We start from the raw sequence: 57,671 nt of genomic DNA on the forward strand, positions 1-57,671 counted from the left end.
CTAAAACAGGTACGCAATGCGTACCTGTCAGTGCTGCATATTCTGATGGCTCAGAGCGTGGCGGCTACCTCATCGGAAATATCGCCGTTGTGATAGACTTCCTGCACGTCATCCAAGTCTTCCAGTGCATCAATCAAACGCAGTAGCTTAGGCGCGGTGTCAGCATCCAGGTCCGCTTTGGTTGACGGAACCAGTGACACTTCCGCGTTCGCCGCCAGAAAGCCCGCCGCATCCAGCGCATCTTTGACCACACCAAACTCTGCGGGTGTGGTGTACACATCAATCGCACCGTCATCAGCGGTTTCGATGTCTTCCGCACCGCTTTCCAACGCCACTTCCATCACCGCGTCTTCATCCAATCCCGGTTCGTAAGAAATCACGCCTTTCTTATCAAACAGGTAATTTACACTGCCATCGGTACCCAGGTTTCCGCCTGCTTTGGAAAAGGCGTGACGTACGCCAGAAACCGTTCGGTTGCGATTGTCCGTCATACATTCCACCATGACCGCCGTGCCACCCGGACCGTAGCCTTCGTAGATCACGGTTTCCATGTTGTCGTCCCCTTCCCCGCCGGCACCGCGAGACACAGCTCGGTTAATGGTATCCCGGGTCATATTATTGGACAGTGCTTTATCGATCGCCGCACGCAGACGCGGGTTATTTTCCACGTCACCACCACCTTCTTTCGCTGCCACCACAATTTCACGAATCAGTTTGGTGAAGATCTTCCCGCGTTTAGCGTCTTGAGCCGCTTTTCGGTGGCGAATGTTCGCCCATTTACTATGACCAGCCATTGGATTCCTCATTTCTCTTGGGTCAGCATACCCAGATCGTATGCTGAACAAAGTACAACAAAAAAGGCCGTAAGAGCCAAATTCTTACGGCCTGAGAAAACTATATCATAAAGCGCAGCGCTACTTGTGACGCTCTTTGAGTTTGTTGATCACATCATTGAGCGACAGCCCCTGATCCTGCAGCAGCACCAGCAAGTGATAGATCAGATCCGCGGATTCACACACTAGCTCCGCCTTATCACCCGACGTCGCCGCAAGCGCGACTTCAACGCCCTCTTCGCCCACTTTTTGCGAAATACGCTTGGTACCACGGGCGTAAAGACTGGCGGTATAAGAAGAATCCGGGTCGGCACTCTTGCGGGCAGCCAGTAACTGCTCAAGTTGATGAAGCCACACCATTTGTGACTCCTCTTGTACATCGCCATCCCAGCATGTTGTTGTACCGGTGTGACAAGTGGGACCAATGGGATTCACTTTGACCAACAAGGTATCGTTGTCACAATCTAGCGCAATGTTTTGCAGACGAAGAACGTTGCCGGACGTTTCGCCTTTGGTCCACAATCGCCCCTTGGTCCGTGAGAAAAACGTTACTTGACCGGTATCACCAGTTTTGTTTAACGCCTCTTGGTTCATGTAGCCCATCATCAGCACTTGGCTGGACTGAAAGTCTTGTACTATTGCTGGAATCAAACCGTCGATTTTTTCCCAGTCAATACGCTCAGACAGTGCGCTTATTTCTGCGGCTTCAAAACTCATAGTCGCACCTCGATTCCTTGTTGTTTCAAGTACTGTTTCAGCTCACCAATATTGATGACCTGTTTATGGAAGACCGAAGCGGCCAGTGCCCCGTCCACATTGGCTTTTTGGTAAGCCTCAGCAAAGTGCTCCATGGCGCCAGCCCCCCCCGATGCGATCAAAGGTACATGACACACCTCACGCACCATATTTAGCTGCGCGATGTCATAGCCATTGCGCACGCCATCCTGGTTCATCATGTTCAGCACAATTTCGCCTGCGCCGCGGTGTTGCACTTCCTGCACCCAATCGCGCGTTTCCCATTGTGTAGCCTTAGTGCGCGCTTCGTCACCGGTGAACTGGTAGACCTGATATTTGCCCGTGTCTTTGTCGTAATAGGAATCAATGCCCACCACAATACACTGCACGCCAAACTTATCCGCCAGTTCAGTAATTAGCTGCGGGCTTGCCAGTGCTGGCGAGTTGATGGAGACTTTGTCGGCACCAAACTCCAGAATACGCGCCGCATCCTGAGCGGATTTGATGCCGCCCGCGACGCAAAACGGAATATCAATCACCTCAGCAACCCGGGAAACCCAGCTCTTATCGACCACGCGACCATCACTCGATGCGGTAATGTCGTAAAACACCAGTTCGTCTGCGCCTTCTTCAGCATAGCGCTGGGCCAACGGGACGATGTCACCGATGATTTCGTGATTGCGGAACTGAACGCCTTTCACCACCTGACCATCGCGAACGTCCAGACACGGAATTATGCGTTTTGCCAACATGCAAATGCCTCCTCTGCGGTGAATTTGCCATCCAACAGCGCCCGGCCAACAATGACACCTGCCACACCACTGCCTTTAAGCGCTTCAATATCCGCCAGCGAACCGATGCCGCCCGACGACTGGAATTGCACCTGAGGATATTGTTGACACAGATCCACGTACAGTTCGACATTGGATCCTGCCAGCGTACCGTCGCGGGAAATGTCAGTACACAACACGTGTTTCAGCCCGACAGTCAGATAATCGTCCAGCAGGGCTTCGATCGTCACGCCGCTGTCTTCCTGCCAGCCCGAGATCGCGACCTTTCGCGTGCCGTCCTGGTCGATATTGATGTCCAACGCCAGCACAATTTTCTCTGCGCCGTATTTTTCCATCCATTCTTTCACTAGAGCGGGTTGTTTCACCGCCGTTGAGCCGACGACCACACGCTGTGCGCCAGCTTCCAGAAGATCAATTACATCCTGTTCGGTGCGGACACCACCACCAATCTGAATATTGGCTGGAGTACTGGCCAGCAGCTTGGCGATCAGATCAAGCTGACGCGCTGAGGTATCTTTAGCCCCAGTCAGATCCACCAGGTGCAGCCAATTGGCGCCAGCCTGATGATACAGCGCGAACTGCTGCGCCGGATCCACTTTATACTCGGTCACCTGGCCGTAATCGCCCTGATAAAGGCGAACCACCTGACCTTCAATTAAATCGAGTGCTGGAATAATCACGTACGCATTCCCTTTTTATAATTCCAAGAAGTTTTGAATCAGTTGTGAACCGGCTTTCGACGAGCGCTCCGGGTGGAATTGCACCCCATAGTAATTGCCACTTTGTACGGCCGCAGAAAACGGATTGCCGTAATCACATTGAGCGATGGTGTAGTCGCCCACCGGCATCGCAAAACTGTGTACAAAATAGAAATACTCACCAGATTCGATGCCAGTGAATAGCGGATGCCCTGGCTGCGCTGTCACGGTATTCCACCCCATGTGAGGCAGTGGTAAGTCGCCGGTTTGCATGCGTTTAACCTCACCGTCACACAAACCGAGACATTCAACCAATTCGTCGGCTTTCTGGCCTTTCTCCTGAGACACCTTGCCCAGTAACTGCATGCCCAAACAAATGCCCAGTAGCGGTTTTTCTACCTGTTTCACCAGGGTGATCAGGTCACGCTCTTCGAGGTTTTTCATTGCTTCGCTGGCGGTTCCGACACCGGGTAAAAACAGTTTGTCGGCATTCAGCACGACATCCGGGTCTTTCGACACCGTCACCTCATAACCGAGACGCTCAATTGCAAACCGAACCGATGAAACATTAGCGCAACCAGTATCAATGATGACGATCTTTGCAGCGGTCATTACAGCACTCCTTTACTGCTCGGCAGTTCGTTGCCTTCCACTTTAACCGCCTGGCGTAACGTACGTCCAAAGGCTTTAAACAGGCTTTCAATGATGTGGTGATCGTTTTCACCCGCGGAGGATAAATGCAGTGTGCACGCCAGCGTGTCGGTTAACGAACGAAAGAAGTGGTACACCATTTCAGTCGATAGGTCCCCGACTTGTTCGCGGCTGAATTTGGCGTCAAATTTCAGGTAAGGCCGACCAGACAGATCCAACGCACACTGCGCCAGACACTCATCCATCGGCAGACTGAAACCAAAACGGCCGATACCTCGTTTGTCACCCAGGGCCTCCTTCAACGCCTGGCCCAAGGCCAACGCCGTGTCTTCGACCGTGTGGTGATCATCAATGTGTAAATCCCCCACCACTTGGCATTTCATCTGAAATCCACCGTGCGTGGCAATTTGGTCCAGCATGTGGTCAAAAAAGCCCAACCCGGTGGAAATCTGGTTGCCGCCCTGCTCATCAAGATTAACCGCGACCTTAATGTCGGTTTCCTTGGTGGTACGTACCACCTCGGCCATACGGGCCTTAACCGTTAACTCTTTTAGGATCTGTGACCAGTTCATGGTTTGAGGGTGGTATTGAATGCCACGAATAGCCATATTTTCAGCCAGTTGCAGGTCCGTCTGACGATCGCCAATCACAACGGACTGCTGAAAGTCGACTTTGCCCCCCTGCAAGTAGTCTTTGACCATGCCCAGCTTAGGTTTGCGGCATGAACAGTTGTCTTCTTCAAAGTGCGGACAAATCAGCACATCGTCAAATTTCACTCCCTGAGAGGTAAAAATATCCATCATCATATTGTGCGGCGCATCGAAATCAGCCTGCGGGTAACTGTCGGTCCCAAGACCGTCTTGGTTGGTAACCATTACCAGACGGTAGCCAGCATCCTGTAACGCCAGCAGACTCGGGATCACGTTCGGTTCCAGCTTCAGCTTATCGAGGCGGTCTACCTGAAAGTCCACTGGCGGCTCTTCTATCAATGTCCCGTCACGGTCGATAAATAAAATCTTCTGTTGTGTGCTCACTCAAACTTCCTTTTTATTCCTGGGCTCCTGCCAACCAGGAGCAATTCAATTCTGTACCGTGTTTTATTTGATTATCTTAGCTACGGTTACATTGCGGATAGGGATAGGTAGTAATTTCGGATAAATGCGACGGTTTTTTCACACTCTTCACGATTCCCAACACTGATGCGCACGCAGTTCTCTATCGGCGAATTACGTAAGATAATGCCGCTGTCCCACGCGGCTTTGAACAAAGCGTCACCATCCGGGAATTTCACCAGCAGATAGTTTCCCCAACCTTCAAATACTTCGACCCCGGCGACCATGGACAATCCGACTTGCAGATACGCTCGGTTGGCATTCAAATCCAGCACCTGAAACTTAGTGCGAGCCAATCCCGACTCAGAGAGCGCCTGTAACGCAATGTCCGCCACAGGCACAGGCACTGGGTAAGGCGCGATCACCTTCAGCAACACATTGATTAACGATTCATTGGCCAGTGTAAACCCACAACGCAGCCCCGCCAGCGCAAACGCTTTGGACAAAGTGCGCAAAATCGCCAGATTCGGATATTGTTGCAACAAGTCCACTGTTGATGCTTCAGGGCAGAAATCAATGTAGGCTTCATCCATCACGACAATCGCTTTGCCTTGCGTCATCTCAAGCAAACGAAGGATGTCATCCCGTTTAACCAGATTACCGGTTGGGTTGTTCGGGCTGCAAACGAACACCAACTTAACATTATCTAAATTGGCTTCGATGTTCTGCAGGTCAAGTTGCCACTCTGGTGTCAACGGCACAGTTTTTCGTTCCACCCCCATGGTTTCCGCACTGATGGCGTACATCCCATAGGTTGGCGGACAAAACAGAATTGCATCCTCCCCCGGCTCACAAAAAGCACGGATCAGCAACTCAATCCCCTCGTCCGCACCGCGTGATGTCAGCACTTGCTCCGGGCGAACCCCCGCGTACGCGGCGTACGCTTCGATCAATGCGGTCGGCTGGCATTCGCTGTAACGGTTTAAGCGAGCGAAATCTGTTTTATATTCATTGTCGAACGGTGATTCGTTAGCGTTAAGCCACACATCCCCGCTACCACCAATACGTCGAGCCGACAGATAAGGCGTCAGTTGTTGCACTTGTTTTCGGGCCAGCCTTTCCATTACGCCTGCTCCTTCTGTAATTTTTCTACTCGGATGGTGACCGCACGTTTGTGCGCGTCTAACCCTTCAGCTTCTGCCATCGCCACCACGGTCGGCGCTAAATTCTGCAACCCTTGCGCAGAGAGTTCCTGAACGGTCATGCGTTTGGAAAAATCGGCCAGTCCTAAGCTGGAATATGTCCGGGTGTAACCGTAGGTCGGCAGCACGTGGTTCGTTCCCGACGCGTAATCTCCCGCCGACTCTGGTGACCAGTCACCCAGGAAAATCGAGCCTGCGTTGTCCAGCAACGGCAGCAACTCACGCGGATTTTTGGTTTGTACAATCAAATGCTCTGGTCCGTAGTAGTTCGAAATCGACACCGCTTGTGTCAGCGATTCCGCAATTATGATCAGACTGGATGCTAATGCCTTCTGCGCGATCGGGGCGCGAGATAGCGCTTGTAGCTGACGTTTGACCGCATCCGTTACCTGGTCAGCCAGTACCGGCGATGGTGTCACCAACACTACCTGAGAATCCGGGCCGTGCTCTGCCTGACTCAGCAAATCTGCGGCAATGAAATCAGGATCGGCCGTTTCATCCGCGAGCACCAAAACTTCTGATGGCCCCGCGGGCATATCAATGGCCGCGCCACGAAAATCATTGCTGACCTGGCGCTTCGCTTCCGTGACATAAGCGTTGCCCGGGCCGAAAATTTTATCGACTTTGCTGACCGTTTCACTGCCGTACGCCATGGCCGCAATCGCCTGACCACCCCCAACGTTGTACACTTCATCGATACCACACAAACGGGCAACGTACAGAATTTCATCGGCGATCGGCGGTGGAGAACACAGCACCACTTTACGGCAACCGGCAATTTTGGCCGGAACGCCCAGCATCAACACCGTCGATGGCAGTGGCGCACTGCCTCCCGGAATGTATAAGCCTACTTTCTGAATCGGGCGCGTAACCTGTTCGCACACCACGCCGGGTTGGGTTTCTACTTTGATCGGTTGTGGCTTTTGCGCTTTGTGGAACTTAGCGATATTGGCATACGCCTGATCCAGGGCTTGCTTCATAGTGTCGGATAGACGCTCTGCAGCGGCGGCAATCTCCTCAGTCGGAACCCGGATCGACGCAGGAGTGACGTTGTCGAATTTTGCTGTCAGCTCCAACAAAGCTGCGTCGCCGCCTTTACGGACTTGTGCAATCACGTCCGCCACGGCGGCCGTGATGTTGGCCCCCTCTGCGATCGCAGGGCGTTCCAGAATTGAGTCTTGTTGCGACTCACTTAACGATGACCAGACTACCGTTCTCATGATTCATTACTCCATCATTTTTTCAATTGGCAGAACCAGAATAGAGCTGGCTCCCAGTTCTTTGAGCTGTTCCATGGTTTCCCAGAACAGGTTTTCAGAACTCACCAAATGAACGGCAACTTTTTGTTTTTCCGCAGACAGCGGCAGTACAGTTGGATCCTCGGCACCCGGCAGCAATGATTTGATCTGCTCCAGTTTATCGACCGGGGCGTGCAGCATGATATATTTAGACTCTTTGGCCTGAATCACACCTTGCATACGCGTCAACAGCTTTTCAATCAGTGCCTTTTTATCCTCATCAAATTCGCCCATACGCTGGATCAAAGTCGCTTTCGACTCGAAGATCACTTCCGCTTCTTTAAGGCCATTTGCTTCGAGCGTAGCTCCGGTCGACACCAAATCGGCAATCGCATCCGCCAGACCAGCACGTGGTGCAACCTCGACGGACCCCGTTAGCATACACGCTGAGTATGGCACCCCCTGCTTGTCCATGTAGGCTTTAAGTAATTGAGGGTAAGTTGTCGCAATGCGCTTTCCGGCCAGGTCCTGCGGGCCAGTGTACTGCTCGTCTTTATCAATGGCGACGGACAGACGACACCCACCAAAGTCCAGACGACGCAAAGTCACAAATTCACACGGCTCACCCAAGGCTTTGCGATCCAGGCGAACTTCTTCCAGTTCGTTTTCACCGATGAAGCCCAAATCCACCACCCCATCCATGATCAGGCCTGGAATGTCATCATCACGAACCAGCAGCAAATCGATCGGCATATTCAAAGAGTGAACAACCAGACGCTCTCCCATGATGTTGAACTTGACGCCACATTTTTTCAACAGAGCCTGACTCTCTTTGCTCAGGCGGCCCTTTTTCTGGATGGCAATTCTTAGGCGTTGTGTCTGCATTACGTATTCCCTGTGTAAGATATTGATAATTAAAATTAAAAAACCAGTTAAACGAAAAAACCCTCGGAAGATTCTGGTCTCCCGAGGGTTTTAAATCTGAATTCTTTGATTTTAAACACCGGGAGTTTCCTGCCCCCCGGGTATGCGCGCATCTCCCGAAAGACTAAGCAGGATGATGGTGATGATGAATGTTCATTACAAAATTGCGCATACTTATTTACGTTCTGTTGTGTTCGTTTTGATGATTACAACACTAACTAAGGTCATTTTATTTTTCAACAAGTAATTTATGTTTTTTTTTGCCCTTGTCCACAGACAAGCGTAACCTATTGAAAATTATTGATTATACAATTCAAGAATCAACACGTTAGACACGCTAATCCTATTATTTGGTGTGAACTTTCTTGCCATGTACGACAAAACTGACCTAAGCTATTCGTTGTATAAAGCAAGTTTAGATTTACCAACTCTTCTCATTATTGATACGACTTTCGTACCTCAAATACGAACGGTCTGACTACTATTACTGTGTGAGTTCTAACCAATAGTGTCGAACCGTGAGTAGATGTCATTCTGATAAAGTTCATTACCTATCCGAAGCTGACCTGTATCCTTTAATTGGTGATAGTCCAAGCGTTAAAGGGTTACATTGTGCGATTCAAAAATACGCGAAATGTGACGCTGAAGTGCTTATCCAGGGGGAAACAGGTGTAGGCAAAGGTTTGTGTGCCCGACTCATCCATCAAGCGTCGCCAAGAAGATTGGCCCCCTTTGTGGAGGTTAACTGCGGCGCCATCCCCAGTGGGCTGATCGCTTCAGAGCTGTTCGGGCACGAGAAAGGCGCCTTTACTGGTGCGGTTTCAGACCACACTGGTTTCATTCAACAAGCCAATCACGGCACGCTGTTTCTGGACGAAATTGGCGACATGCCAGCTGATTTACAGATCCACCTGCTCCACTTTCTGGAAAGTAAGCAGATCCACAAAGTCGGGGCCGAACGGGTAATTTCTGTCGACTGCCGGGTAATCGCCGCCAGCCACGTGGACTTGAAGCAAGAAGTAGTTCAAGGCAATTTTCGTGAAGATTTATACTATCGATTGAATATTCTTCCGCTCGAAATTCCGCCATTGAGAAAACGCGGCGCTGACGTTTTAGTCTTGGCCCGTTTCTTCCTGAATAAAATTGCGCCCTCACGTCAGGTTTCCCTTACCGAAGATGCCAGGGAACAGTTAATTAAACACGCCTGGCCGGGAAATGTACGCGAACTGAGAAATGTCATTCAGCGTGCCTTGATCATGAGCGACGATGACAACCTGGAAGCCGCTGACTTCGGTCTGGAAGTCATTGATCGTCAGATGTTGCCTGCCAGCGATCAAATTGATCTCGATTATCTGTTGCAAGCCATTTCCGACAACAAGCACAACATGAGTGCCGCCGCTCGCCAGCTAGGTATCTCTCGAACCACCTTGTATCGCCTGATCAAAAAGCACAATTTGCAGCTGTAGCACGCACCACACACCTTTGTGGAAAATCTGGTTATTGCCACAGCTTTGGCTACAAACAAAAAACTCCGCCTGAGGCGGAGTTTTCATTTTGACCGTGTCACCGTTACGCCGCTTCACAGCGTGATATCTTCGACTTGGCTAGCATCGACATCACGACACAAACCAGCACAAAAGACACACTTGATGCCGCCAGAGACAGCGCAACTGACGCCGTCATCCCAAGTACCACAAAGCCGATCGACGAAACCAGAGCCACCGCCAGAGCATAAGGCAGCTGCGTTGACACGTGATCAATGTGGTTACAACGCGCACCAGTCGACGATAAGATAGTGGTGTCGGAAATCGGAGAACAGTGATCGCCAAAGACCGACCCCGCCAGCACTGCACTCAGCATCGGCAGCATTAACGCTAAATCGGTCGCGCCAGCCATGTCCCCTGCAATGGGCAGCATAATCCCAAACGTGCCCCATGATGTACCGGTAGAGAATGCCATCAGGCCAGACAACAAGAACAGAATGACCGGCAGCCAATGCGGGTTGATGTTCCCCTGCACCAGCGACGATAAATAAGCGCCGGTTTTCATGTCGCCGATCACAGAGCCAATTGTCCAGGCGAAAATAAGGATGAGGATCGCACCAAACATCGATTTGGCGCCGATCCACAACGTTTTAGCGATATCTGACACCGGCAGCTTCTGCTTGACGACGGTGTACAGCGCCATCACCAAACCAACCAAACCACCGTAAATCAGTGATTTGCCTACATCGGTATTTTCGAAAGCCCCCAGGATGTTGAACGTTTGGCCGTCCGCAGCCAGCGCTTGGCCTCCGGTGTAGATCATTGCCGAAATCGTCGCCACAATCAGCAACACAATCGGCAGGATCAGATCAGAAACTTTGCCATGTTCACTTTCAGTGATGTCCAGCTCTTCATTCAACTCATGGGCTTCCTGAGCATCGTTTTCTTTATCTGAGTCGAAACCGCGTCCCTGAGACGCCTGAATTTCATGTCGGCGCATCTGACCAACATCAAGCTGGAACCACACCACGGCGAAGACCATCAGCAGTGCAAAAATCGCGTAGAAATTCATCGGAACCAGACGCAGATATGCCCCCAGAGCGGAATACTCAGTGATGCCATGTGATACAAGAATGCCACCGATGATGGTCATAATGTACGCGCCCCAGCTTGACGCAGGCATCACCACGCACATTGGTGCCGCAGTGGAATCCAGAATGTACGCCAACTTGGCCCGAGAGACGTAAAAACGGTCAGTAACAGGGCGGGAGATCGACCCCACAGCCAAGCTGTTAAAATAGTCATCGACAAAAATAAACACACCCAGGAAAGCCGCCAGCAGCTTTGAGCCGCGCTTGCTTTTCACCCGGACCTGAGCCCATTCAGCAAAAGCACGTGTGCCACCTGACAACGTCAGCAATGCGGTCATCATGCCTAACAGGATAAGGAAACCAACGATACTCATGTTCCAGGTATTAATGCCGCCGTCTTCTATAAAGACACTGGACACGGTAGTACCCACGTAACCCATCGCTCCGCCAACCGAGTAATCAGCGAGCAAAATAGCGCCGAGTAAAATACCGACGCCCAGAGAAACCAGTACACGTCGCGTAATGATCGCGAGACTCAATGCCACTATCGGAGGCAAAAGAGATAAAGGAGATGATGCGAAATCAATTAAATTCATGATCTTCAAAAACCAGATAATATTGGTTAGAGATCTACTGCAGACAAACCAGCCGAATCAGACCAGCTCATGTTGAACTTAGCGACAGGGAAGTGAACACTCCACCCAACCCCTACAGTAGCGCTCCATAGTTAAAATTATAGACTATGGCAGTGTTGACCCTCTTCGAGTTCAACCCCAGCAACAGGTTTTGATCGACGCTGTCACTTCGGCGAACAGACCTTTCATCATCGTTCATCGGCATCACCCCAACGACAACTACTCATTCAATTCGCGCCTCTACCGCACATGCCGGATATCGAACTGCATGATATCTATATCTGCAGTATTTCTAACCAGCCTGTGCATTAGGTGGACGCTATTGTACTTATCATTAATGGCATTGCAACCTAAGATGACCACGAGATCATTAAGGAATTAACAAAAACATTCATCACAAATAAATGCAATTAAGAGCATAGCATTTAAATTATTACGCAATAATTATCACATTTGAGACAACAAAACTAAATTTTAAGTCTTATCTATGTAAGCACATTCTGATATCTATTCACCGCATAGCATCGGACAATTAGAACGATAGCTTAAATAAAAGTACTTCGTTAGTAGTAGACTGCTAAAGAACGGTCTATATTTGTGCAAGGTGTATAAAGTTTATTTATGATGACGTGAAAAACGTGATGTTCACTCACATAAAAAATGGTTTTGAATTAATTATTTTACGTAATTCTTGAAATTGGATTATTGTCATAATATCTGATGAGGTTTATTATTATCTCGTCGACTTTATTAAATTCATAGGAATGGTCATGTCGGAACTAACTAAAACTCTATTAAATATTCGTAGTCTGCGTGCATATGCACGTGAATTAACTGTTGAACAGCTGGAAGAAGCCCTGGATAAACTGACAATTGTTGTACAAGAGCGCAAAGAAGCAGAAGAAGCTGAAATGGCCGCTCGTGAAGAGCAAGAGGCTAAGTTAGCTGCTATCGCAGACCAGATCGCTAAAGACGGTATTGATGTTGATGCGCTGATTCATGCGCTGGCTGGTGAAAATAAAAAAGGTAAAGCGAAGACAAAACGCGCACCTCGCCCGCCTAAATATAAATACATCGATTCTAACGGTGAAGAGAAAACCTGGACAGGCCAAGGCCGTACTCCTTCTGCTATTCAAGAGCAACTGGATGCAGGTAAGTCTCTGGAAGACTTCGCTATCTAATCGTAAGATTGGTTTAAAAAAGGCTCCTTGCGGAGCCTTTTTTATTTTTAAATGTTAAATAAACAATTTGAGTTAACGTTCCCAGTACGCTTCTTCCAGGCTATCTTCCCGCTCAGGTAAGCCGCGTGATAAACGTGGAGAATGTTGCACTAATACTTCGTAACTCGCACGGTTTGAATATTTACATACCTGAGAAAATGAAGAATATGTCAGGAAAGTGTAAGAATGTTTACTTGAGTTCGGCACATTTTCTTTATGGTATTTATTTGCAGCCATATCATGTAATAAAGCAGACAATGCAGCGTCACCAGCACCATTCGTATTTTTAATTTTTTCTGGACCACCCATATAAGGGGCAATATGTGAATAAACACGTATCGGATTATTACACGCGTCTTTAACCGCCGGACGGCTGAATTCGTAACGATTAAATTCAGCAATACATCCCGGTAGAAGCGGTAAAGACGTTTCGCGTTTCGCTTCATCTTCCGTATAGCCCGCCATGTACAGGCCGATAGGTCCGGCAGTACACAGTACCAAATCCACCCAATCAAGCGTCTTGTCTGAGGCCGCTAACGGGTCTGCTTCGCCAGTTAATGCTTCCGCTTCGTCTTCATTCATCGCAACCACAGAAACGTGCTCACGCAGAAATGCCTGCCAGAACTCAGGATCATCCTGAATGACAAACTTGGTGCCTAGCGTCAGTACCACTGGCACATCGTATTTCTTGGCATATTCAATCGCACGCATTGTGGCTTCCGGCATCGGATCGCCTTCTTTACAGCGCACCAGATACGCAGTGAGTACCAGGGCTGACGCGTTTTTAAAGATTTTTTCCGGAATACTACTTGGGCTCAGCTTATTCATCTGACCTTCACTGATGGCGAATGTGCGTTCACCATCTTCTGTGATCAGTGCAAAGCAGCGGCCAATGGCACCTTCAACGCCCTGAAGATAATTGAGATCCATGCGGCTGGAGGTGTTGCACAGGTAACGATAGCCGTAGCTGCCGATTTTAATGTCCTGACTCATCACACCCAGTAAAGTGGAGCGATCATCCGCCAGCACGGAATAGTTGTGCAGAGTATTACCAATCGTGCCGCCGGCGTATTCATTGGTAATTAAGTTGCTTTCTTTTAACTCGTTATACAGTGCTTCGGCACTGTCATCATCGATCACTAACGAGTGTCCCTTACTCAATCCATATTTAGCAATCATTTCTGAACAGACTTTCGCCTCTATATCGACCAATGTTTGATCGATACCAATAATATGGGTACGAGACATGGTTTTGCTGTCTTGCGCCTGGCTTACCAGTGGATCGCGCGCATGGACGGGAAAGTAGTGCTTAGACTTACGTTGTCCTGGAAATTTCATAGTGTTTGTATTGAGTATGGGATGAAAGGATGCCGGATTCTACCGCGCACACTAAGGCGCGGCAACAAAGGGAATTATAGCAAACGATTGCGACTGTTATTTTTTATTCACCTTCCATGAAGCTCAAATCAGGAAGCCGTTCCAGGTGCTCAGAATAACGTTTGAGATTAAACTCACCGCCGTTCTTCATCACATCAAAGACTTCTATCGAGACCGCGCACGCCATCATCGCCACGGCGTCTTCGCGCGAAGTCCCTGTCATCATCAAACGCATCAGCGTCTCTTTGACTTTAAGTGGGTTGCCGTCTTCGAGTTGGTTTTCGACGATCTCAATCAACTCGCCTTCTTCGATAAATTCGCTTTTTTCGCTCATGTTTTCGGTCCTGGTATTGTTTTCCCGCCACTATGCCACATATATAGAAACTTATCCTGAAAACCATTGAGCTTTTGCTCAGAAAGTTGTTTGTGATGCACCTCTCGGATCTGTCGCCTCTAAACTCTTTCTGATAGAATTTGCGTCCAGTTTATTTAAGTGGTGTTAAGTAATGTCTGATAACAGCCAAAAGAAAGTCATAGTCGGCATGTCCGGCGGTGTGGATTCCTCCGTTTCTGCCTATCTTCTCCAGCAGCAAGGCTACCAGGTTGAAGGCCTGTTCATGAAGAACTGGGAAGAAGATGACAACGAAGAATACTGCACGGCGGCAGAAGATCTGGCCGACGCACAGGCAGTTTGCGATAAACTTGGCATTCACCTTCATACCATTAATTTCGCTGCAGAATACTGGGACAATGTCTTTGAATACTTTCTGGCGGAATATAAGGCGGGTCGGACTCCCAACCCAGACATCCTTTGTAACAAAGAAATTAAGTTCAAAGCGTTTCTGGAGTTTGCAGACGAAGTTCTGGATGCGGATTATATCGCCATGGGTCACTACGTGCGTCGTACCTTCCCACAACAAGGTGAAAAACCTCAGATGCTGCGTGGCAAAGACAGCAACAAAGATCAAAGCTACTTCCTATATACACTTAGCCACGAGCAAATTGGCCGCAGCTTGTTCCCGGTCGGTGAGCTGGAGAAGCCAGAAGTTCGCCGTATCGCAGAAGAGCAAGGCCTGATCACAGCCAAGAAAAAAGACTCGACCGGTATCTGTTTTATCGGTGAGCGCAAATTTACTGACTTCTTGTCTCGCTATCTGCCAGCTCAGCCGGGTAAAATTGAGACACCGGAAGGCCATGTCATCGGTGAACACCAAGGTCTGATGTATCACACTTTGGGGCAGCGTAAAGGCTTGCACATCGGTGGCCAAAAAGGCGGTGGCGGCAATGAAGAACCATGGTACGTGGCAGACAAAGATCTCAAACGCAATGTATTGATTGCCGTTCAGGGCGCCGATCATCCGCTGCTGAAATCACAAGGCCTGATCGCGTCACAACTGCATTGGGTCGACCGTGTGGCGATAAAAGAACCACTGAAATGCAGCGTGAAGACACGTTACCGTCAACAAGATATTCCATGTACCATCATCCCGGTTGACGATGAAACCATCAAAGTGATTTTTGATGAACCGCAGGTCGCGGTGACACCAGGCCAGTCCGCCGTCTTCTACAAAGACGAAGTGTGTCTTGGCGGTGGCATCATCGAAGAACGCATTTAACAGGAATTGAGGAGTACTACTACGTGGCTAACACACTCTACGACCGTACTATCGCTTTTGCCGGCATTTGCCAGGCCGTTGCTTTGGTTCAACAGGTAGCGAAAAACGGTGACTGTGATTCGGACGCGTTTGAAACTTCCCTGAAAGCGGTGCTGAACATCAACCCAGGCTCAACTCTGGAGGTCTTTGGCCGTGAAACCGATCTGAAAGTGGGCCTCGAATGTTTGGTGCAAGGCATCGACAGTACGCCTACTGGCAGCGAAATTACCCGCTACATCATCAGTCTGATGGCCTTGGAGCGCAAACTGGCCGGACGCCGTGATGCCATGGCTCAACTGGGTGACCGTCTGCAAATGTTGGAACGCCAATTGGAGCACTACGATTTGCTTGACGACAATATGATCAGCAATCTGGCCAGTGTTTATCTGGATGTCATCAGCCCAATCGGCCCGCGAATTCAGGTAACAGGAACCCCGTCGGTACTGCAACAAACCACGAATCAGCATAAAGTCCGTGCCCTACTGCTGTCGGGTATCCGCTGCGCCGTCTTATGGCGCCAGGTTGGCGGCAAACGTCGTCACCTGATTTTCGGACGTAAGAAAATGGTCCAGCAGGCACAAATCCTGCTCGCCAGAATGTAATGATCAGCTCGCGTTTATCGCGAGCTCTTTTTTCGATACAAACCACTCTCGCGCAAACGTTTGCGCAATATTCGTGACAATTGCCACCGATGTTGGTATAAAGCTCACGAAATTTAGAAACCCAATTCAGGAGAACATCATGGAACTGTCAGCATTGACTGCTGTTTCACCAGTAGACGGCCGTTACGGAAGCAAGACGATTGCGTTACGCGAAATTTTCAGTGAATACGGTCTGCTAAAATACCGTACTATCGTTGAAATCCGCTGGCTACAAAAACTTGCAGCCACTGCTGAGATTGCCGAAGTACCAGCATTCAGTGCACAGGCAAACCAATTCCTGGACGATCTGGCCGCGAACTTCTCTGAAGCCGACGCGATGCGCATCAAAGAGATTGAACGCACCACCAACCACGACGTTAAAGCGGTTGAATACTTCCTGAAAGAGAAAGTCGCCGACGTGGCTGAGCTGCACGCAGTGAACGAGTTCCTCCACTTCGCCTGTACCTCTGAAGACATCAACAATACCTCGCACGCTCTGATGCTCAAGGAAGCGCGCGAGACGGTTATTCTGCCAGAAATCCGTAACCTGATTGATGCAATCAAAGCACTGGCAGTCGAATACCGTGATATCCCTCTGTTGTCACGTACACACGGTCAGCCTGCGTCTCCATCAACCATGGGTAAAGAGATGGCAAACGTGGCGTACCGTATGGAGCGTCAATATAAGCAAATCGAAAACGTTGAGATCCTGGCAAAAATCAACGGCGCGGTTGGTAACTACAATGCACACCTATCTGCTTACCCAGAACTGGATTGGCACAAATTCTCTGAAGAGTTCATCACAGAATCTCTGGGCGTAACCTGGAACCCATACACCACTCAAATCGAGCCACACGATTACATCGCGGAACTGTTTGATGCCGTTGCACGTTTCAACACGATTCTGATCGACTTCGACCGTGATGTCTGGGGTTATATTGCACTTGGCCACTTCAAACAAAAAACCATTGCTGGTGAGATCGGCTCTTCGACCATGCCACACAAAGTCAACCCAATCGATTTTGAAAACTCTGAAGGTAACCTGGGGCTGGCTAACGCTGTTTTTGGTCACCTGGCACAGAAACTGCCAATTTCACGCTGGCAGCGCGATCTGACTGACTCCACCGTTCTCCGTAACCTGGGTGTCGGTGTTGGCTACGCCGTGATTGCCTACACGTCGACACTGAAAGGCATTAGCAAGCTAGAAGTGAACCGTGAAGCCCTGTTGAAAGAGCTGGATCAGAACTGGGAAGTGCTGGCCGAGCCAGTACAAACCGTGATGCGTCGTTACGGTATCGAGAAGCCTTACGAAAAGCTTAAAGAACTGACTCGTGGTAAGCGTGTCGATGGTGAAGCAATGCGTAACTTCATCGACGGTCTTGAGCTGCCTGAGCACGAGAAAGCCCGTCTTAAAGAGATGACCCCGGCAAACTATATTGGTCAGGCTATTGAGCTGACCGACAAACTGTAATTTGCCAAAAGCAGAAAAGGCTTCCCGAGGGAAGCCTTTTTTATTGTTTTTCAAAGAAGATCGTCAACCGCCCGACCTCAAACCCCAGTTTGCGAATCTTGGTCACATTGAAGGCCCGTTTGTCATCCTGACGATATAACCAATCATCAAACGTTACGGTCACCGTTGAGTCGCCGCGCGGTAATTCGAAATCGTACTTCCACTGCAAGACATTACCCATTTCTTCTCCGCTGGCCACACCAACAATGTCATCCGCCTGCCCTTGATAACGCTTATCTCCGACACTCTTAATCACCCATACCCTCTGGTCTGTTTCTCCATCATCAAACACAAAGTCTTCAACCAGTGTGAGCGTATCGCCATCAACCTGCCCTTGTATCTGCACTTCAAAACGGCGTGTCTGTTTGTCACTGTAATCCTGAATCATGCCCCAGGCCGTTAAATCTCCCTGAAAAAATTCAAACAAATCAAAACGCGGTGTCGCTTGTTGATACTCTCCGACATCGGTCGAGCAACCAGCCATCAGTAAAAGACTGGATACCATGGCCACCATCCATTTCATTTCGTGTGCATCCCTATGAGTTGTTTTCTTAATTCCGGATACTGGCTACGCGGGGATAGCCAGATAGACAAAAAGGCATCGTTCAGCGTCTCATCAGATACCAAACCGACCACTTTCGGTGCATGATTGCGTTCGGCATACCATAAGCTCCCCTCTACACCGTCGGTCACGTAAATCAGTTGATCCCCTTTGGAAATGTCCGGAAACAATCCAGACAATGCTGCCAGCCAGGGACGATAACGGGTTGATGAATAGCCCAGTTTTTTCCACTGTTCGGCTGTCGCATTAAGCAGTTCATCGCGGGAAATGTTGCGTTGATAATCGATCTGCAGCGCCAAAGCGTGAGGGGTAATATCGTCAGCCAGTTGATACGTCCCGGCCGGCGCTTTCAAACGAGATTCATAAATATCGAACATAAACCAGGACAACTGTGCCTTGCCGACCGTCGGCCAGCTCTTCCACTGCACTGAAGTGTGCTCGCTCCCTGAGGACGCAACGACCGCAAAGGAGAATGACGATAACAACAGCAAAACGATACTAATCGCGCCCCTGTACCAAGCTGTTCTTTTCATGACTCAATACCCTGATGATGATTGCAACCAGTATTGCCCACTCTAACCACAACAAGAACAGGCTCCAGAAGGTGTCAAAGCCAAATTGTACTGCTCCGAGCTTGAAGCCCGCCCAGTAGCTGAGGCTCCCAGCAACTCCTCCTACTATAGATACGAACCGCAGCGGATATTGGCTCACTACAGGCACCAGAAACGTGGCATACCAGGCAAAGATGAACCACAATGCCACCAGCCACACAGGCAAAGACGCTTGTGGAAAGATCAGTACGTTGGCCTGACTGTTTACCCAGTCAACACCACAACCCAGCAGCGCTATTACCCCAATCCAACGCCCTCTCACGGACAGAGCTTGCCAGGAAACCAGATACGTCAAAGCGACCGCCGCGAGCATCCAGTACTGGTAAGCCGTCTGACCAAGGACCGCCAGAAACCACAAGAGTTGAAACCAGGTTGAAGCAATGATCAGCCGCCACATACTGCGTTTCCTCAGCTAAGGGCGCTCAAACGTCATGTGCACCGTACTGATGCTTCTGGCCAGGAACCCGCCTTCGCAATAGCAAAAGTAGTAACGCCACATCCTGATAAACCGTTCATCGTAACCCAGCGCCCGGACGTGCATTTCTGCTTGGTCAAAACGCTGACGCCAATCTGCCAGGGTCCGTGCATAGCTGCTGCCAATATCGAACAGATCGCGCAATACCAAATCACTGTGTCGAGTGGTCGCGCAGGTCAATGCAGTGACCGACGGCAGAAAACCTCCCGGAAAAATATACTTCTGAATAAAATCGACATTGTCGGCATAGTAATCGTAGCGTTGATCGGCAATAGTGATCGCCTGAATGGCCATTAAGCCACCGGGTTTGAGCAGTGACTGGCATTTTTGAATATAGGATTGAAGAAACTCGCGTCCGACCGCTTCTATCATCTCGATCGACACCAATTTATCGTACTGGCCGGCTAGCTCCCGGTAGTCTCGCTTTAGCAGCGTTATACGATCTTCAAGCCCCGCTTTAGCCACAGCCTCTTGGGTGTATAGGTATTGCTCGTCTGAAATGGTGGTGGTCGTCACCTGACAGCCAAAGTGCTTCGCCATATAAATTGCCATCGCACCCCAGCCAGTACCGATTTCAATCACATGATCGTCAGCGCTGAGCTTGAGCTGCTCACACAATCTGGCCATTTTGTTGTTCTGAGCTTGCTCCAACGTATCGCTATCCCTCAGGTACACGCCTGACGAATACAGCATGTTGTGATCAAGAAACGTCTCGTAGAGCGAGTTGCCGAGGTCGTAATGAGCATGAATATTTTGCTTGGAGCGTTGCAATGTATTGCGGTTCAGCCAATGGCCTACGCGATACGTCAGTCGGGTTAACCAACTGCTGCGACGCTCCATATCATCTAGCGCAGTCAGGTTACGAGCCATTAGTTCCATCAAGCGGGTCAGGTTCGGGCTGTCCCACCAACCGTCCATATACGCTTCCGCTGCGGCAATGCTCCCCCCGCGCGCAACACGCAGAAAAAAGCCCGGATGATGTATCTCTATCACCGCATGCAAATCATGATGTTCCCCGCCGTAAAAGGTGTCTTGCCCTTCTGCCTCGCCATACGATTCCACAACAGTCAGACAGCCGACACTCAGTTGATGAAGGCTCTTAAATAACAGTGAACGCGCGGTTTTCTGAACGCTGGTCAGTTGCCTAGGCAGCGTCATTGAATTCGTATTTAACATTGCAATACTCCTTTATTGTTCTATTTCTTCTGCGATTTAGAGTGATATTTCGGGTGAGAATAAAGCGGTGCCCCTTTCACCCATAACTTCAGCGCATGCCAGTAAATACCAGCGACTACTTTTACCGCCATCACTGGCGTTTTGATCAGTTCGAACAGCAAACGTCCAGATTGAAAAGGCTTGGGTTTCATGGCCAGAGTGGCATCAAACACCTTGCCGTCTTGATGGCACTCCAAATGAACCACAAGACTTTTAACCAGTGGTTTAAGCCGCCATTGATAATGCTGGCCAATCGGATTAAACGGCGAGACATGAAATGCTTTCTGATGTTGCCAATGTTGGTTTGCATCGCCACCTTGCGCGGGTATTGCGTAATAATGTCGTTCGTTCCAGGGCGTATTACTCACCTCGGCCAGCAAATAACACCAGTTACCATCCAAGTCATATAAGTAATAAAAATTGACCGGACTGAAATACACACCCAAGTAACGCAGATGAATCACCGCCTCGACCCGGCCGGCACACCGGACTCCGGTTAATTCAAACACTTTATCTCGTACCGCGTGTTTCAGGTCACCCTGACCAAGGTAGTCTTCACGACGAAAGCGCGCCCAGTGGAACCATCGGCGGCCAAATAACCACACCCGTTGCTCCAGTCGAGATAACTCATCGAGATCAATACACGGCATGAACAGGCGATAGTGCAGAGCATGCTGCAACGGAGTGAAACGTCGATGACGAACAGTGCCGACAAACAAACGGCTGTTGAGGTCTTCTGCCATCAGGCTGCCCCTTGATGCACCACATCAGATGCACAACGTTCAATCTGCGCCACAACATCCAGTGCGCTGCGCACGCCATCTTCGTGAAAACCATTGTGCCAGTAAGCACCACAAAACCAGCTTCGACGAACTCCATCAATTTCGTCTTTGCGTTGCTGAGCGGCAATGGATTCGGTGGTAAATACTGGGTGATGATACACAAATGAACGCAGTACCTTGTCTGGTGCGACGTCATCACGGCAGTTGAGCGAAACACAGAAAGTGTGCTCAGCGTCCAGGTGCTGCAGAATATTCATGTTGTACGTCAACGTCGGCTTGCGTATTTCCTCACCGGATTGCCCGTTGAGGCGATAGTTCCACGACGCCCACGCAGTTTTACGCTTGGGTAACAAGGTCGTATCGGTATGCAGGATCACATCATTGGCCTGATACGTCATCGCACCCAAAATGGCCTGTTCAGCTCGCGAGCTGTCAGCCAGCATCGCCAGCGCCTGATCACTGTGGCAAGCAAAGATTACCTGATCGTATTTTTCCGTCACCCCATTCGATTCTACATACACACCATCAACATGACGGGTCACCTGAGTTACGGGTGAGCTGAGGCGTATTTTGTCCTCAAACCCACGAATGAGCGGCGCGATGTACTGTCGGGATCCGCCCGGGATGACAAACCACTGAGGCCGGTTAATGATGTCAAGCAAGCCATGATTGAGAAAGAAGCGCAGGAAAAACGTCAGCGGAAATGCTCGCATGTCAGCCAGTGTCGATGACCAGATCGCCGCTCCCATTGGCAGGATATAGTTGTCACAGAAGGCTCGGCTGAAACGCTGCTCATGCAGGAACTCACCTAGCGTGTGTGTGTGTGCGTAATCTAGTTCTGCATGCGCTTTAGCCAGACGATTAAAACGGATGATCTCGAAGATAAAGTGATAGAATGCAGGGTTCAGCCAATTGCGCTTTTGAGCAAACAGTGTGCTCAGCGTGTGGCCGTTGTATTCCAGACCTGATGTTTGGTTGTGGACACTGAAGCTCATCTCGGTCGGCAAGCCACTCACACCAATGCGTTGCATCAAGCGGTTAAAATGTGGATACGTACGGTCGTTGAAAACGATAAAACCTGTGTCCACAGCGTAAGTGCGGCCATCAAGCTCGACATCAACGGTCGCAGTGTGACCACCAATGTAGTCGTTCGCTTCGTACAACGTCACGTTGTGCTGTTCGTGCAGGTAGTGACCACAGGTCAAACCGGATATCCCTGTGCCGATAATGGCAATATTCATAACTGTTATCCTTTCATTAATGCCGATACCAAAGTGCCTTGCCAACGGTATGGGAGCAGAGACATCAGACGGAAAAAACCGGTAAACCAAAACGGGAAATAGAGTGTTCGCCGGCCTTTTGCCACACCGCGACGAATCGACCGAGAAGCCTGTTCAACAGAGACAAGCATGGGCATAGGAAAGTCGTTTTTATCGGTGAGCGGCGTCTTCACAAAACCCGGAAATACCGTCGTCACGCTTATGCCCTGACTTTTGAGATCCAAAGCCAGCGCTCTGGCGAGATAACTTACGGCCGCTTTCGACGCGCCATACGCTTCCGCGCGCGGCAAAGCCACTTCACTGGCAATGGACCCTACCATCACTATACGATGACCCGCAGAGAAGTGTGGCTGTATCCCCTCAATGGCGTTCGCCATACCAGTCACATTAATGTCCATTACCCGCGCAACCAATCCAGCATCAATATGACCATTGTCGATGTACTCACAATCACCGGCATTGAGAATCCAAAGCTGGGGTCTGAACGGCAAATGCGCCAATGCGTCTATCGTTTGCTCACGCTTCGTAAGGTCAAAGCGCAATCCACTGATTAAATCCGAGTAAAACTCGAGTTCACCTAACACCTTCTCATTGCGACCACAGGCAATCACATGCCAGCCGTCATCGGCATAATCTTTCGCCAACTGCATACCAATGCCGGAGGTTGCCCCTGTAATCAATACACCGTTCATTGTCCTAGCCTTTTTTTCACCGTCTTAATCACAGCGCCCAACAAAGGTAAGTGCTCATACAGCATCTCACCCAAATCAAAGTAGTCGCGGTGATAGATAACCTTGTGCTGTGAAAACCGTAAGTGACTGACACCATTGACCTGGATCGGATTGCCTTTCTGCAACTTAGGATGTTGGAGGTGCATAGTCCAAATCAGGAATCCGGTGTCACCGATCTGTTGCTGATCAGAAATCGAGAACTCACAGCGAGTAACGTTGGCGTAGAGTGAATCAAAATAATCGTGCAGAGCAGGCAACCCGTGCAGACGATGGGCGGCATCTTCAAACACCACTTCCTCGTGGTAGATGTCCCTCAATAAATGCAGCGTCTGCTTGTTTAGCTGGTTGTACACTCGCCCAACGGTTTCTACATCCATAGACATGACCCTTACAAAGCTATACAAATATTAATTATGTACAAGATAGTATGAGTTAAAAAGTTGTACAAATAATTTTTTGTATAACTTTTTATCACTGTTCATACGCTGCTCAGCTAAAAAGGGATCAAAAAAAGGCTTGGTAAAAACCAAGCCTTTTCAATCTATTAATTCTTACGCGTTACGCAGAGCGGCGATGCGTTTGTCCAGTGGTGGGTGACTCATCAGCAATTCGGTCATGGTACGCTTACCGTTGATACCAAAGGCCATCATAGAACCTTCCAACTGAGACTCCTGACTCATCTTCAGACGCTCTAATGCCGCAATCATCTTGTGCTTGCCGACCAATCGAGCAGCCCCGGCATCGGCATGAAACTCACGGTGACGGCTGTACCACATCGTGATAAAGCTTGCCAGGAAACCAAACACCAGTTCCAACACAATCGATACACCGAAGTACACCATCATATTACTACCCTGACCTTCCTCATCATCATTGGATGCCACCAGGTTGGCAATAAAGCGAGACAAGAAAATTACGAAGGTGTTCACCACACCTTGCATCAACGTCATCGTCACCATATCACCGTTGGAGATATGGCTGACCTCGTGTGCCAATACCGCTTCCGCTTCATCTCGGGTCATGCTATGCAGCAATCCGGTTGACACCGCCACCAGCGAATCATCACGTTTTGCACCAGTAGCAAACGCATTGATATCAGGAGAGTCGTAAATCGCCACAGTCGGCATACCAATACCAGCCTGTTGAGCCTGACGACTTACTGTCTCCATCAACCAATGTTCGGTTTCGTTACGCGGGCTCTCAATCACCATTCCGCCAACAGAACGAAGCGCCATACTCTTTGACATCATCAAAGAGATGAAGGAACCGCCGAAACCAAATACGGCCGCCATAACCAGTAGACCAGACAAGCTGCCCGGTTGCATGCCCGTTACCGCGTAAACAATATTCAAAACAACACTCAGGACCAGAATCACGGCCAAGTTCGTTGCCAGGAATAATAAAACTCGCTTCATTTACTCTCTCCAAACAGGAAGCTTACTTCTTATTGCCTGAGCCTGTGCTCAGACTGCTTTGTCTTATAGATATAGTCTAAGATTTGAAAAACAAGGTTAAGCGTTAAATTGCAACATTTGATGTCTGAAATATAAATATGACGTTTTGCAATGAAACTGGAGCCTCCTGTAAAAACAACCACCTACCAGAAAAACCAGGTCAGACCTCTACCAAGTTAGACTTTAGTCTTATTGAGCCAACCAGCGAAACACCCTACATTCGGATGCAGAGGAACAACTCCGGTGAATTAGGGATATTCAAATGGCTGAGGCTAACAACTATCAAATGGCGATTGACCTGCTTTGTTGTCACTTAGGCATCTCAGAAGAAGAAGCCAAGCAACAACTCGGACTAAGCGAAGAAACCATCTTTAAAAAAGTGTCCGATACGCAGCAGGCATTAATGGGTATTGCAACCGAGAAGTAAGTTGCACCCCGACAGACAGGTAAACAAAGGGCTGCCGAATGGCAGCCCTTTTCATGATGTTCACTGTCATCACCCGACTAACGGTGCGACGTCAATATACTTGGCTAAATCTGTGCGCTTGGCACTGGGGATGTAAGGAATTTCACCCAGCTTTGGCGCATCAATTTGCTGTTCCAGCATTGCAATAATATCCGCATAGTGCTCCGTTCCCGGATTAACCCGATTTGCAATCCAGCCAACCACATTCAGACCGTCCGCTTTAATGCTCTCGACCGTCAACATCGCATGGCTCAGACAACCCAGCTTGATCCCGACCACCAACACTACCGGCAATTGTTCCTGCTGCACCCAGCTGGACAAGAATTCGTTGTCCGACAGTGGAACACGCCACCCTCCGGCACCTTCAACCAGCACAACATCGGCACGCTGTTTGTGCAGCGCCAGTTTGTTCGATAACAGCTGTTTATCTATTACGATCTGCTCGTGTCGGGCGGCAATGTGCGGCGAGGCGGGTAACTCAAGCGCATAAGGGTTTACGTCATCGTAATCTGATTCCATATTCGCCGCTTTAAGCAAATGCAAGGCATCGGAATTACGCATTCCTTGCTGAGTTTTTTCACTCCCCGCAGCAACGGGTTTGTAGCCAATTGTGTTTAAATCTTTTGCTCCCAGCGCCTGAAGGATCGCTTTGGAGGCGACCGTCTTTCCAACATCGGTATCCGTACCGGCAACAAAAAATGCATTAATCATGCGAAATAACCCCTAAACAAACCTGATAACTTGCAGGTAGAAGCCCATTATGATTTTCGAAAGCCCGGTACGCGTGCTCCACCTGAAGCAGCGCTTTCCGGTTGGTCAGCCCGTGCGAGCGACCGTTAACATGGTTTGCACCTATACCTTTAAGATCACGCATCAGATCAAATGCGCGCTGGTACCATACGGTAACCGTGGGCAAGTCTAGATGATGGCGGTGGCAACCAGCTTGCGCTAACGCAATGTTTAACTGATTGACGCTGATAAACTCATTGACGTGTTGATATGCATCAATTTTCGACCAAGCGGTCTTAAGCTCATGCAAAGAACCATCCAAGAGCGTAGAAAAGTAGGCTTGTCCTTGCGGTTTCAATACCCGACGGATCTCGGCTAACGGTACAGCAAGATCGTCACACCATTGCAGCGCCAAACTGGAGAACACATAATCGACACTCGATGCGCCAAACGGCATCCGCTCAGCATCTACCTGAACGTAACGCATGCGTTCACGGCCGCATCGCTGGCGACTGACCCTCAGCATGTCCGGAGATAAATCGGCGCAAATCACCCTGGCACCGCGTTTGAAAAGCTCGTGTGAGAAATATCCGGTGCCACAACCCAGATCCAGCACTACCTTACCCTGTAGATCCGCTGGCATTTGGTCCAGTAATCGCTGACCGACATCACGTTGAAACGCCGCATGTTGATCATACGTCTGCGCCGCTTTGCCAAACGCGTCCGCTATGGCTTGTTTATCGTGTTGTGTTGACGCTGAACTGGAAAGCGCTAACATCCGATCTCTCCCTGTTCGATGAAACGTCGTACCGCTGTGGCCATCTGCTCTACCTGCGCTGCGCTGTGACCAGCGGTCAGTGTGATCCTCAACCTGGCCGAGCCACTAGCGACCGTTGGTGGACGTATCGCCGTCATCCAGAAACCCCGCTGGCGTAAATGGTTGGCGACCTGCACTGTGGGTTGCGCCTCACCAATCACAAAAGGTTTGATCGGTGTTTGTGTTTTGACGTATCCCGGCACGTTACTCAGAACGCGATCGTAAACTTCACTGAGTTCCCTGAGCTTATCACGGCGCCATTGTTGCTGACGGACCATGCCAGTCGCCTGAGTCAATGCATGTGCCTGGGCAGGTGGCATCGCCGTCGAGTAGACATGATGCCGGGCGAACTGGGTCAGATACTCGCCAGTCTCAGCGTCACACAGGATCGCCGCCCCCGACAAGCCAAACGCTTTACCAAAAGTCACCACCAACAGCTCTGGTGTGACCTGAAAGTAACTGGATGTGCCTCGCCCCTCGCTCCCCAACACACCAATCCCGTGTGCATCATCGACAGCCAACCAGGCTCGTTGCGCTGTGAGTTTAGCGATCGCATCAAGTGGGGCGAGATCGCCATCCATACTGAACACACCTTCGGTCACCACTAAGCTGTTGCTCTCTTCTGCCAACAAAGCCTCCAGATGCGAGACATCATTGTGGCGAAAACGCCGCATCGTGGCAGGACCATGCACTCCCGCTTCCATCAATGAGGCATGGTTAAGTTTGTCCTGCAGCAGCCGATCGCCTTTTTCCAGCAAAGCGAACAACAGCGCCTGATTGGCACTGAAACCTGAGTTGAACAATACCGCCCGTTCGTATCCCAGCCATTCGCACAACGTTGACTCCAGGCGCTGGTGCTCCGTATGAAACCCCGTCACCAGCGGTGAGGCTCCACTCCCGTTGCCGAACCTGTCTATCCCGTCTTGCCAGGCTCGCTTCAACGCTTCATCATTGGCAAGACCGAGGTAATCGTTACTGGAAAAATTGATATAGTTGCGCCCCTCAGCAGACAAAGCGGTCCGATTGCCGTGCGACACTGGTGCCAGAGACCGATTGAGCCCCTGGCGGCGGCGGCTTTCAAGCGCAGAGGCAATACGTGCCTTAAACGCTGGCATCATAGAATAGATCGTCTTTTGCCGGACGAGTCGCTACCCGCTCAACGACGCGGTCAAGCAGCTCATTCTCTTCAACTTCATCGGGCTTTTGCGACACCTGCTGACTGTTGATTCCCAACTTCGCAAACAACTGCATGTCTTTATCTTCGGACGGGTTCGGGGTGGTCAGCAGCTTGCATCCGTAAAACACCGAGTTGGCACCGGCCATGAAACACAGGGCTTGCATCTGTTCATTCATGTTTTCGCGTCCGGCCGACAGTCGAACCGCCGATTTGGGCATCATAATACGCGCGATCGCGATTAGACGAATAAAGTCAAATGGGTCAACATCTTCAGCCGTTTCAAGCGGGGTGCCTTTTACTTTGACCAACATGTTAATCGGCACACTTTCCGGATGTGTTGGCAGATTGGCCAACTCGACCAGCAAGCCCGCACGGTCATTAGCGCTTTCCCCCATGCCGATAATACCACCAGAGCAGATTTTCATGCCGGCGTCACGCACGTGTGACAAGGTATCCAGACGATCCTGATAGGTTCGGGTGGTAATGATATTGCCGTAGTATTCCGGCGATGTATCCAAATTGTGGTTGTAGTAGTCCAGCCCCGCATCGGCAAGTTGCGTGGCCTGCTCCGGGGTTAACATGCCCAGCGTCATACAGGTTTCCAATCCCATGGATTTCACACCACGGATCATGTCTTCAAGCAGGGGCATATCGCGTGCTTTCGGGTTTTTCCAAGCCGCTCCCATACAAAACCGCGTCGAACCAGCGTTTTTGGCTTTTTGCGCCGCATCCAATACTCGCTCCACTTCCATCAAACGTTCTTTTTCAACATCCGTGGTGTAGCGCGCGCTTTGGGGGCAGTATTTGCAGTCCTCCGGACAGGCGCCGGTCTTAATCGACAGCAGTGTGCTGACCTGAACATGATTCGCGTGCTGAAATTGGCGATGAATGGTTTGAGCTTCAAACAGCAGATCCATAAATGGCTTTTCCATCAAGGCTCTGACTTCTGCCACACTCCAGTTATGACGAACTTCCACGTGTAATCCTTTTGATTTTTTATACGTTAATAGTTTGGCTAGTCTATCTGCACGCGATAAACTGTCAACAAAACAAAATTAAACAAGTTTACAGTCGATTAAATAATAACCAAATTCGAGACGGAAATTTTCAATGGATCTTTCATTCGATCGCCAGCACATCTGGCATCCTTACACCTCTACTCTCACTCCTCTGACCTGCTTTCCAGTAATAGGCGCAGAAGGTGTTTATTTGGAACTGGAGGACGGCACTCGATTGATCGACGGTATGTCCTCCTGGTGGTCAACGATCCACGGTTACAACCATCCGTTGCTGAACCAGGCAGCGCATGATCAAATCGACAAAATGGCGCACGTCATGTTCGGCGGCATCACACACCAGCCGGCCATTGAATTGTGTCAAGCACTGCTTCGTCTGGCACCCGAGAATCTTCAGCAAGTATTTTTGGCTGACTCAGGTTCAGTCGCCGTTGAAGTCAGCCTGAAAATGGCATTGCAATATTGGCACGCAAAAGGCGAACAGCGTCCGAAGTTTCTGACATTACGCCACGGTTATCATGGCGACACGTTCGCTGCCATGTCAGTCACAGATCCCGACAATTCGATGCACTCTCTCTATAAAGGCTTTTTGCCTGAACACATCTTCGCCGACTCGCCAAGCAGCGGTTTTTACGATACCTGGAATGCGGATGATTTGAAGGATTTCGAGCATCAGCTCTCTCTTCACCACTCAGACATTGCCGCCGTGATCTTAGAGCCCATCGTTCAGGGAGCCGGTGGCATGCGGATTTACCATCCCGAGTTTCTGAAGGGTGTACGCCGACTGTGCGATCAGTTTGGGGTATTGTTGATTTTGGATGAGATCGCCACCGGATTTGGTCGCACGGGCAAACTCTTTGCCTGTGAACACGCTGCAGTCCAGCCAGACATCATGTGCGTAGGGAAAGCCTTGACCGGTGGCTACATGACATTGTCCGCCACCCTGACCAGCAAGCATGTCGCGGATACCGTGTGCAGCGGAGAAGCGGGTTGCTTTATGCATGGCCCAACGTTTATGGGGAATCCGCTAGCGTGTGCAGTTGCCCACGCCAGCCTCACCTTAATTGAGACCGGACAATGGCAAGCACAAACTGAGATGATTGAAGCGCAGTTTGCAAGCTTGTTGCCTGCGTTAAAGAGTTACCCACAAGTGAGCGATGTCCGTTGGCTTGGTGCTATTGGCGTGGTTGAAACGCTTCAACCAGTTAATATGGAAGTCATACAACAAAAATTTGTGCAACACGGTGTGTGGATCCGTCCCTTTGGTCGGCTTATCTATATGATGCCACCGTTTATTGCGACGGCTGAACACATTCAGACTCTGATTAAGGCTGTAGAAGAAGCACTGTCTGACTCTGCTTGTTTCCAGTAACCCCTGATCTAAAATGAAAAAGGTTGAGCTTTGCTCAACCTTTTTCATTTATTTATTCACGATTATTCTTGGTCAATCATCCAGCGGCGGAACGTTTTTCGCTCTTCTGCTGATGCTTTGGAGTACCAATATTGAAGTTGTGAGACATTTTCAGAGCCTGCCGTTTGCGGCACCGCCACTTTCTCAACCGATGCTGGGGCTGCTGCAGGGGCAGAAACCGTGGCCGCAACAGGCGCCGCAGCGTGAACCTGGTTACTGACGACCATATAAGACACAGCCACCGCTGCCGGGCCGCCTTTGCGGTTGTATTCTTCAGCTTCTTCAGAGTAATTGCGGCCTATCTGAACCCCTTCACTCTTAAGAATATCGGAAGCCACTTCAACCTGCTGGCCTTGTGGGTTATTTAACGACCAGTCCAGATCATGAACCGATTTTTCCGCCTCGCGATAATTGCGGTATTCCGGCAGTTTGAACGTCAGTTCGGTATTGGACTGATCAAATTTAGCAATAATGATTTCACCGTACGCACGACGCAGATTTTCATCCACTTCAAACGCTGGCTGATACTGAAAAACAATTTGGTTTTCACCGTCCGGCAAGGCGATAGACTTCTCACTGGAGAAGAGCTTGCCATCCAGTTTAGGTTTTTGCATGTTTACGGAAAGTACATCGACATGCTCAGGAACAATGAGTTTTACTTCTGCCAACGAAGCAACGCTGAATAGTAGAGCCGGAGTGGCCAGGAGATACTTGAGGTACTGCATACGATGTCCTTTCTTATATATTTACTGATATACCATTAAAAAAGCCCAGCTTACGCTGGGCTTTAGATTGTATATTAACTGAGATTACCAGTATACACGTGCACCGATAGCAAAGTTGTTTTCGCTATCAACTGTTGTTGCTTCAACAGTTGCATCTGAACCTTTGTTGCTGTAGCCCAGAGTCGTGCCGTCAGCGTAACCGTATTCAGCGTATACGCGAGCCCAGCTAGCGAACTTGTATTCAACGCCAGCGTAGATCAGAGTACCATCTTCATCGCTTGCGAAATCTGGATCTTGCTCAGTGTACTCATAACCACCGTAGACAGTTGTCTTGTCAGCTACTTTGTAAGTACCTGCCAAAGAGTAACCATTTTCTTTGATTTCGTGGTTGTTGTCTTCGTTTTCAAGTTTCGCATGGTAGTAAGTGAAACCGATCAGAGCATCACCGATAGTGTATTCTGCAGTGGCTTCGTAGTACGTGTTAGACACTTCATCTGAACTTTCACCCCAAGAGTTGTCAGTGTTTTTACCACCACCAACGTGTAGAGCTAGGTCACCGAAAGAAGCACCAGCAAACAGCTCAGCCAGCTCTTGGTTTGTGTCGTCTTCGTCAAGGCCGTAACCCGCTTTAACCCACCAGTTGTCTTTCTCTAGAGAGTATTTGATTTGAGAATCGTGAAGAGCGTCACTCAGAGTGATGTAACGTAGAGCTGTGCCACCGAAGAAGTAAGAGTAATCTGCGCCGTAAACGTCATCAGAAGTTGTCCACTGCTTACCTAGTTTGATTGTACCGTAGTCAGTCGCGATACCGAAAATGTGGTTACGAACGTACATATCGCTGTTGTCTTTCAGGCCGAATTCTACTTTACCCAGAATGTCGAAGCCATCAGTTACGGTATAAGTTGCATCAACGCCTGCACGTGAAGAACCAGAACCCAGAGTCGCATCTTTGTCATCTAGGAATTTAAGTTCAGTACGTAGTTGACCGTAAAAGTCTACAGAACCGTCTTCAGTTTTTAGGATTTCTGCTGCGTTTACAGACGTAGCTGCCGTAGCTACTGCTAAAGCTAATAGCGTCTTTTTCATAATGATCCACTGCCTTTTCTTAGATGGGACATCCTTATCCGAGTCCCTTTGTTTTGATGAGCTCGTTTTCACTCTTTGATGGTGAAATTCGAACCCTGATTTAATTCGAGAGCTAGATTGCAAAAGATTATTCTGCATGTCAAACAAACTAAAAACGTATCATAAAAAAATATAAAAACATTAATTATCAAACACTTGCATTGGTACGTGTTGTTTTTTCGAGCAATATCGAGCCAATTTGCAACGCAATGAAACGTTAACAAAACCTCATACAATCAGAATAAAAACCCAAAAAATAACAAATCAATCATAAATAAAAAGAATAAAAACCCACTCGTTATATGTTTTTGGAGTTTTATATTTTTTATATTTCGAAATTATTCCAAGAACATGATAGTTCAGCTTTTTTTTGTGAACGAGATCGACCTTTAGTCGAAAAGAATTCCATTTCGTGAACTAAGTACTGTTTAGCAATTTGTGCTAACATCGCGGCTCCGTAACGTAGGTCACAATATGCTAACCAGTAACATTCAAAAAAATATTCACCACAGCTATCAGAACCTCAAAGAGCAGCTGGATAACTTTGTACCTCGTCGCGCTCAGAATTATCTGGTGGCGGAAATCGCCAAGACGTTATGTGGTGAGTATCACAAGTCAAATCGCATATTGGTGGCTGAAGCCGGAACCGGCATCGGTAAATCCCTGTCCTATTTAATGGCTGCAATCCCCGTAGCCTTGTTCAATAATCGCAAAGTGGTCATTTCTACGGCCACCGTTGCTTTACAAGAACAGCTGGTCAACAAGGATTTGCCCCTCTATCGTCGCCTCACCGATAAAGAGTTTTCATTCATTCTTGCCAAAGGACGTCAACGTTACTGTTGTGCCGAAAAACTCGCGACCGCCAGCGGTGTCGATGGCGGTCAAATGGCCATGTTTGAAACAAAACCCAAAAAGAAAGACATTGAGTTACTTGAGACGATGTATCGCAGCATGGCTCAGGGAAAATGGGACGGCGACCGAGACTCTTGGCCAAAGCCCATTCCGGATGAACTCTGGCAACTGATCGTCAGTGATAAACACAGTTGTAATAACAGTATGCCAGCCCATCGTGGCTGCCCGTTCCAAAAAGCGCGTTCTGAACTGGATAAAAACGACGTTATTATTGCCAATCATAGTTTGGTGATGGCGGATTGTGATTTAGGTGGTGGGGTGATACTACCTGAACCGGAAAATACCATTTATGTGTTTGATGAAGCTCATCATCTGCCACATGTAGCTCGTGACCACGCCTCTGCAGCAGCCAGCCTGAAAGGCGCTTCGGCCTGGCTGGAACGACTGAATCAAACGGTATCGAAATTCGCCGGCCTGGCTGACGCGAAACGAGTTAACCGGTTTTTGAGTGAAGTTCAGGACTCAGCACAAGTTTTAATTCCATCGCTCAGTCAGTTGGCTCGTCAGTTCGACCCCACTCATTTTGAAGATAAGATTTATCGCTTTGAAAACGGCGATCTTCCCGACTGGCTGGAAAAAGAAGCACAAGAACTAAAACGGTACTCTCAAAAAGGCGCGCAAGCAGTAGCAAAAATTGCAGATCTGATAGCGGAACGGGTAAAAGATGGTGAGTTAGCGAATCGTCTGGCCGAGCCCGCATTGGCTGAACTGGGCTTTTACATTCAGCGTATGGATAACCTTGCTCAGGTCTGGAAATTAATGGCTGAGCCTAAGCGGGAAAAAGGCGCCCCGTTGGCGCGCTGGCTTGAACTGAGCCCCGATCGCGAAGGCGATTTTATCGTCAACGTGTCCCCTTTGGAAATAGGATGGCAGCTCGATCAACAGCTTTGGAGTCGCTGCGTGGGAGCGATATTGCTCTCGGCAACGATGCGAGCGCTTAATTCATTCAGCTACTTTTGTCATCAAGCCGGAATCAGCCAAAAAGAAGAGTATGGAACCCGTTTTCTGGCTCTGGCCTCACCGTTTGATTACCAAAATCAGGGAGAACTGTATCTGCCGAAGCTCAAATATGAACCTCAGGCACCACAGTTTACCGACTATCTGGTGGAAATACTGCCCGATCTGATCAAAGACCGTGGGGCCAACCTTGTGTTGTTTGCTTCCTATTGGCAGATGAATCAGGTAGCCGATGCGCTATCAACAGAATTCGTTAAAAGGGGCTGGTCTCTACAAATACAAGGCACTTCGTCCCGAACAGAAATTCTAAATAAACATAAAACGCTGGTTCAATGTCAAAAAACCAGTATTTTATTTGGAACAGGCAGTTTTTCTGAAGGATTAGATCTTCCAGGAGAATTGCTGGAGAACCTGATCATTACTAAAATCCCCTTTGCCGTTCCAACTTCACCCGTTGAACAAGCACACTCTGAGTACATCGAAGCTCGGGGCGGCAACCCGTTTATGCAGATCACCGTCCCGGAAGCGAGCAAAAAGCTGATACAATCCGTAGGTCGTCTGCTGCGTAAGGAGCGCGATTCTGGTAGAGTCGTCATCCTTGACCGACGAATCATTACGAAACGCTACGGCAAAGCTCTGCTAGACTCTTTGCCGCCTTTTAAGCGAACTATCGAATACTAACCACATCGCGTATCGATGCCGTGATGCCTCAGATTAAAAGAGATTTATGGAATTAATTGAGCCGAGCTTGCTCATCGTTTTAGCGCTTGTAGCATTTCTGGCCGGCTTTATTGATGCCGTAGCCGGAGGCGGAGGCATGCTGACTGTACCTGCCCTGCTCTCTTTGGGATTGCCACCTCATATCGCACTGGGTACTAACAAGCTGGCCGCGACGTTTGCCTCCTCCACGGCTGCATTCACCTATTATCGCAAAAAGCTGTTTAAGCCCAAATGCTGGTTTCGAGCTTTTATTGCTACCTTGATCGGGGCGGCGCTCGGCACCCTGTTTGTTGACATGATCAGCACCGACTGGTTAGAAAAAGTTCTGCCATTGATTATTCTGGCAGCGGCGATTTACACCATTTGGCACAAAACGCCGTCGGTCAGCCATAATGCCACCCCACCGCCTTGCGGTAAGTTCCACAAAAAACAGTATGGTCAGGGGCTGATTTTAGGTTTCTACGATGGGATGGCCGGACCTGGGACGGGCGCCTTCTGGACGGTCAGTTCCATGGCCCTCTATCGTCTGAACATTCTGTTGGCATCCGGCGTTGCCAAAGCGATGAACTTTACCAGCAACTTTACCTCTCTGATTACTTTTGCCATTCTTGGTCATATAGACTGGGTGCTGGGCCTGACCATGGGCGTTTGCCTGATGGCTGGCGCGTTTGTCGGTGCACATTCTGCGATTCGTTTCGGAGCCAAGTTTATCCGTCCAATCTTCGTCAGCGTCGTCAGCATCCTTGCCGTCAAACTCGCTTATGATGCGTGGTTCGTAAATATATGAGCAAATTTGAACAGTTAAGCAGCACGCTGACACAACTGGCACTGGATGCCGCGCAACTGGATCGCCAGCGCGGCGAACAGTATCAACCACTGTTTGACGAGCGCCTGTTTCGTTGCAAAGGCCGTCTGTTGGTGCCATGCGCAGAAGAAGCGAAGTCAACCTTCGACACGATTTTGCGAGAAGAGCAGGCCGGTATGCTAACCGCCGGACGTGCCGAATATCTGACCGAGCACTTACTCGCTCAGATCAGCGCCATTCAGCGCGAGCTCTCAACACAAAACATCCGCAAAAACGCGCCTCGACATCACCATCATTTCCGCAAACCGATAAATGAGCTATACCAAGATTTGGCTCAGCATCAGGAATGGGAACGGCGACTGATTGATATGGTCCGAGAAAAGGAACGTGCGTTAAGCACCGCACCTTCGTTCCAACAGCACGAAGTGCAAAAGGCGTTACTTGCCACAGAACAACGTCTGAAACGATGCCAGGAAGCGAAAGTTAAACTGGAAAAACAGATCACCTACCGGGAGAAGCATCAGTAGTCATGTCAGACCCTAATTCACTGGAAAACGCGCCAGAAGAAGTCAAACTGGCGGTTGATCTTATCTATTTGCTCGAATCTAACCAAATCGATCCTGAAGTTGCGCTGAAAGCGCTCGACATCGTTAAATCGGATTTGGAAAACCAACTCGCTGAAAGAAGCTCATAAATTATGCTCCAACTTAGTTTTTCTCTAGACCAATTCCTGAGCCAGTACTGGCAAAAAAAACCCGTCGTTATCCGAGGCGGATTTGCAGACTTCGTCGATCCCATCAGTCCGGATGAACTGGCTGGCCTGACCATGGAAGAAGAAATCGATTCTCGCTTTGTTTCTAATCTCGATGGTCAGTGGAGTGCGGAACACGGCCCATTTGATGAAGAAAAATTGACTCAGTTGGGCGACAGCCACTGGCAACTCATTGTACAGGCCGCCAACCACTGGCATCCGGGCGCCGCTCAACTCGTTGAGCCATTCAAAGCCATGCCTCAATGGTTGTTTGATGACGTCATGGTGTGTTACTCAGCACCCGGTGGCGGTGTCGGCCCACATATTGATCAATACGATGTATTTATTATCCAGGGCCAAGGCAAACGTCGCTGGAGAGTAGGAGCGCTGGACGAAGGGCAATACCAGGAACAATGCCGCACAGATGCGCTGCGTCAAATCGAAGGGTTTGATGCCGTGATTGATGATGTGCTCGAACCGGGCGACATTATTTACATTCCACCCGGTTACCCACATGAAGGCCAAGCGCTGGAAGCGTCCATGAGCTATTCGGTTGGGTTCCGTTCACCCAAAGAACAAGAGCTGTTGAGTAATTTCGCCGACTATGTACTGGCGCACGATATGGGTGATGCCCACCTGCACAACCCCGAATTGCAGGCACGTCAGGCGCATGGTGCTATCAGCCAGACGGATCTGGCGCAACTGGATACCATGCTAAATGCTGCATTGCGCTCGCCGGAGACAGTTCGTCATTTCATGGGCTGTATGCTCAGCCAGTCTCGTCATCAGTTGGATGTGGTAGAGCCAGAAGAGCCGTATCTTGAAGAACAAATCCAGAGCAACCTGTATGCAGGCGACGCGCTGTACAAAGTCTCCGGGCTTCGCGCGCTCTATCATGAAAACGAGCCTCTGACGGCCTTTATTAATGGCGAAGTCTTTCATGTTACTGACGACCAGGCACCGCTGCTACAACATTTATGCAATGAGGACAGTGTGATTCTGGACGATCTGGAGAGCCATCAGTCACTCGAAACGTTTCAGTTACTGACTCAGTTAGTCAATAAAGGATTCTGGTACTTTCCAGAATATTGATTACAAAAGGAGCCTTAAGGCTCCTTTTTTACATCGCAGATCTAAACTTTGAATTGTGACACCAGACTCTGCTGGCGTTCCGACATCTGACTGATCTCAGCCCCGACGCTTTCAGACTCTCCCGCCTGATCCAAAATCGTAGCGCTGAGTTCACGGATGTTAGCCACACTTTGATTCACTTCACTGCTGACGGCTTGTTGCTCTTCTGCCGCTTTAACAATCTGACTGTTCATATCATGAATGGAAGCGATAGATCGCAGAATGCGTTCCAACTCAGCCACTGCGTCATTCACCTGACTCGCGGACTGATTCGCCAGCAGATTGCCTTCTTGGATCGCCTCCACCACATCGCGAGTTCCGCGTTGTACTTTATCGATCACGTCGCGAATTTCCCCCACCGAATCCTGAGTCCGGCTGGCCAGGCTGCGTACCTCATCCGCCACGACGGCGAATCCCCGACCTTGGTCGCCCGCTCGCGCAGCTTCAATTGCCGCGTTCAGAGCCAATAAATTCGTTTGTTCTGAAACGCCTTCAATCACCGCCAGAATATCGGTAATGTTCGCGTTGTTTGCCGCCAGCTCTTCGACGATGGGGACTGCTCGGGTCATGCGCTCGACCAGATTCACCATCTCCTGCTGCGAACGGCCAATCACTTGTTGACCGGTGTCCGCAGACTGCTGAGCGGATTCCGCCGCTTCAACGGCCACTTCCGCATTGCTGACAACCAAGCCCGCGGTTTGGGTCATCTCTTCGGCGGCAGTGGCCACCATGTCAACTTCTTTAAACTGAGCCTCACTGCTACTGCGCGTTTGCTGTGCGGCTACTTTAGATTGCTCAGAGATCGCCGCCACTTGGTGCGTGCTGTCGACCACTTGGCGTATCGTGCCCTGTAACTTATCTAAAAATCGATTGAATCCCTGCGCCAATTGACCGATTTCATCCCCTGAATGGGTTTCCAGGCGTTGGGTCAGATCCCCTTCACCGGACGCGATGTCTTCCAAGCGGTGAACCACTTCACGAATGGGTCTGACAATACGTATGGCCAACAAAGTGATGACCGTTAACCCCAGCAATACCAGTACACCTCCCACAATTAACTCGGTTTGCACACCACCAGCAACTTGCTGGCTGATGGTCGCATCCAGAGAGTTGGCATCCGCCAGGACGCTGCTGTCCGGCATCTGGAAAATAACTCCCCAGGTTTGGTTTGCCACTTTGATCGGTGCAAAGACGGTCAGCCAGCGCCGATCCTCACTCCAAAAACTGGCCACTTCCCCACCAAACAACAAATCGGTAAGCTTGTCTGAGGGAAGCGATTTACTGCTGAAAGGGTCACCCGCTTTCAACGCTGAATTATCGCTGGCAATCAGTGCACCGCTCAAACTGAGAATGTAAACTTGTCCCTGTCCAGCAAACAGACTGGCGTCAGAGGCGCTGGCCACCGATGACAGTCCGTTAAGATTCAGATCAATACCAAAAAAGCCTATCGGCGTGTCATCAATGGAAATCGGTACAGAGATCGATGCCGTCAGCATCGTGCCCTGCTCACTTTCCACCAAACGGGGAGTAGACACGCAGGTATCGCCAGTCGATACAGGACAGAAAAAGCGCTCGCTGTTGGCGGCGTCGTTGATCGCTTGTTCAGACAGGACATGAGGTAAGACATTCTCACCATCAACCGACTGCTGCCAGTATGCAGCAAATCGACCCGCTTCGTTTGAACCGACGTAATCTGCATTTTCATAGTTGTTGTCTTCCCCATCCAGCATCTGAGGTTTAAACACCAGATAAGCGCCACGAATCGACTCAAAGTTGATCACAGATTTACGAACCATTTCGTCTAAGGCCGTGCGCAAATCTTCACTGGCACCAAAGTTTTCTTCACTATTGGTTTTGGTAAACAGAGCATTGGCCGCCAACATTTCTGAGCGGTAAATCGCTTCATTTAAATATTCCGTTACCTCGGTTGCATTGAGCAGAGCCCGAGTTTCAAGTAACTGACTGGATTTCTCTGCCACCGAAGCCGAGCTCTGTTTTTTAATGATTTGTTGATTCGTGACGGCGTTATAAACGGAAAATCCGACCAAAGAGAGAGAAGTCAGTAACAGGCAGCATCCTGCCAATAGCGTGATTTTCCACTGTACGGAAAGCGTTCGCATACAACATCCTTATCGCAAACTAAATGATCTGAAAGCGCTTTACCAGCGTTTAGGTTCTACACCGGCAATTTGCATTGTTTATAAATTAGACCACATTGTTTTTTTATATCAATCGAAAGTTTATAAAAATGTTAAACATCAATTAAGTGTTTAAAACGTCCGCGACGAAGCTCAGGGGAATATTTTCAAGTCGAGCTTCTGTGTTACCATCGAAACAAAGCGTACAAAAGGATAGAAAATGAAAGTTATCAGTTTCAACATCAATGGCCTGCGTGCACGCCTGCATCAGTTACAGGCTCTGATAGATAAACACCAGCCGGATGTGATCGGATTGCAGGAAATCAAGGTTCACGACGAAGCATTCCCGCTTGAAGCGGTTGAAGCTATGGGCTACAAAGTCTACTTTCATGGTCAGAAAGCACATTACGGTGTTGCCATGTTATGTAAGCAGGAGCCAATCGAAGTACGTAAAGGGTTCCCGACCGATAACGAAGAACATCAAAAACGCATGATCATGGCGACGTTTCTCAATGAACAAGGCGAAAAAGTCACCGTATTGAACGGTTACTTCCCGCAGGGCGACAACATCAGCCATGAAACCAAATTCCCTTATAAACGCCAGTTCTACAAAGATCTGATGACCTACCTCAATGGTTTCCATACTCAGGATGAGCAGGTAATCGTCATGGGTGACATCAACATCAGCCCGATCGATCTCGATATTGGCATTGGTGAACCAAACCGTTTGCGCTGGCTCAAAACCGGTAAATGTTCGTTCCAACCGGAAGAGCGCGAATGGCTGAAAACCTTGCTTGACTGGGGATTTGAAGACACCTTCCGTAAACTGCACCCAGGCGTCGACGATCAGTTCTCGTGGTTCGATTATCGTTCCAGAGGCTTTGACGATAACCGCGGTCTGCGTATCGATGTGATCCTCGCAACGCCATCACTGGCGGCAAAATGTCAGGAAGCGGGTATCGATTATGAGTTGCGTGGTATCGAAAAACCCTCAGATCACGCTCCGATCTGGTCAGTCTTTCGCTAAAAACAAAGGGAGGCATAAGCCTCCCTTTATGAACCTTACAAAGGCCACTGAGCGATACCATCAACATTGACCGGGCGTGTTGCGAACTCCGTGGCGCAGTATCCCGTCTTGGATGTGGCAAAAAACTGCAACGGCATAGCAGCATACCCATTACTGCTGACCTGCAGTTTCGCTTTATCACTAAAAGCAAAACCCCACATTTCGAGGTAAACGGTCATGTCGCGTGTGGCCACCTTAGACAATGCCACCAGCAGCCAATCGTTGCGACTCATCGCTTTGGCTTCGTCCAGCGTGTACTGAGCAAAGCCGATACTTGCCCGGCCGCTGTCCCACATCTCAACCGAGTTATCAAGACGATTAAACTCGCGTTCTAGCAAGTGCAGACGCCCCAGCAAGTGCCAGCCATTGCTGACGACATGCTGCGATTGCACTGACATCATCATCTGAATATAAATACGCGCCCCCCAGCTCCAACCAGTCAAATTTTGTTGCTGCATAAACGTTTGTGGCTCCGGTTGGTTGCGACTGCTCTGCAACAACTCAAACAACGCCTTGAAGTCGAGAGACTGACAATCCGGATCCTGACCTGTTTCCTGATAGAAACGCGATTTGCTGTAGTAAGAGTAGAAGTTGGTACTGGCGTGCCCTTCCCAGCCTTCAAAGCGGAAGCGGCTTTTTTCCAGACCGTGGCCCAGTTCGTGCAAATCACCATGCCCCACCGGGTTAAATGCCCAATACGCATCGTAAGGATTTCCTGAACAGCCATAACCACAGTTAGCCTGATCGGCGTTCATGTGTTTCACCATATCTATGGTGTCTATTTGCCAGCCTTGGGCCTGACCGAAATCGTAAATGTCACTGATGTTATCAATTCCCGGGCCTTGGAAGCCTGCCAGAGCATGAGGCAAGTTACTGACATAGCGTTCGGTCGCCATCGCCATGTCCGCTGGCGTCGGCCAGGTAACCGCATTGAGCGATTCTTTCATTTTATTTGCCGTCGAATGGACTTCAAAACCTGCGGTGATCAACTCAGCCCAGTCGTATTGGTCTGCATTCAGCGCGTCGATAAACGTTTGATTGTCTTCGCTGCCACGCCAGACCGGATGCAGTCCGATGTTTTCAAAGCGTAAACGGACAGAATGGTCATTGTCATCAAAATGCACCTGAAGCGGCCCACCGTACGCTGACGTGAGGCGAATGCTTTGGCCTGACGCTAACGGGAACTGCGGCGACGTAAGAAACTTGGGTCGTTTGTACCCCTGGTCGGAAAATTCATGTGTCGCGCCGCTTCTGAGAGTATTGAATGCCACCGCGGTGGCGACCGGGCTATCATCCAGTCGTGTCACCACCACAGTTTCCCCCGGAAAAGCATACACGCCTGCTGCACGAAAATTGCGCTTGGCATTAAGCGTCACCTCCTGAGTGATGCGTGCCACATTAGGAAAGGTACTGCGACCAAAGTTGCCCAGATCAGGTTGTGCCGGATTGACGTCACGTGAGTAGTACTGCGTATAGTCAGCGAAGTAAGCTCGTAAGAAGTCAGCGTCCGCACTGGTGAGCTTATCCATCGGAAAACGGACATGATGACGATAATGATCTGCCAGCAGCAACAACAGTTTCTCATAGCGATAATCCTCAGAAGCAAACAGATCGATGTTCTGACGATCCAGCGCCATTAACTGCTGCTGGATTGACGTTACTGCCTGATAAAACTGCCCATCCATCTGCGACGCTGCGGCGCAAGTTTTATCGTCACATTGAGACAGGTCGACACCAAAATCACCGGACTCGAAACGCGCTAGCAGCGTCTGCTGAGCCTGAATATCTTCTGGTAAGTGGCCATTCAGTGTTGTCGCATCCCAGCCATCAACACCCAGTTTTCGCCAATAATTGTCCCCAACATAACGCACATGCAAAAGCTCAAATAACGCCTCACCCAGCGGGTCCATGTGCCCGTTCAGATGTAGGTACAACACCGGAATGCCTCGCGCCATGGCCTCTTTTACCGCACTGGTTACCACCTGTGCACTGGCGCCAGCCGTCGAATGCTGCGAAAGGATCAATAAATCCGGGTCAGCGCTCAAACAGGCCGCCAAAGCCTGACCATCGCATGCGTCCTGCTCGTTGTAGCTGACTTGACCAGGATAGCGAGCGTCCAGCCATGCTCTTGTGCCTTGTTCGTCTTTGAAGTAATAAGATTGATCCAGCTGCGCCAGCACCACTCGCATCTTGTTGCCGGACGTTGATTGCGTCAGCCAGCCAATCAGATTGTCCAGCCATTGGTGCATGGGTTCGTTGACACTGGATGGCGACATAAAACTAGTGCGAAACGGGTTACTGCCTAACACGGCGTAGCGCGCGGAGGACTGCTCTCCTGCCACGCCCAGCGTCATTTTCTGGTCGTCGTAGCCACTGACCATGGCTTTGTTGGTCATCAAGATGGGCGTATTGAAGCCAAATTGAGCCTGTAGCAACGCCGCATCATGGGTTGGATCCCAGTACAAGCCATCAAGCGACTGACCATCCGATACTCCAGATAACTGTGCTTTGATGGCGTCATACTCTACAGCCAGCTCCGCGACATAGCGCCGGCTTTCCTGAATGAATTGGTTGGGATCTGCGACCAGTAAGGCATGGCCCGAAGACAGCGCCTGTTCAAGCCGGGATTGTGAGTCCGGTAAAGGACTCGCATCCGCTTCCGATTGAGACCCATCGTCGCCCGATGGAGTGATGGTGGTGGCGCTACCTTGGTCGCTTTTACTGTCAGAGCCATCGGATCCACCGCAGCCAAACAGCAACACACCGATTATGAGGAAAATAAAACGTCGCAGCATGGTCACACTTCAAGTTAATGCAAAATACTGCGAGTCTACGAAACAAAGTGCAATACTCAAGTTATCAGAAAACTCTGACTCAATAATGCCACCCCGCTTCCAATAAAAAAGCCGATACACAACGGTGTATCGGCTTTTTTGCGCTTAACTTCTCGGCCTCAAATAGGCCAGGAAACGTTTTTCAGCGTATTTGAAACACCACAAAATAATAAACGTCAGACACATATAAAACATACCCGCCGTGAGGAAGGATTCAAATGGCGCGTAATAGCGTGAATTCACCAATCGAGCAGCCCCGGTCAGATCCATGATGGTAATGATGCCCGCTACCGCGCTGCCATGCAGCATGAAGATCACTTCATTACTGTAAGCTGGCAACGCACGACGCAACGCACTTGGCAGTACCACACGCTGATAAGTTTTAAATGTACTCATCCCATAGGCTTTTGCCGCTTCCACTTCACCTTTCGGCAACCCATTGATCGCGCCCCGAATAATTTCCGCCGTATACGCAGAAGTATTCAGTACAAACGCAACCAAAGCACAGAACCAGGCATTCTCCCACAAGGTGTCTTTGACCGGAAAAAATTGATCCATACCGTAGTAAATCAGATACAACTGCACCAAAAGCGGTGTACCACGGAAAAAGTAAATGAACGCCCAGGACGGCCCGTTAAAAAAATAGTTGGGGCTGTTTCGGGCGATGGCCAATGGAATCGCCACGCATAAACCGATGACCAAGGCCAATGCAACCAACCAAACTGTGGTCCACAAACCGCTCAGGTAGATAGGAAAACTATCGACAATCAGAGAAAAATCCATATCTACCTCGCGTGAATACTGAACTTGCGCTCAACCAATTTCAGCAAACCGGTTGAAACACTGGTAAAGAAGAGGAAGATCAACGCCACCGCCATGTAAAAAGTAAAGGGCATTTTGGTGGATCCCGCAGCCAAAGAACTCATACGAACCATGTCTTCCAGACCGATAATCGATACCAGCGCCGTCGTTTTGAGCAGCACCAACCAGTTGTTACCGAACCCCGGAAGCGCGTGACGAATCATTTGCGGCAACAGAATGCGACGAAACGCAAGTGCTGAGCTCATGCCATAGGCTTTTGCCGCCTCCAGCTCGCCCTTATCAACAGCCATGATCGCGCCACGGAAGGTTTCCGCCATGTAAGCCCCAAAAATAAAGCCGATGGTCAGAATACCCGCGATGAACGGGCTGACATCAATGTAGTCAGGCAGGTAGGAGACCCACTCGTGATTCGGGTCACTGGCTGTAAACCAGTTGTTGAGCCATTCATTCACAGCGTACAAACTGTTGTTTAACATGATCTGGCCGCCGAAGAAGATAAGCATCATCAAAACCAGATCGGGAATACCGCGAATAATGGTGGTGTAAAGAGTGGCGATAGCTCGTGCCCAGCGATACGGCGCCAATTTCGCCAGCGCGCCGAGCATACCGAGTATCATAGCAAGCAGTAGCGACAGAACAGCAACTTCTATCGTCAGAACGGCCCCTTTGAGGATAGAGGCTTCATATCCCTGTAAATTCAGCATAGGTGAGTTCCTGATCCCTAAACTCAAAACTTGAAACCAGCTGCCGGATACCTCTAGGAACAGAAACCAGCAGCCGGGATCACGTTACGGCTTATTTGCCGTATACGTCGTAGTTAAAGTATTTCGCTGCGATATCCTGATAGATGCCTTTTTCACGCAGGGAAAGAATGGCAGCATCCAGTTTCTGAGTCAGGTCTTTATCCTGTTTACGAACAGCGATACCCATGCCTTCACCAAACCACTTAGGATCCGTCAACGAAGGACCAACGAACTCGTAGCCTTCACCGCCAGCTTTGTTCAGCACGCCTTCTTCCAGTGCAGATGCATCACCCAAAACCGCTGCGATACGGCCATTAGCCAGATCCAGATACGCTTCATCGAATGAGCCGTAACGTACGATTTCAACTTTTTCACCATAGTTATCTGTCAGGTATTTATCGTGCGTCGTAGCACGCTGAACACCAATTTTTACGCCATCAAGGTTATCGAAATTCAGATTAGCACCTTTTTTCGCGATGAACTTGTTCGGAATCTGCGCATACTTTCCAGTAAAGTCGACTTTCTTCTTACGCTCTTCGGTGATCGACATCGCGGCAATAATGGCATCGTATTTACGAGCCAGCAGTGAAGGAATAATGCCGTCCCAATCCTGGGGAACGATCTTACATTCCACTTGCATCTCTTTACACAGCGCGTTCGCCATGTCGACATCAAATCCTTTCAGCGAACCATCCGCTTCAGTCCAGCTAAATGGAGGGTAAGCACCTTCAATACCGAAGCGAACTGTTTTCCATTCTTTCGCCTGAACGACACCGGTTGATGCAGTAGCAGCGAGTGCTGCAACAAGTAACCACTTTTTCATTTCCATACTCCTGTGATTGTAATTTTTTGTTTATTCATGTTGTGTATTTGCGGCACGCCTTGAGAACACGCGCAGCTGAAAAGGTCTATTTAATAGATAGACGAAATAAACTGTTGCAGTCGTTGAGATTCAGGATTTGTGAACAATCTCGCTGGATCGCCCTGCTCTTCCACCAGTCCTTGATGCAAGAACATGACGTGGTTAGACACATCACGGGCAAAGGCCATCTCATGTGTAACCACCAGCATGGTACGCCCTTCTTCTGCCAAATCTCTCATCACGCCCAATACTTCACCCACCAACTCAGGATCGAGTGCCGAGGTCGGTTCGTCAAACAGCATCACCTCTGGGTCAACCGCCAATGCGCGAGCAATCGCCGCACGCTGTTGCTGACCGCCGGACAAGTGTCCAGGATAGTAGTCTTTACGCTCGTAAAGACCGACTTTCTTCAACAACACTTCCGCTTTTTCAATCGCTTCTTTTTTAGGCACACCTAACACGTGAACCGGAGCTTCAATGACGTTCTCCAACACGGTCATGTGCGACCAGAGGTTAAATCCCTGAAAAACCATCGCCAGACGCGAACGGATGCGCTGAACTTGTTTTTCATTAGCAGGGACAGATTCACCGGAACGGTTGTTTTTCATCTGAATCAACTCACCGTTTACCCAGATCTCACCTGCGGTAGGCGTTTCGAGTAGATTGATACAACGAAGGAAGGTGCTTTTACCTGAACCGGAAGAGCCGATGATGGAAATGACATCACCTTTATGAGCTTCCAGTGAGATGCCTTTCAGGACTTCGTTTTGACCGAAGGTTTTGTGCAGATCCTTAATATTCAGCGCTGGTACATCATTCATTGCGCTATTACTCCCTGTATGCAGTTTTTATGCAGTTCCCACCTGCATTTCGCTACAAACTAGCACCCCAAAAAGAATTACGCAACAAATTATTAACCTGTCATTTCTGGATACTATGCCACTTTATATGACTAACAATTCATAAATTAGCATTTTAAACTTATAAACCCGCATAAAACCCACATCAACAAAACATTTCTCGCCATCATGCTTATTAACAAATTGATAAAAACAAGACCCTCCTCACCCTTTGAGGTTATATCCGGCTGCGACAACAAAATCTCTTGTCTAAGCGTCTAATTAACATCACGTTTTGTAAAAAAACTACGCCGTTCAATTTGTGTTCATTCATGTTGATTATAGGTTGTGTAGTTTTCTTTCACATTCTTTCATAAGCTGATCTAAATCAATCACCCTTTAGGGTAAGCAAGCTACACTCGCCAACAAGATAAAAGCCCTCTGAGGCCAGCATTGTCGCCACGGTTGACTACCATTAAGCACGACGAACCTCGTGCCTGATACGCCGTTCAGACATGCCGCAGGATGCGAATAACAACAAAACCAATGAACTTTTTATTTTTGATACGAGGAATCTATGTCAGACGCCGTTAAGAAACCGCACTCTGATTCGGACATTGAGGACAAAAGCTACCGTGAGCTGCACCGTCCGGCATCCGAGTTTGCCAGCCGTTCAGACTATCTGGACCATGAACTGCAAATCATGAAACCACGTCGCTTTGGTCTCAACTTGCCAGGCCGCGACTTCCGTTTTGAACTTGAAGACCTGGTCCCTGCGCTTGCAGGTACAATCGGTATCATCGCAATGTACTCTGCGGTGATGATGTCTTGGGCTGAGGGCCTTACCGCTGCATGGGATCATGTCAATCTGGGTAAAGACTTCGCTATCGAAGTTGCCCGTGTAGAAATGCTCATCCCTGCACTTCTTTTCTGTGTGCTTGCCTCTGGTTTTATTAACCCTAAAGCCAACCTGGCTGGTAACCACGGTCCAATGATCCCTCTTATCGGTACCATAGCTCTCGCTGGTGCTCACCCTCTTGCATTGGCAATCCTCATCGGCGTATTCGGTCTTCTGCTTAGCTTTCTTAAAGGTGGTTCCAAACTGGTGAACCTCACCTCTGAGGGTACTGCCGGTGGCTTGCTTATCTTCCTTGGTCTGACAGGCACCATGAGCCAGATTACCTCTATCCAGGATTGGGCGGTCGGCCTGCAATCATCGACGGTTGAAGCGGGTAGCATGGGTTACGTTGGCCTGATCGTACTTGCGGTCACTATCGCGCTCTATGCGTTCCTTGCCAAAGTGAACAAGCGCTGGCTGGCAATTCCTGTGTGTGCTTTCACTGGTCTTGTTATTGCTCTGGTACTCGGTGCCGGTTTTGATATCAAATTTGTGACTGAGACAGGTTTGCCAAACCTCAACCCTGTTTACTGGTGGGGCGGCACTGAAGAAGGTTGGATGCTGGGTCTTCCTAACATGGAACACTTCATTGCATCATTACCGTTTGCGATCCTTGCTGTCGCAATGTGGTCACCAGACTTTCTTGGCCACCGCATCTTCCAAGAGCTGAACTACCCTAAAAAGACTGAAAAAGTGTTGATGGACGTGGATGACACCATGACCATGTGTTCTGTCCGCCAAATGGTCGGTACCGCTGTCGGTGGGGGTAACATTACCTCTTCTTGGGGGACTTACATGATCCCAGCCGCCATTGCAAAACGTCCTATCCCTGGTGGTGCCATTCTTCTTGGTCTGCTGGTGATGATCATTGCGATCCTTGGTTTCCCTATGGACATCGCAGTCTGGCCACCTGTCATGCGCGTTGCTTTGCTGGTGGGCGTATCTCTGCCACTACTGGAAGCAGGCATGCAGATGGTGAAAGACTCGAAAGACTCACAAGCAGCAGGCATCTGTATCTTTGGTTCTGCAGTCGTTAACCCTGTCCTCGCCTGGGCACTCACGATGCTATTAGATAACAACGGCTTAATTGGTGACAAAGAGCGCGCGGCTCGTCTGTCATTTGTCGACAAGATTGTGATCCCGGTAAGCGTACTTGTTATCTGTTTAGTTGCTATGCTTGCAGTTGGTATGCTTGAGAGCCAATATGGCATCAAAGCTTGGCTGTGATTAAAAAAATGTGTGGGTGGTGTCTATCGCCACCCACTTTTTATCAACTTTTTTTAGCATTTATTGATTTAGTTTAAGGTTTGCAGGTTTTTTTTAGTTTAACTTGTACTTGTGGACAGAGAATTAGCCCTAAAGAGTAGTAACAATATTTATGGTCCTATGACCGCGATTATCGACTATACATATTGTTATTCATAAAGAGTGTACCGGCCCGCAACGCAGGTTTTAACTGGCTCAACGGTTAAAAGGTACGTATTTTTTTCTACTAAAAAGGTAGGTATGTCATGGCAGAGCAATTTGCTAAAGCTTGGGAAGGTTTTGCAGCAGGCGACTGGCAAAACGAAGTAAACGTTCGTGATTTCATTCAGAAGAACTACACTCCGTACGAAGGCGACGAATCTTTCCTGGTTTCTGAAGGTACTGAAGCAACAAACAAGCTTTGGGCTAAAGTAATGGAAGGCATCAAACAAGAGAACGCAACTCACGCTCCTGTTGATTTTGATACCTCTGTTATCTCTACCATCACTGCTCACGATGCAGGCTACATCGAAAAAGATCTTGAAACTATCGTAGGTCTACAAACTGAAGTGCCTCTAAAACGTGCGATCATCCCTAACGGTGGTATTCGCATGGTTGAAGGTTCATGCAAAGCCTACAATCGTGAACTAGACCCTCAAGTTAAGAAAATCTTCACCGAATACCGCAAAACTCACAACGCGGGTGTTTTCGATATCTACACTCCTGATATCCTTGCATGTCGTAAGTCTGGTGTACTAACTGGTCTTCCTGACGCATACGGTCGTGGTCGTATCATCGGTGACTACCGTCGTGTTGCGCTGTACGGTATCGACTTCCTAATGAAGGATAAACTGGCTCAGTTCACTTCTCTTCAAGAGAAATTTGAGAGCGGCGAAGACCTACAAATGACCATGCAACTTCGTGAAGAGATTGCTGAGCAACACCGCGCTCTAGGTCAAATCAAATCTATGGCTGCGAAATACGGTTTCGATATTTCTCGACCAGCAGAAACAGCACAAGAAGCTATCCAATGGACGTACTTCGGCTACCTGGCCGCTGTTAAGTCTCAAAATGGCGCAGCCATGTCTTTGGGTCGTACTTCTACATTCCTGGATGTGTACATTCAACGTGATATCGAAGCTGGTAAACTGACTGAAGAACAAGCTCAGGAAATGATCGACCACTTCGTCATGAAACTACGTATGGTTCGTTTCCTGCGTACGCCTGAATACGATGAGTTGTTCTCGGGTGACCCAATCTGGGCAACCGAATCTATGGGTGGTATGGGTCTTGACGGCCGTACTCTGGTAACACGCACCAACTTCCGCTTCCTGAACAGCCTGTACACTATGGGTCCAAGCCCAGAGCCAAACATTACGGTTCTGTGGTCTGAACAACTGCCTGAAGGCTTCAAGAAGTTCTGTGCCAAAGTGTCTATCGATACTTCTTCTATCCAGTACGAAAACGACGATCTCATGCGTCCAGACATGAACTCTGACGATTACGCCATCGCGTGTTGTGTATCTCCAATGGTTGTTGGTAAGCAAATGCAGTTCTTCGGGGCGCGCGCTAACCTGGCAAAAACCATGCTTTACACCATCAACGGCGGTATCGATGAGAAGCTGAAAATCCAAGTTGGTCCTAAGATGGGCAAGATCGAAGGCGAATACCTGGATTACAACGAGCTGTGGGAAAAAATGGACCACTTCATGGATTGGCTAGCTAAGCAGTACGTGACTGCACTAAACAGCATCCACTTCATGCACGACAAGTACAGCTACGAAGCTTCTCTGATGGCGCTGCATGACCGTGACGTGAAACGTACCATGGCTTGTGGTATCGCAGGTCTGTCTGTTGCCGCTGACTCTCTGTCTGCCATCAAGTACGCGAAAGTGAAACCTGTACGTGACGAAGATGGTCTGGCAATCGACTTCGAAATTGAAGGCGACTACCCTAAATTCGGTAACAACGATCCTCGCGTCGATGACATCGCATGTGAACTGGTTTCTGTGTTCATGGGTAAAATCCGTAAGCTTAAGACTTACCGTGATGCGATCCCTACTCAGTCAATTCTTACTATCACTTCAAACGTAGTTTACGGTAAGAAAACTGGTAACACGCCTGACGGTCGTCGTGCGGGTGCACCATTTGCACCAGGTGCAAACCCAATGCACGGTCGCGATGAGAAAGGTGCGGTAGCGTCTCTGACTTCCGTGGCAAAACTGCCGTTTGCGGATGCACAAGATGGTATTTCATACACCTTCTCTATCGTACCGAATGCGCTGGGTAAAGACGAAGGCTCACAACGTGCTAACCTGGCTGGCCTGATGGACGGTTACTTCCACCATGAAGCCGGTGTAGAAGGTGGGCAGCACCTGAACGTAAACGTTCTTAACCGCGATACATTGCTGGATGCTGTTAAACACCCAGAGAAATACCCTCAGCTAACTATCCGTGTATCTGGATACGCTGTACGTTTCAACTCTCTGACTGCTGAGCAGCAACAAGACGTTATTGCCCGTACTTTCACCGAATCTCTGTAAGATCTAAAGTGCTGTCAAGGCTCGCCAATTGGCGAGCCTTTTTTATTTCTGCGCCTCAGACCAAGTCTCAGTTACTTTCATGCTGAATAACGAAGCCGTTCCGGTACACCTCGTGACAGCCCGACTCACACCGTAAAACGCTGGCAATCGGAATTCAGGCTGGAGGAGCGTTGATCCACCGCCTGACTGGTATCGCGCAAGTGTTCATTATTGCGCCCCAGAGCTTCCATAGCAGACGAAATTTGCGTCATGCTGTCAGCCATCGACTGACTGGTGGTCGCCAGCTCTTTGATTGAGGCAAAAATCACGTCTGTCTGATGCGCGGTTTCTTCCGCCTTGGTGGTGATATGAGATAGCGCACTCATCGCCTGGCTACCACGCTCCCGGCCCTGATTCATCGATGACTCCGACTGGCCGATATAATGAATGACCTCCGCACTCTCTTTCTTCAGAGTTTCAATCGTTTCACTGATTTCCGATACCGCATCGACCGTTCTGACCGCCAGGCTGCGTACCTCATCCGCCACAACCGCAAACCCACGCCCCTGCTCACCGGCGCGCGCCGCCTCGATGGCGGCATTCAGTGCCAACAAGTTCGTCTGCTCAGCGATGTCGTTGATGATGTCCATTACGGAATCAATTTTGGTTGAAGCCTCTTCCAATTGCTGAATGTGACCAGCGGCGGAATTTAAAATGACACCGATCTCTTCTATCGAATTAATCGCAGCGCCAATCACTGTCGCTCCCTGTTCCGCTGCTTGCGTGGATGACTGGCTGATTTCAGCCACAAACTCTAGCGAATTAGACACTTCCTGAGTCGTCACACTGACTTCCTCTGTCGCGGAAGCCAGTTGCTGGGTTTGACCAAGCACCTCTGTCTGGCTGGTGGCCAGATTGTCCAGTTCCAGGTTCAGTTTGGCCGCATCTCCGGACAAGGCTTGACTGCTTTGTTGCACCCCTTGAACCAATTCGCCCAGATTCTGACAGCTCTGATTGATGGCAATCGCCAACTGGTTAAATTCGTCGTTGCGATTATTGGTTTCTGTCAGACGCTGCGACAGATCCCCCCGAGCAATCGCTTTAATGGCCAGAGTGATGTGACTAAGCGAACGGGTCATCGATACGCTGATACTGAGGAACATCGCAAAGATAAGTAAAGCCAGAACTGCACACGCAATCAGCACTGACCATTTCGTTGAGCTGCTGCTGGCCAGCGCCTGAGTCTGATAATCGTCACTAATGCGACTTAGCTGACTGGTGACCGTTTCAATCACGCCCACAAACGCCTGCTCACTGCGGACCAGTTGAGTTTCAATATCGCCGAGTTGTTGGGATAACTCACTGACTTGCACGAATGTCGCTTTGAACTGCTCAATCTCTTGTTCATACAACTCCAACATGGCGTAAGTATTGGACATGTTTTCAAACCCGGCCACAGCTCGATTGAAACGTTTCAGGTTGTCTTCATTCGGCTGCAACAGGTAATTCTGCTGGGCTTTTATCATCGCCTGAAAATCAGAATTCAGCGTCACCATTCCGGTTTCCGCTATCTTATTCTCGATTGTAGTTGCAAGTGTCTTCAGCGTGCCAAGCTTGCCATCGTCAACACTAAACCCCAGCTCGGTTTTCAGGTTAAGCCATGGCAACAATGCCTGCTCGAAGCTACCGGCCGCTCGTTTGACCTGCTCAGCGTTATCAGACAATCCTATCTGGTTGAGAAACGCGAGGTTCCCCTCCACTTTTTCGAGCAAAGTGGTCAACGCCTGACGAGTTGACGGCACCTGCTGCGCAGTCAACTGGCTCATTTGTGACGCCAGTGAGATAAGCTCGGTTTGGGTTTGATAGATGGAAACCACCCCATGATTAACCTCGGAACTGCTCTGATACTGAGCGTCCAAAGAACCCAGGCGGGTTGAAGTGAATACTCCCAGACTGATGAAGCCAAGAGAGAGTATGATCAAAAGCAGCGTAATTTTGTGTTTCTGCGATAGTGCAAGCGCGTCCATGCAACATCCTTATCATCGTTTATGATGAACCACTGATTGGAGCCAAATATCTACATTCTCAACTGATTAGTATTTATTCTTTTTATAACAACTTTATAACATAAACTGTATCGGACGAAACGTATTTTTCTTTATTTACAAAATGGCGGAAATGAGATCTCGCTAACCCTATTTAATCCCTACTTTTTGTAATAAAATAACAGCTTGAATCCTTACGAGAGATGAGCACATGTCAACAACGGGTCGTATTCACTCATTCGAATCTTGCGGTACAGTCGACGGACCTGGTATTCGGTTTATTGTTTTCATGCAGGGTTGCCTGATGCGCTGTATGTACTGCCATAACCGGGATACATGGGACACGCATGGTGGCAAGGAAGTGAGCGTCGACGAGATCATGCAGGAAGCTCGCTCGTACCGGCATTTTATGAAAGCCTCCGGTGGAGGCATCACCTGTTCCGGTGGCGAAGCCATGCTACAACCAGAATTCGTCCGCGATCTGTTTCAGGCAGCCCAGGCTGAAGGTATCCACACTTGTCTGGACACTAACGGCTACGTTCGCAAACATACGCAGGTGATTGACGACGTGCTGGACGCAACCGATCTGGTGATGCTAGACATCAAGCATATGAAAGATGAAATTCATCATGATTTTATCGGTGTTTCGAACAAGCGTACGTTGGATTTTGCCCGCTACCTACATAAAATCGGACAGAAAACCTGGATTCGCTATGTGGTGGTGCCGGGTTACACCGATGATGATGAAGCTGCCCATATGCTGGGTGAGTTCATTAAAGACATGGACAATATTGAGAAAGTCGAGTTGTTGCCTTACCACAAACTTGGGGCACACAAATGGGAGGCGTTAGGCCTAGATTATCCATTAGAAGGCGTGCAGCCACCGACGAAAGAAACCATGGATAAAGTCGTATCAATTCTTGAGCAATATCACTCTAACGTAAAATACTGATACCAACTGTCCCCGGTTTCGTAAAAAATACCAGCTCATCGCTGGTATTTTTGTAAAGGAGTCAGGGTTGTTTCTCGAAGAACTGTTTGCTTTGGTGGTGGTATGCCTGGCGGTGGCCGTCGCTCTCGGTGATTTTCGTGCAGCGTTTCTGCCCAAGTTCACGACCGAAAAAAGCTTTCAGCACCTGACATACGCGGTGATTTTTGCCCTTTTTCTACTTTGGTCTGCTCAGGCAGGCATTAAAGAAGGCCTTACGATTCACTTTGTTGCCCTAACAACCCTGAGCTTGATGTACGGCTGGCGTATTGCATTTTTGCTCACCATTCCAGTTGCTTTTGCGCTCGCGTTAACCGGAAAACTGACACTGGTCGATATTCCGGAATACCTGATGTTGTCGAGCCTGATTCCTATTTTGATCAGTTATGGCGTCTTTCTTCTGAGCTATCGCTGCCTGCCGCGCAACATCTTCGTGTTTATCTTTGTTGCCGGATTTTTTAACGGCGGACTGACCGGCAGCCTGCATCTGACGATTAACACCGCCTATCAAATGATCCTGGGCAATTACGACTGGCAGACGGTGCGGGATAACTACCTTATTCTGGTCCCCTTACTTGCCTTTCCGGAAGGGTTATTGAACGGCATGTCACTGGCAATACTGTCCGTTTTCAAACCAGAGTGGCTGCGCACGTTCTCCGACCGTGATTACATTTATAACCACCATCATCGTAATAAATAAATCGCGTTTTGGTGGCGATTTATTACACTTTTCATATTAAATCCGTGTTGAGATCATATTTCAGCGCAGAGACTTGCTGGTAATCTGGCTACAGCAAATAATCATAGTTTCTTAGTGAGGGCCCCCATGGAAATGACCAACGCTCAACGCCTGATTTTGTCTAACCAGTATTATCTGATGTCTCAGATGGATCCGGACAACGCGACCAAGTATCGACGAATGCAAACCATCGTTGAACGCGGGTATGAACTGCAAATGCGCGAGCTGAATAAAGATTTCGGTTGCCTACCGGAAGAAAAGTGTCGCGAAATCATCGACATGATGGAAATGTATCATGCGATGCAGGAGTCATTTAACATGCTCGATGCAACACAGCAAAAAGACGTCGACGCGCGCCGATTGCAGTTTCTTGGCTTTGACATTGCAACAGAATCCCAATTGGTTCACTACGTGCGTTTTTTGGTTGAGTCAGAGGGCCTCTATCCTCAGTTTGATAAAGGCGATCACCATTTCAATAGTCAAACCCCGATGTTCGACAAATATCGTCGTATGTTGACCACCTGGCGTCACTGCCCACGTCAATATCATTTGTCTACCACCGAATTAAAGCAGATCTTTAACGCTTAAGCTCCATTTTACGCCTCTGAGTCAAAAAGGCGGCGACCGTCGCCTTTTTCCTGTCCCACCCACCTAATTATCTGGCTGATAAACAAAAATACGTTATTCACCCTATTAGAACGTCCGCACTCCTCGCTTCTGATCATTTTGCCTTTTCATTGCGTAATCACTCGTAAGGTCACCCGAATACTTGGTTGTATTCAGATCAGTGATAGTGAATCCAGCCGTTTACACCTGCACTAACTGAGCAGACCAGTCGTTTATCTGCCGTCAAGATACTGAAAATATTCAGCTCAAATATGAACGGAGCGACTGCACAAATTTACGCAACCGATCGTAAATAAACACATATTTTTTAAGCAAAATTACAAATACCAACTAGTCTTAGAAGTAAAGGATTTGTAGTCCATTGCGAGTTGTTTGTCACTGTGACAGGTTCAGAGGGGAATTGATTATGAGTATTTTCGACCACTATCAAGCACGCTACGAAGCTGCCAAGGATGAAGAGTTATCCATACAAGACTTCCTGGCGCTGTGTAAAGAGGACAAAAGTGCCTACGCGAACGCCGCTGAGCGCCTTCTAATGGCTATCGGTGAGCCCGAGCTCGTCGATACCTCACACGATCCCCGCCTCAGCCGGCTGTTTTCGAACCGGGTCATCTCCCGCTACAAAACTTTTCAGGACTTTTATGGCATGGAGGACTCAATTGAACAAATTGTGTCGTACCTAAAACACGCTGCACAAGGTCTCGAAGAACGCAAGCAAATCCTGTACTTACTTGGTCCTGTCGGGGGCGGTAAATCATCACTGGCCGAGAAGTTGAAAGCGTTAATGCAGCAACTTCCTATTTATGTGCTATCCGCGAACGGCCAGCGCAGCCCGGTTAACGACCACCCATTTTGTCTGTTTGACGTCAATGAGGACGGTGAGCTGCTCAAGCAAGAATACGGTATCGAGCAACGCTATCTTCGCTCGATCATGTCTCCTTGGGCGGCCAAACGCCTGCATGAGTTTGGTGGCGACATCTCTAAGTTCAAAGTGGTGAAAGTTCGTCCATCGATTCTGGATCAGGTCGCCATAGCTAAAACGGAGCCTGGTGATGAGAACAACCAGGACATTTCATCTTTGGTGGGTAAAGTCGATATTCGTCAACTGGAACACTATTCACAAGACGATCCCGACGCGTACAGTTACTCCGGTGCCCTGTGTAAAGCCAACCAAGGGTTAATGGAATTTGTCGAAATGTTCAAAGCACCGATCAAAGTTCTGCACCCATTGCTAACCGCCACACAGGAAGGCAACTACAACGGGACCGAAGGACTTTCGGCGCTGCCGTTTGACGGTATGATTCTCGCGCACTCCAACGAATCAGAGTGGCAGACGTTCCGCAACAACAAAAACAACGAGGCCTTCTTGGATCGGGTGTACATTGTTAAAGTGCCCTACTGCTTACGTGTGTCCGAAGAAGTCAAAATCTACCAGAAGCTGCTGGATCATTCCGAACTGGCTCAAGCGCCCTGCTCGCCAAGCACGCTTGGCTTGCTGGCACAATTTAGTATTCTGTCACGCCTGAAAGATCCAGAAAACTCATCCATCTATTCGAAAATGAGGGTGTATGACGGCGAAACGCTGAAAGATACCGATCCCAAAGCGAAAAGCTACCAAGAATACCGTGACTACGCTGGTGTGGATGAGGGCATGAGTGGCCTGTCGACCCGTTTCGCGTTCAAAATTCTTTCTCGTGTGTTCAACTTCGACCAA

At 49.1% G+C, this 57,671-nt stretch carries 53 protein-coding genes, 1 riboswitch and 1 other annotated feature (1 of these 55 running past the window's edge); of the genes, 19 read left to right on the top strand and 34 right to left on the bottom strand.

Annotation, left to right across the window (positions count from 1 at the left end):
- Positions 1-50 precede the first annotated feature (50 nt).
- The 9 genes from VPR01S_RS04305 to hisG all read right to left on the bottom strand — a co-directional run bounded on the left by VPR01S_RS04305 (position 51) and on the right by hisG (position 8,085).
- Complete coding sequence (locus tag VPR01S_RS04305) at positions 51-794, bottom strand: YebC/PmpR family DNA-binding transcriptional regulator (RefSeq protein WP_021704083.1); 744 nt, start codon at positions 792-794, stop codon at positions 51-53.
- 120 nt (positions 795-914) lie between these two features.
- The gene (gene hisIE / locus VPR01S_RS04310; protein ID WP_021704084.1) at positions 915-1,550 is read right to left on the bottom strand and encodes a bifunctional phosphoribosyl-AMP cyclohydrolase/phosphoribosyl-ATP diphosphatase HisIE; all 636 of its coding nucleotides are present in this window, start codon (positions 1,548-1,550) and stop codon (positions 915-917) included.
- Entirely contained in the window at positions 1,547-2,320 is a 774-nt protein-coding gene (hisF, locus tag VPR01S_RS04315; RefSeq protein ID WP_021704085.1) for an imidazole glycerol phosphate synthase subunit HisF, read from the bottom strand. The genes hisIE and hisF overlap by 4 nt, the downstream gene beginning before the upstream one ends.
- Entirely contained in the window at positions 2,302-3,039 is a 738-nt protein-coding gene (gene hisA / locus VPR01S_RS04320) for a 1-(5-phosphoribosyl)-5-[(5-phosphoribosylamino)methylideneamino]imidazole-4-carboxamide isomerase (RefSeq protein ID WP_021704086.1), read from the bottom strand. The genes hisF and hisA overlap by 19 nt, the downstream gene beginning before the upstream one ends.
- Positions 3,040-3,054: 15 nt before the next feature.
- Positions 3,055-3,669, bottom strand: coding sequence for an imidazole glycerol phosphate synthase subunit HisH (hisH, locus tag VPR01S_RS04325; protein WP_021704087.1), 615 nt, complete (start codon positions 3,667-3,669; stop codon positions 3,055-3,057).
- Positions 3,669-4,742: a bifunctional histidinol-phosphatase/imidazoleglycerol-phosphate dehydratase HisB gene (hisB, locus tag VPR01S_RS04330; protein WP_021704088.1), complete on the bottom strand. Its 1,074-nt coding sequence runs from the start codon at positions 4,740-4,742 to the stop codon at positions 3,669-3,671. The genes hisH and hisB overlap by 1 nt, the downstream gene beginning before the upstream one ends.
- A gap of 86 nt (positions 4,743-4,828) precedes the next feature.
- A complete protein-coding gene (gene hisC, locus VPR01S_RS04335) occupies positions 4,829-5,884 on the bottom strand; it encodes a histidinol-phosphate transaminase (protein WP_021704089.1) in 1,056 nt (351 codons plus the stop codon).
- Positions 5,884-7,182 (bottom strand): histidinol dehydrogenase, encoded by a 1,299-nt coding sequence (hisD, locus tag VPR01S_RS04340; protein WP_021704090.1) that lies wholly within the window; start codon positions 7,180-7,182, stop codon positions 5,884-5,886. Before hisD ends, hisC begins: the two co-directional genes overlap by 1 nt.
- 6 nt (positions 7,183-7,188) lie before the next feature.
- Positions 7,189-8,085 (bottom strand): ATP phosphoribosyltransferase, encoded by an 897-nt coding sequence (hisG, locus tag VPR01S_RS04345; protein ID WP_021704091.1) that lies wholly within the window; start codon positions 8,083-8,085, stop codon positions 7,189-7,191.
- A 51-nt stretch (positions 8,086-8,136) separates the two neighbouring features.
- Positions 8,137-8,273, bottom strand: a sequence feature (His leader region).
- Positions 8,274-8,642: 369 nt separating this feature from the next.
- Between hisG and VPR01S_RS04350 the strand changes: the two genes are divergently transcribed.
- On the top strand, positions 8,643-9,590 hold the full coding sequence (locus VPR01S_RS04350) for a sigma-54 interaction domain-containing protein (RefSeq protein ID WP_021704092.1): 948 nt from the start codon (positions 8,643-8,645) through the stop codon (positions 9,588-9,590).
- A gap of 103 nt (positions 9,591-9,693) precedes the next feature.
- On the opposite strand, the gene VPR01S_RS04355 is transcribed toward VPR01S_RS04350, so the two are convergent.
- Positions 9,694-11,295, bottom strand: a complete 1,602-nt coding sequence (locus VPR01S_RS04355; RefSeq protein WP_040902267.1) for a Na+/H+ antiporter NhaC family protein — start codon at positions 11,293-11,295, stop codon at positions 9,694-9,696.
- A gap of 110 nt (positions 11,296-11,405) precedes the next feature.
- Positions 11,406-11,585, bottom strand: a riboswitch (Lysine riboswitch).
- Positions 11,586-12,104: 519 nt separating this feature from the next.
- On the opposite strand from VPR01S_RS04355, the gene VPR01S_RS04360 reads away from it, so the two are divergent.
- Positions 12,105-12,515 carry an H-NS family histone-like protein gene (locus VPR01S_RS04360; RefSeq protein ID WP_021704094.1) on the top strand — a complete coding sequence of 137 codons (411 nt, stop codon included), beginning with the start codon at positions 12,105-12,107 and terminating at the stop codon, positions 12,513-12,515.
- 72 nt (positions 12,516-12,587) lie between these two features.
- Here VPR01S_RS04360 and VPR01S_RS04365 read toward each other — a convergent pair whose 3' ends face one another.
- On the bottom strand, positions 12,588-13,892 hold the full coding sequence (locus VPR01S_RS04365; RefSeq protein ID WP_021704095.1) for an inosine/guanosine kinase: 1,305 nt from the start codon (positions 13,890-13,892) through the stop codon (positions 12,588-12,590).
- A gap of 103 nt (positions 13,893-13,995) precedes the next feature.
- Positions 13,996-14,265 (bottom strand): hypothetical protein, encoded by a 270-nt coding sequence (locus VPR01S_RS04370; protein WP_021704096.1) that lies wholly within the window; start codon positions 14,263-14,265, stop codon positions 13,996-13,998.
- Between the two features lie 172 nt (positions 14,266-14,437).
- On the opposite strand from VPR01S_RS04370, the gene mnmA reads away from it, so the two are divergent.
- From mnmA to purB, 3 genes are all read left to right on the top strand, one after another.
- Positions 14,438-15,547: a tRNA 2-thiouridine(34) synthase MnmA gene (gene mnmA, locus VPR01S_RS04375; protein ID WP_021704097.1), complete on the top strand. Its 1,110-nt coding sequence runs from the start codon at positions 14,438-14,440 to the stop codon at positions 15,545-15,547.
- 23 nt (positions 15,548-15,570) lie between these two features.
- Complete coding sequence (gene hflD, locus VPR01S_RS04380; protein ID WP_021704098.1) at positions 15,571-16,188, top strand: high frequency lysogenization protein HflD; 618 nt, start codon at positions 15,571-15,573, stop codon at positions 16,186-16,188.
- A 139-nt stretch (positions 16,189-16,327) separates the two neighbouring features.
- Positions 16,328-17,698: an adenylosuccinate lyase gene (gene purB, locus VPR01S_RS04385; RefSeq protein ID WP_021704099.1), complete on the top strand. Its 1,371-nt coding sequence runs from the start codon at positions 16,328-16,330 to the stop codon at positions 17,696-17,698.
- Positions 17,699-17,738: 40 nt separating this feature from the next.
- Here the strand turns inward: purB and VPR01S_RS04390 are convergent, their stop codons facing one another.
- The 9 genes from VPR01S_RS04390 to htpX form a co-directional block, all read right to left on the bottom strand.
- Positions 17,739-18,260: a DUF3833 domain-containing protein gene (locus tag VPR01S_RS04390; RefSeq protein WP_021704100.1), complete on the bottom strand. Its 522-nt coding sequence runs from the start codon at positions 18,258-18,260 to the stop codon at positions 17,739-17,741.
- Positions 18,257-18,832, bottom strand: coding sequence for a chalcone isomerase family protein (locus VPR01S_RS04395; RefSeq protein ID WP_021704101.1), 576 nt, complete (start codon positions 18,830-18,832; stop codon positions 18,257-18,259). Before VPR01S_RS04395 ends, VPR01S_RS04390 begins: the two co-directional genes overlap by 4 nt.
- Entirely contained in the window at positions 18,798-19,307 is a 510-nt protein-coding gene (locus VPR01S_RS04400) for a DUF2878 domain-containing protein (RefSeq protein WP_021704102.1), read from the bottom strand. The genes VPR01S_RS04395 and VPR01S_RS04400 overlap by 35 nt, the downstream gene beginning before the upstream one ends.
- A 15-nt stretch (positions 19,308-19,322) precedes the next feature.
- The gene (locus VPR01S_RS04405) at positions 19,323-20,561 is read right to left on the bottom strand and encodes an SAM-dependent methyltransferase (protein WP_021704103.1); all 1,239 of its coding nucleotides are present in this window, start codon (positions 20,559-20,561) and stop codon (positions 19,323-19,325) included.
- Positions 20,562-20,581: 20 nt separating this feature from the next.
- Positions 20,582-21,343, bottom strand: a complete 762-nt coding sequence (locus VPR01S_RS04410) for a DUF1365 domain-containing protein (RefSeq protein WP_021704104.1) — start codon at positions 21,341-21,343, stop codon at positions 20,582-20,584.
- On the bottom strand, positions 21,343-22,623 hold the full coding sequence (locus tag VPR01S_RS04415) for an NAD(P)/FAD-dependent oxidoreductase (RefSeq protein WP_021704105.1): 1,281 nt from the start codon (positions 22,621-22,623) through the stop codon (positions 21,343-21,345). Before VPR01S_RS04415 ends, VPR01S_RS04410 begins: the two co-directional genes overlap by 1 nt.
- Before the next feature lie 5 nt (positions 22,624-22,628).
- Complete coding sequence (locus tag VPR01S_RS04420) at positions 22,629-23,354, bottom strand: SDR family NAD(P)-dependent oxidoreductase (protein ID WP_021704106.1); 726 nt, start codon at positions 23,352-23,354, stop codon at positions 22,629-22,631.
- Positions 23,351-23,770 (bottom strand): nuclear transport factor 2 family protein, encoded by a 420-nt coding sequence (locus VPR01S_RS04425; RefSeq protein ID WP_021704107.1) that lies wholly within the window; start codon positions 23,768-23,770, stop codon positions 23,351-23,353. The genes VPR01S_RS04420 and VPR01S_RS04425 overlap by 4 nt, the downstream gene beginning before the upstream one ends.
- 174 nt (positions 23,771-23,944) lie before the next feature.
- Positions 23,945-24,808, bottom strand: a complete 864-nt coding sequence (gene htpX, locus VPR01S_RS04430) for a protease HtpX (protein WP_021704108.1) — start codon at positions 24,806-24,808, stop codon at positions 23,945-23,947.
- Positions 24,809-25,109: 301 nt separating this feature from the next.
- Here htpX and VPR01S_RS22850 point away from each other — a divergent pair, with 301 nt between their 5' ends.
- Positions 25,110-25,274 carry a hypothetical protein gene (locus VPR01S_RS22850; RefSeq protein WP_021704109.1) on the top strand — a complete coding sequence of 55 codons (165 nt, stop codon included), beginning with the start codon at positions 25,110-25,112 and terminating at the stop codon, positions 25,272-25,274.
- Positions 25,275-25,343: 69 nt separating this feature from the next.
- Here the strand turns inward: VPR01S_RS22850 and bioD are convergent, their stop codons facing one another.
- From bioD to bioB, 4 genes are read right to left on the bottom strand one after another with little or no spacing between them, the layout of a single operon-like run.
- A complete protein-coding gene (gene bioD, locus VPR01S_RS04435; RefSeq protein ID WP_021704110.1) occupies positions 25,344-26,024 on the bottom strand; it encodes a dethiobiotin synthase in 681 nt (226 codons plus the stop codon).
- Positions 26,017-26,820: a malonyl-ACP O-methyltransferase BioC gene (gene bioC / locus VPR01S_RS04440; protein ID WP_021704111.1), complete on the bottom strand. Its 804-nt coding sequence runs from the start codon at positions 26,818-26,820 to the stop codon at positions 26,017-26,019. Before bioC ends, bioD begins: the two co-directional genes overlap by 8 nt.
- Positions 26,814-27,974: an 8-amino-7-oxononanoate synthase gene (bioF, locus tag VPR01S_RS04445; RefSeq protein ID WP_040902288.1), complete on the bottom strand. Its 1,161-nt coding sequence runs from the start codon at positions 27,972-27,974 to the stop codon at positions 26,814-26,816. The genes bioC and bioF overlap by 7 nt, the downstream gene beginning before the upstream one ends.
- Positions 27,961-29,013, bottom strand: a complete 1,053-nt coding sequence (gene bioB / locus VPR01S_RS04450; RefSeq protein ID WP_021704113.1) for a biotin synthase BioB — start codon at positions 29,011-29,013, stop codon at positions 27,961-27,963. Before bioB ends, bioF begins: the two co-directional genes overlap by 14 nt.
- Before the next feature lie 133 nt (positions 29,014-29,146).
- Here bioB and bioA point away from each other — a divergent pair, with 133 nt between their 5' ends.
- A complete protein-coding gene (bioA, locus tag VPR01S_RS04455; protein ID WP_021704114.1) occupies positions 29,147-30,424 on the top strand; it encodes an adenosylmethionine--8-amino-7-oxononanoate transaminase in 1,278 nt (425 codons plus the stop codon).
- 62 nt (positions 30,425-30,486) lie between these two features.
- On the opposite strand, the gene VPR01S_RS04460 is transcribed toward bioA, so the two are convergent.
- Both VPR01S_RS04460 and VPR01S_RS04465 read right to left on the bottom strand, forming a co-directional pair.
- Positions 30,487-31,188 carry a DUF2057 family protein gene (locus VPR01S_RS04460; protein WP_021704115.1) on the bottom strand — a complete coding sequence of 234 codons (702 nt, stop codon included), beginning with the start codon at positions 31,186-31,188 and terminating at the stop codon, positions 30,487-30,489.
- 84 nt (positions 31,189-31,272) lie between these two features.
- Positions 31,273-32,274, bottom strand: coding sequence for a porin (locus VPR01S_RS04465; protein WP_021704116.1), 1,002 nt, complete (start codon positions 32,272-32,274; stop codon positions 31,273-31,275).
- A gap of 513 nt (positions 32,275-32,787) precedes the next feature.
- On the opposite strand from VPR01S_RS04465, the gene dinG reads away from it, so the two are divergent.
- From dinG to VPR01S_RS04490, 5 genes are read left to right on the top strand one after another with little or no spacing between them, the layout of a single operon-like run.
- Entirely contained in the window at positions 32,788-34,863 is a 2,076-nt protein-coding gene (gene dinG, locus VPR01S_RS04470; RefSeq protein ID WP_021704117.1) for an ATP-dependent DNA helicase DinG, read from the top strand.
- Positions 34,864-34,909: 46 nt separating this feature from the next.
- Entirely contained in the window at positions 34,910-35,689 is a 780-nt protein-coding gene (locus VPR01S_RS04475; RefSeq protein ID WP_021704118.1) for a sulfite exporter TauE/SafE family protein, read from the top strand.
- Positions 35,686-36,234, top strand: a complete 549-nt coding sequence (gene priC / locus VPR01S_RS04480) for a primosomal replication protein PriC (RefSeq protein WP_040902268.1) — start codon at positions 35,686-35,688, stop codon at positions 36,232-36,234. Before VPR01S_RS04475 ends, priC begins: the two co-directional genes overlap by 4 nt.
- 2 nt (positions 36,235-36,236) lie before the next feature.
- Complete coding sequence (gene rsmS, locus VPR01S_RS04485) at positions 36,237-36,401, top strand: pleiotropic regulatory protein RsmS (protein ID WP_021704120.1); 165 nt, start codon at positions 36,237-36,239, stop codon at positions 36,399-36,401.
- 3 nt (positions 36,402-36,404) lie between these two features.
- Positions 36,405-37,550 (top strand): ribosomal protein uL16 3-hydroxylase, encoded by a 1,146-nt coding sequence (locus tag VPR01S_RS04490; protein WP_021704121.1) that lies wholly within the window; start codon positions 36,405-36,407, stop codon positions 37,548-37,550.
- Positions 37,551-37,591: 41 nt separating this feature from the next.
- Here the strand turns inward: VPR01S_RS04490 and VPR01S_RS04495 are convergent, their stop codons facing one another.
- Complete coding sequence (locus tag VPR01S_RS04495; protein ID WP_021704122.1) at positions 37,592-39,709, bottom strand: methyl-accepting chemotaxis protein; 2,118 nt, start codon at positions 39,707-39,709, stop codon at positions 37,592-37,594.
- A gap of 238 nt (positions 39,710-39,947) precedes the next feature.
- Here VPR01S_RS04495 and xthA point away from each other — a divergent pair, with 238 nt between their 5' ends.
- On the top strand, positions 39,948-40,754 hold the full coding sequence (gene xthA / locus VPR01S_RS04500) for an exodeoxyribonuclease III (RefSeq protein ID WP_021704123.1): 807 nt from the start codon (positions 39,948-39,950) through the stop codon (positions 40,752-40,754).
- A gap of 35 nt (positions 40,755-40,789) precedes the next feature.
- Here xthA and VPR01S_RS04505 read toward each other — a convergent pair whose 3' ends face one another.
- The 5 genes from VPR01S_RS04505 to VPR01S_RS04525 all read right to left on the bottom strand — a co-directional run bounded on the left by VPR01S_RS04505 (position 40,790) and on the right by VPR01S_RS04525 (position 46,875).
- Complete coding sequence (locus VPR01S_RS04505) at positions 40,790-43,588, bottom strand: ImpA family metalloprotease (protein WP_021704124.1); 2,799 nt, start codon at positions 43,586-43,588, stop codon at positions 40,790-40,792.
- Between the two features lie 144 nt (positions 43,589-43,732).
- Positions 43,733-44,410: an ABC transporter permease gene (locus VPR01S_RS04510; RefSeq protein WP_021704125.1), complete on the bottom strand. Its 678-nt coding sequence runs from the start codon at positions 44,408-44,410 to the stop codon at positions 43,733-43,735.
- 2 nt (positions 44,411-44,412) lie between these two features.
- Positions 44,413-45,153: an ABC transporter permease gene (locus VPR01S_RS04515; RefSeq protein WP_021704126.1), complete on the bottom strand. Its 741-nt coding sequence runs from the start codon at positions 45,151-45,153 to the stop codon at positions 44,413-44,415.
- A 91-nt stretch (positions 45,154-45,244) separates the two neighbouring features.
- The gene (locus VPR01S_RS04520; RefSeq protein ID WP_021704127.1) at positions 45,245-46,015 is read right to left on the bottom strand and encodes an ABC transporter substrate-binding protein; all 771 of its coding nucleotides are present in this window, start codon (positions 46,013-46,015) and stop codon (positions 45,245-45,247) included.
- An 89-nt stretch (positions 46,016-46,104) separates the two neighbouring features.
- A complete protein-coding gene (locus tag VPR01S_RS04525) occupies positions 46,105-46,875 on the bottom strand; it encodes an ABC transporter ATP-binding protein (RefSeq protein ID WP_021704128.1) in 771 nt (256 codons plus the stop codon).
- Positions 46,876-47,470: 595 nt separating this feature from the next.
- Between VPR01S_RS04525 and VPR01S_RS04530 the strand changes: the two genes are divergently transcribed.
- A complete protein-coding gene (locus VPR01S_RS04530; protein WP_021704129.1) occupies positions 47,471-49,018 on the top strand; it encodes a DUF3360 family protein in 1,548 nt (515 codons plus the stop codon).
- 284 nt (positions 49,019-49,302) lie between these two features.
- Positions 49,303-51,579 (top strand): formate C-acetyltransferase, encoded by a 2,277-nt coding sequence (gene pflB / locus VPR01S_RS04535; RefSeq protein ID WP_021704130.1) that lies wholly within the window; start codon positions 49,303-49,305, stop codon positions 51,577-51,579.
- 125 nt (positions 51,580-51,704) lie between these two features.
- Here pflB and VPR01S_RS04540 read toward each other — a convergent pair whose 3' ends face one another.
- Positions 51,705-53,585, bottom strand: a complete 1,881-nt coding sequence (locus VPR01S_RS04540; protein ID WP_021704131.1) for a methyl-accepting chemotaxis protein — start codon at positions 53,583-53,585, stop codon at positions 51,705-51,707.
- Positions 53,586-53,814: 229 nt separating this feature from the next.
- Between VPR01S_RS04540 and pflA the strand changes: the two genes are divergently transcribed.
- The 4 genes from pflA to VPR01S_RS04560 form a co-directional block, all read left to right on the top strand.
- Positions 53,815-54,555, top strand: a complete 741-nt coding sequence (gene pflA / locus VPR01S_RS04545) for a pyruvate formate lyase 1-activating protein (RefSeq protein WP_021704132.1) — start codon at positions 53,815-53,817, stop codon at positions 54,553-54,555.
- Positions 54,556-54,637: 82 nt separating this feature from the next.
- The gene (locus tag VPR01S_RS04550) at positions 54,638-55,291 is read left to right on the top strand and encodes an energy-coupling factor ABC transporter permease (protein WP_425585298.1); all 654 of its coding nucleotides are present in this window, start codon (positions 54,638-54,640) and stop codon (positions 55,289-55,291) included.
- A gap of 126 nt (positions 55,292-55,417) precedes the next feature.
- Positions 55,418-55,918, top strand: coding sequence for a YfbU family protein (locus VPR01S_RS04555; protein ID WP_021704134.1), 501 nt, complete (start codon positions 55,418-55,420; stop codon positions 55,916-55,918).
- Between the two features lie 445 nt (positions 55,919-56,363).
- Positions 56,364-57,671 carry the 5' portion of a PrkA family serine protein kinase gene (locus VPR01S_RS04560; RefSeq protein ID WP_021704135.1) on the top strand. 627 nt of this gene lie beyond the right edge of the window, so only the first 1,308 of its 1,935 coding nucleotides appear in the window; its start codon is at positions 56,364-56,366; its stop codon lies off the right edge, out of view.

Origin of the sequence: Vibrio proteolyticus NBRC 13287, assembly GCF_000467125.1 — a bacterium.
In the GTDB taxonomy this organism is placed as follows: Bacteria; Pseudomonadota; Gammaproteobacteria; order Enterobacterales; family Vibrionaceae; genus Vibrio; species Vibrio proteolyticus.

Coding starts and splice junctions, on each gene's coding strand:
- VPR01S_RS04505 (WP_021704124.1), bottom strand. CDS start 43,588: ATGCTGCGACGTTTTATTTTCCTCATAATCGGTGTGTTGCTGTTTGGC.
- VPR01S_RS04400 (WP_021704102.1), bottom strand. CDS start 19,307: ATGTGGCGGCTGATCATTGCTTCAACCTGGTTTCAACTCTTGTGGTTT.
- hisH (WP_021704087.1), bottom strand. CDS start 3,669: ATGACCGCTGCAAAGATCGTCATCATTGATACTGGTTGCGCTAATGTT.
- VPR01S_RS04510 (WP_021704125.1), bottom strand. CDS start 44,410: ATGGATTTTTCTCTGATTGTCGATAGTTTTCCTATCTACCTGAGCGGT.
- VPR01S_RS04465 (WP_021704116.1), bottom strand. CDS start 32,274: ATGAAAAAGACGCTATTAGCTTTAGCAGTAGCTACGGCAGCTACGTCT.
- dinG (WP_021704117.1), top strand. CDS start 32,788: ATGCTAACCAGTAACATTCAAAAAAATATTCACCACAGCTATCAGAAC.
- pflA (WP_021704132.1), top strand. CDS start 53,815: ATGTCAACAACGGGTCGTATTCACTCATTCGAATCTTGCGGTACAGTC.
- bioF (WP_040902288.1), bottom strand. CDS start 27,974: ATGCCAGCGTTTAAGGCACGTATTGCCTCTGCGCTTGAAAGCCGCCGC.
- VPR01S_RS04460 (WP_021704115.1), bottom strand. CDS start 31,188: ATGCAGTACCTCAAGTATCTCCTGGCCACTCCGGCTCTACTATTCAGC.
- bioD (WP_021704110.1), bottom strand. CDS start 26,024: ATGATTAATGCATTTTTTGTTGCCGGTACGGATACCGATGTTGGAAAG.
- bioC (WP_021704111.1), bottom strand. CDS start 26,820: ATGTTAGCGCTTTCCAGTTCAGCGTCAACACAACACGATAAACAAGCC.
- VPR01S_RS22850 (WP_021704109.1), top strand. CDS start 25,110: ATGGCTGAGGCTAACAACTATCAAATGGCGATTGACCTGCTTTGTTGT.
- VPR01S_RS04370 (WP_021704096.1), bottom strand. CDS start 14,265: ATGAGCGAAAAAAGCGAATTTATCGAAGAAGGCGAGTTGATTGAGATC.
- VPR01S_RS04395 (WP_021704101.1), bottom strand. CDS start 18,832: ATGAAAAGAACAGCTTGGTACAGGGGCGCGATTAGTATCGTTTTGCTG.
- VPR01S_RS04360 (WP_021704094.1), top strand. CDS start 12,105: ATGTCGGAACTAACTAAAACTCTATTAAATATTCGTAGTCTGCGTGCA.
- VPR01S_RS04475 (WP_021704118.1), top strand. CDS start 34,910: ATGGAATTAATTGAGCCGAGCTTGCTCATCGTTTTAGCGCTTGTAGCA.
- hisG (WP_021704091.1), bottom strand. CDS start 8,085: ATGCAGACACAACGCCTAAGAATTGCCATCCAGAAAAAGGGCCGCCTG.
- VPR01S_RS04425 (WP_021704107.1), bottom strand. CDS start 23,770: ATGGATGTAGAAACCGTTGGGCGAGTGTACAACCAGCTAAACAAGCAG.
- VPR01S_RS04555 (WP_021704134.1), top strand. CDS start 55,418: ATGGAAATGACCAACGCTCAACGCCTGATTTTGTCTAACCAGTATTAT.
- VPR01S_RS04405 (WP_021704103.1), bottom strand. CDS start 20,561: ATGTTAAATACGAATTCAATGACGCTGCCTAGGCAACTGACCAGCGTT.
- hisC (WP_021704089.1), bottom strand. CDS start 5,884: ATGGAAAGGCTGGCCCGAAAACAAGTGCAACAACTGACGCCTTATCTG.
- xthA (WP_021704123.1), top strand. CDS start 39,948: ATGAAAGTTATCAGTTTCAACATCAATGGCCTGCGTGCACGCCTGCAT.
- VPR01S_RS04305 (WP_021704083.1), bottom strand. CDS start 794: ATGGCTGGTCATAGTAAATGGGCGAACATTCGCCACCGAAAAGCGGCT.
- VPR01S_RS04365 (WP_021704095.1), bottom strand. CDS start 13,892: ATGAAATTTCCAGGACAACGTAAGTCTAAGCACTACTTTCCCGTCCAT.
- htpX (WP_021704108.1), bottom strand. CDS start 24,808: ATGAAGCGAGTTTTATTATTCCTGGCAACGAACTTGGCCGTGATTCTG.
- bioA (WP_021704114.1), top strand. CDS start 29,147: ATGGATCTTTCATTCGATCGCCAGCACATCTGGCATCCTTACACCTCT.
- VPR01S_RS04525 (WP_021704128.1), bottom strand. CDS start 46,875: ATGAATGATGTACCAGCGCTGAATATTAAGGATCTGCACAAAACCTTC.
- VPR01S_RS04355 (WP_040902267.1), bottom strand. CDS start 11,295: ATGAATTTAATTGATTTCGCATCATCTCCTTTATCTCTTTTGCCTCCG.
- VPR01S_RS04390 (WP_021704100.1), bottom strand. CDS start 18,260: ATGAAATGGATGGTGGCCATGGTATCCAGTCTTTTACTGATGGCTGGT.
- VPR01S_RS04540 (WP_021704131.1), bottom strand. CDS start 53,585: ATGGACGCGCTTGCACTATCGCAGAAACACAAAATTACGCTGCTTTTG.
- mnmA (WP_021704097.1), top strand. CDS start 14,438: ATGTCTGATAACAGCCAAAAGAAAGTCATAGTCGGCATGTCCGGCGGT.
- hisD (WP_021704090.1), bottom strand. CDS start 7,182: ATGAGAACGGTAGTCTGGTCATCGTTAAGTGAGTCGCAACAAGACTCA.
- purB (WP_021704099.1), top strand. CDS start 16,328: ATGGAACTGTCAGCATTGACTGCTGTTTCACCAGTAGACGGCCGTTAC.
- VPR01S_RS04410 (WP_021704104.1), bottom strand. CDS start 21,343: ATGGCAGAAGACCTCAACAGCCGTTTGTTTGTCGGCACTGTTCGTCAT.
- VPR01S_RS04420 (WP_021704106.1), bottom strand. CDS start 23,354: ATGAACGGTGTATTGATTACAGGGGCAACCTCCGGCATTGGTATGCAG.
- hisF (WP_021704085.1), bottom strand. CDS start 2,320: ATGTTGGCAAAACGCATAATTCCGTGTCTGGACGTTCGCGATGGTCAG.
- VPR01S_RS04515 (WP_021704126.1), bottom strand. CDS start 45,153: ATGCTGAATTTACAGGGATATGAAGCCTCTATCCTCAAAGGGGCCGTT.
- VPR01S_RS04530 (WP_021704129.1), top strand. CDS start 47,471: ATGTCAGACGCCGTTAAGAAACCGCACTCTGATTCGGACATTGAGGAC.
- priC (WP_040902268.1), top strand. CDS start 35,686: ATGAGCAAATTTGAACAGTTAAGCAGCACGCTGACACAACTGGCACTG.
- VPR01S_RS04520 (WP_021704127.1), bottom strand. CDS start 46,015: ATGAAAAAGTGGTTACTTGTTGCAGCACTCGCTGCTACTGCATCAACC.
- rsmS (WP_021704120.1), top strand. CDS start 36,237: ATGTCAGACCCTAATTCACTGGAAAACGCGCCAGAAGAAGTCAAACTG.
- pflB (WP_021704130.1), top strand. CDS start 49,303: ATGGCAGAGCAATTTGCTAAAGCTTGGGAAGGTTTTGCAGCAGGCGAC.
- VPR01S_RS04490 (WP_021704121.1), top strand. CDS start 36,405: ATGCTCCAACTTAGTTTTTCTCTAGACCAATTCCTGAGCCAGTACTGG.
- VPR01S_RS04495 (WP_021704122.1), bottom strand. CDS start 39,709: ATGCGAACGCTTTCCGTACAGTGGAAAATCACGCTATTGGCAGGATGC.
- VPR01S_RS04415 (WP_021704105.1), bottom strand. CDS start 22,623: ATGAATATTGCCATTATCGGCACAGGGATATCCGGTTTGACCTGTGGT.
- hisIE (WP_021704084.1), bottom strand. CDS start 1,550: ATGAGTTTTGAAGCCGCAGAAATAAGCGCACTGTCTGAGCGTATTGAC.